The sequence below is a fragment of the Streptomyces sp. NPDC111507 genome, assembly GCF_055638955.1.
In genome coordinates, this window is record NZ_JBVKBU010000003.1 from 571,695 (window position 1) to 629,365 (window position 57,671).

Sequence of the window (57,671 nt, forward strand, 5' to 3'; positions counted from 1 at the left end):
CGGCAGGTCGCAGCCGTCGACGGTGACGTGACGGGTTGGCGGCTCCACCATGCCCACACTGTTCAGCAGTAGGTCCCGCGGGCCATCGTCCAAGATCACGCCGCCAGCGCGTACCGCGCGGATGACCATAGCGTCAGCTCCAGCCAGGGCCTGTGCGACCTTCTTCCCGTTGTCACCGTTCACGCCGGTCACACCAGGTGACTTTCCCCCCTGGTCAGGAACCTGGTACATGACGACCTCCCAATTTAGGACTGCCGGTATCTTGCTCGTTCTCCACCATAACGAACCGCCGGTCACTTATCAACGGACCGGCGGTATGTTCGTCAGCGGGAACGACTTCCCGTCGGGCCCGCTTCGACTAACGCGGAGCCGGGGCGGTGGCAGGTACTCGATGAAGTACGCGAGATGAACGCGGTCTCGTCCTCAGCGTGGCACCCCAGGACTCAACGCCCGTCGAGGACGGCGATTAGCGAGCGGAGCCGCAGCACCAGACCACAACGCCGCCCCAAGCCGTCGACCATCGCACCTACCCCACCCACGCAACCACTGGCATGTGGAGCACTGCACGTTGCCTGGCATACCTCAACCCCCGGCAACATCCCGCCGGCCCAGCGCGCTGACTGGCAACGACACCGATCACCGCCGAGGTCGCAAGACGCCAGTCGCGGGCGGCTCGATCGGCGACGTCACCCTTCTCCCGATGGGGCGTCGCCAGCCCGTTACTCCTGCTCGAAACACGCAGCCGTGATGCACTTGCCTGGCTACATCCCGTACACATGAGCCTGGAGGAAACCGAAGGGCTTCGCCTCGCGCTCCAGACCGCCAGCCGACAGGACGGCCTCGCAGCACCCGGCAACTCCCCGCGGGAAGCAGCGGGAAGGCCACTGCCATCATGTGCCGCTCTCCGCAGCTTTGCGGGCAGGGTACTCATAGAAGCCGACGCCGGCCTTACGGCCGAGGTGACCCGCCTGGACCATCCGTGACAGAAGGGCCGGTGGCGCGAGATGAGGCTCGCGGAATTCGGCGTAGAGGGACTCGGCTACGGCGAGGGTGGTGTCCAGACCGATGTGGTCAGCCAGCCTAAGCGGGCCCATGGGGTGGGCGCAGCCACGAACCATGCCTTCGTCGATATCCTGTGCGGCCGCGAAGCCCGACTCGAACATGCGGATCGCCGCAACGATGTAGGGGATCAGCAGGGAGTTGACGACGAATCCGGCCCGATCCTGGGAGGCGATCACATGCCGGCCCAGGGTGTCCGCCGCGAAGACGCGGATCCGCTCCCAGGCTGCGTCGGCAGTCACCAACGACGGAACCAACTCGACCAAGTTGAGGACTGGCACAGGATTGAAGAAGTGCAGGCCGACCACCTGGCCGGGACGGCTCGTCGCGGCAGCGAGCTTCATGATGGGGATCGACGAGGTGTTTGACGCAAGCAGCGCGTCAGGACGGGACATAGCCTCGTCGAGGGCGGCGAAGACACGCAGCTTCAGCCCCTCGTCCTCAGGTACCGCCTCGATGGCCAGGTCTCGATCAGCGAAGTCCTCGAGGCTGGTCGTGAATGTCACCCGCTTCAGAGTCACATCGCGATCTGCCTCGGTGAGCTTGCCCCGCTCCACCGCACGCGCCAGGGAGCTCTCGATTCTGCCGCGCCCGGCCTCGACTGCCCGAACATCTACCTCGTAGACGAGGGTGTCGAGGCCCCTGCGGCCGCAGAGCTCGGCGATTCCGGAGCCCATGAGACCGCAGCCCACTACGCCCACGCTGCGCACGTCAGTCGTTTTCATATTCGTTGTCATCGTGGAGCTCCTCATACGCCCGGCAGGTTCCTTGCCATGACGATCCGCTGGACTTGGTTCGTGCCCTCATAAATCTGGGTGATCTTCGCGTCGCGCATCATGCGCTCGACCGGGTAGTCGCGGGTGTAGCCGTAGCCGCCGAGGAGCTGGACGGCGTCCGTGGTGACCTCCATGGCGACGTCGGAGGCGAAGCACTTCGCCGCCGCGCCCTGGAAGGTGAGGTCGGCGTCGCCGCGCTCGGAGGCGGCCGCGGCCTGGTATGTGAGGGCGCGGGCGGCGGCGATCTTCATGGCCATGTCGGCGAGCATGAACTGGATGCCCTGGAAGTCGGCGATCGGCTTGCCGAATTGCTTGCGCTCCTGGACATAGCCCTTGGCGTAGTCGAGGGCGCCCTGGGCGACCCCGAGCGCCTGGGCGGCGATGGTGATCCGGGTGTGGTCCAGGGTCTTCATGGCGGTGGCGAAGCCGGTGCCCTCCTCGCCGATCATGCGGTCGGCGGGGATGCGGACGTTGTCGAAGTAGACCTCGCGGGTCGGCGAGCCCTTGATGCCGAGCTTCTTCTCCGGGGCACCGAAGGAGACGCCCTCGTCGGCCTTCTCGACGACGAAGGCTGAGATCCCCTTGGTGCGCTTCTCCGGGGCGGTCACGGCCATGACCGTGTAGTAGTCGGAGATGCCCGCATTGGTGATCCAGCGCTTCACGCCGTTGAGGACGTAGTGGTCGCCGTCGCGGACCGCCTTCGTCTTCATGCCGCCCGCGTCGGAGCCCGCGTCCGGCTCGGAGAGGCAGTACGAGAACATGCCGTCGCCCTTGGCCAGCGGCGTCAGGTACTGCTGCTTGAGGGCCTCGGAACCGGAGAGGATCACCGGGAGCGAACCCAGCTTGTTCACGGCCGGGATGAGGGAGGAGGAGACGCAGGCGCGGGCGACCTCCTCGATCACGATGACCGTGGCGAGCGCGTCGGCGCCGGCCCCGCCGTACTCCTCGGGCACGTGCACCGCGTGCAGGTCGCCCGCGACCAGGGCGTCGAGCGCCTCCTGCGGGAAGCGGGCCTCCTCGTCCACCACGGCGGCGTGTGGCGCGATCTTCGCCTCGGCCAGTGAACGGATCGCGTCACGGAGCATGTCGTGCTCCTCGGACGGGCGGTACAGGTCGAAGTCAGTCACGCGTAACTCCACTCCAGCGCTGGCACTCAGTACCCTCATTATGCGCACTGAGTGCCATCGACGGGGAGGGGTGTACGTTTTCGTCATGAGCGACCAGGCCGGACAACCACAGCGACCAGCGCCGGATGAATCCGCGGGCACGAAGCCCCCCAAGGCGTCCATCCGGGGCGAGCTGGTATCCGCGGCATTCGAGCTGTTCACGGAGTTCGGCTACGACGCCACGACCATCGACGACATCGCGCGCCGGGCCGGCGTCGGCCGACGGTCCTTCTTCCGGTATTTCCCGACCAAGGAGGAGGTTGTCTTCCCCGATCACGAGCGAGCCCTCGCCGAGATGGTCGACTACCTCGCCCAAGGCGCCACGGACCCCGACCCGGTGGGCCGGGCCTGCGGTGCAGCACGGCTCGTAGTCCGCATGTACGCGGAGAACGCCGAGTTTTCGGTGCGACGTTATGTACTTACTCGCAGCGTGCCAGCCCTTAAGAATCACGAGATCTCGATGGTGTGGCAGTACGAACGGGCCCTCGCGTCCTATCTCGAGCGCCGCTTTGCCACTCTCCCCCAGGGGGGCGCCCGCGCCTACGCCCTGGCCGCCAGCGTGGTGGCGGCCCACAACTACGGCCTGCGGGCCTGGCTCCGCTCCGGAGGCAGCGGGGACGCTGTCGCCGCTGTCGACCAAGCGCTGGGCCTCGTCCATCACACATGGAGCGACGCGGGGGAAACAGTAGTTGTGATCACCCGCACGAACACCCCGATGTGGCAGGTCGTGCAGCAACTCGAAGGCTCATGGCCGGGCTCGACTCTCATGACTTAGGGAACTAAGTTCCCTATATTCGCGAACTCAGTTCCCTGCCGGTTTCTGGGTAAGCGGTGTCAGATCTGCCGATCTGCGGCACTGCATGCCGGGTGGATCTGCCCTTGGAGTTGGTCGGGGGTAAGTGTTGAGGGCATTCAACAGGGTTTGTCTTGGGCCATGCCAGCTTGGAGTCTGGTGATGTTGGTGGTGCGGGGTGGGAGTCTGGGTGGGATCGCCGGGCCGGGGTTCCGCAGCCGCCGCGAGGACGCCGACGCTTCGGTTCGCGTCAGGTGGTACGCCATGGATCCGCTGATGGAGATGGTCGGGAAGGCCACCCGGGCGAAGTTCGACGGTATGGGAAGCGGGTCGGGATGACTGGCTATTTGACCGATCCCACGGTGATGCCCTTGGTGAGGGTGCGCTGGAAGATCGCGAAGAAAAGGAGGGTGGGCAGGAGGCCGGCGAGTGCTGCTGCGGCGGCTAGGACCGGGGCGGTGGTGAACTGGCCGAAGAGCAGTCCGAGGGAGACGGAGACGGCCTGGTTGTCGCTGGAGGGCAGCAGGATGAGGGGGATGAAGAAGTCGTTCCAGGTCCAGATGAAGAAGAAGGTGGCCAGCACTCCGAGAGTGGGGCGGATGACCGGGGTGATACTGACTTCGGCTCGTTAGGGCGATCTTTCGCGAAGTTCCTGGTGAGGGCGGGTTGTTGGCCGTATCCAGTGGTGTGTGAGGTATGCGGATGGGGGCGGACTGACCACTGCGGGGCGTCAGCGCCGGGAGTCGGTACGGATGCAGGCGGCCGAGCTGTTCGAGCAGAAGATCAAGCCGTAGGAGGTCGCGCGGCGGCTGCGAGTGAGCCGGAAATCCGCCTATCAGTGGCACCAGGTATGGCGCGATAGCGGGGTGTAGGCCCTGTCGTCCCGTGGCCCGACCGGATCACGGTGCCGTCTCTCTCCACGCTGCCTGGAGAAGCTCGCCGCGTATCTCGAGCAGGGGCCGGCCGCGCACGGCTGGGTGGAGGACCAGGTGTGGACCGCTGCGCGGGTGGCCACGCTGATCGGCAGGAGGTTCCATGTCTCCTACAGCATCTCCGGGGCCACCAGATTGATGCACCGGCTCGGCTTCAGCCCGCAGGTACCCGCGCGGCGGGTGGCCGAACGCGACGAGCAGGCCGTGAAGGTGTGGAAGGAGGCGACCTGGGCCGAGGTAAAGGAGCCAGGGCGGCCTGCGGAGGCTACATCTGCTTCGAGGACGAGGCAGGCTTCACCCGACGGCCGCCCAAAGGACGCACGTAGGGCCGACGCTGCCACACGCCGGTCGTGACGGTCAGCGGGCGGCGCTCGGGACGCCTGTCAGTCGCCGGACTCATCACCCTGCGGCCCGGCTCCCGCACACGGCTGTGCCACCGCCTGCGCACCCACCCCGCCGGCAAGGGCAAGCGACGCAGCCTGGGCGAACGCGACTTCATCGCCCTGATCGACGGCGCCCACCAGCTGGTCAAGGCACCGATCGTGCTGGTGTGGGACCGGCTGAACACTCATGTCTCCCGCAGGATGCGACAGTTGATCACCGAGCGCGAGTGGCTGACCGTGTTCCTGCGGCCTGCCCCCGGACCTGAACCCTGTCGAGGGCGTGTGGGCCCACGTCAAACGCAGCCTGGCCAATCTCGCCGTCGTCGCACTCGGCCGACTCGAAGTCCTCGTTCGCAACCGCCTCAAGCGCCTCCAGTACCGGCCCGACACCCTCAGCGGATTCATAGCCGGGACCGGCCTGGCCCCCGACACGCCAACGTCACTCTAACCAGCCGAAGCCAGTAACGCTGACGAGGATGCGCAGCCGGCCTGCTCCATCGATGCGGGCGGCTTCGAGGATCTCGGGAGGGAAGTCGGACAGGACGGCAGAGAGCATGTAGATGCCGAAGGTGGCGGAGAGAGTGGCGAGCACGATGATCACGCTGATCTTCGTGTCGTAGAGGCCGACCTGCCGGAGCATGGAACCAGCAGCAGGCGCCCTGTTCGCCCACACACCCGAAACACCGGGAGCACCGGTACACCCCTTCGGTCCAGGCAGGCCACAAGCAGCGCCCCCGGCGTAGTGAACCGACCGCTTTGAATACCTGGCAGATGGCGATCAGGTCGCTGTATTCCATCGACCTCCGCCAGCTGTGGACGATGCGGACCGGGTCGTCGAACGGCTCGCCGTCCTCGGCGAAGGCTTCCTCGTACTCCTCGTCGAACCTGTCGTCGTCATCCAGCCCGGCCTGCTCGAACTGGGCCTCATTCACGTTGTCCCGGGCCTCGGCATCCCACATGGCCTGAACGCCACCTCTGGCCGGCGCGAGAAGTCGGTGGCCGCCTGCGCCGCCACCGCTTCGTCACCATCCGTCAGTTCACGGATCGCCTCGATCTTCTCCTTGGTGGTGACCCGGACCTCGATCTGCTCGGTCTTCCAGCCCACCAACTTCTTGGCCACCTCTACACTCCACCGGCGCCGGCCGGTGCTCTCACTCAGTAGCGGGTTCCGGATCAGTTCGAACCGGTCCGGCACGGACGCCAGGATCCGGTGCACCTCCTAGGAGCCGCCCGCCCGTCAGTGCTCAGCGGGCCACTGCTTGGCCACCCACCGCTGTGTGCGGAACGGATAGAAGGACAGCCCGATCTCCTCGGTGAACAGCCACAGCGACTCCGCCACACTCTGATCACTCTCATCGAGTGGCAGATGACCCCCGTGACCGCGAAGCCGCTCCAGCTCCAACGCAGCGTCCCGAGGGCAAACTGACAGCCGGTGTCCTCTTCCACCAGGCCTAACGGCTTGGCCACCAGCTCGTCGTAAAGACGGTGATCTACCGATTGAAACTCTTCCTCGGCCGAAAGTATTGGCCGTTCATCCGCATACGCCTCTTTCTTCTCCGTATCTGCGGCCATTTGGCCGAAGCCCTGGCCTCCACCCCTCAGCGATGGTTGATCCAAGTCAGGGGCGGCGCACCGCCGATCACGGTGGTGCGCCGTCCTCGGCCGCCACCCCACCGTCCCCAGGACCAGCTAGGAGCAGTCCCATGCGCCACCCCCAACGCGTCACCATCGCTGCCGGTGTCGGGCTCGCCGCCGCGTTCGTCGTACCTGCCGGCTCCGCCGAGGCGATCAGCGGCGGCACAGCCGTCTCATCCGCGCCCTGGGCCGTGCAGGTGTACAACGACGGACACTACGCCTGCACGGGCACCATGCTCACCGATCGGTGGGTACTCACGGCCTACCACTGCTACGGTGACGATCCGGGAACGATGTCCGTTCGGGTCGACTCCGTGCGGATCGGGCACGGCACCAAAGTCGCCGTGACGAAGATCAAGCACATGAACACCGAGGGCCTCGACGACGTGGCACTGTTCCGGCTCGCCAAGCCTGTCAAGGCTCCGCATGTCCAGCTCGCGAAGACCGACCCGCGCAAGGGGGCCGTCGTCAACGCCTACGGATACGGTTCGAAGGGCAAACACCCGAAAGACCTGCACACGGCGACGCTCCGCGTGACCTCGGTCAGCCACGATGACATCATCGGGCGCGCCATCTGGACCAAGAAGCTCAGCGGCGACATCGAGCCCGGCGACTCCGGGGGCCCCGCCTTTTACAAGGGCAAGCAGGTCGGTGTCGTGTTCGGGCCCAGCGAGTACAGCAGCATTGCCTCCCACCGTGCCTGGATCAGGCAGGTCACCGGGGTCTGAGCCCTGCTGTTGTCGGCTCTTTGCCATGGCGCCGGGCCCGCCCAGAACCTCGTACGTCCCACTTCGCCGGAGCTGTGCAGAGGCAACGCGGGCCGACACCACGCGGACGCAGGCGGCCTCTTCACCGGCTCGACTGGTCGTACGGCATTGAGAATCACGGACTGTAGCGAGAAACTGGCGGACCTCCCTGCCAGGGCAGTACTGAACGGGGCGGAACCGGTTGCCCGGTCCGCCCCACCCCCCGGTCGCAGGGAGGCGCTTCTCCTGATGCGACCTGGTCAACACCTGGTGGGATAGGTCTGGCAGTACGTCGGAGACCCCGGGCGGCCGATACCAGTCGCATGAGCGGGGGTCTGCGATACGAGCAACGTTCCGAGGGCGGCACACACTAGGGCGCCCATCACCGCAGCCTTCCGGAGCCTATTCGACACAACACTCACGGGGTCTCCTTTAGAGTTCAAGTTACTGTTGCCAATGAAACTGTAGGCATGCCCACTGCCACCCTGATACCACCCTGGGGTGGAATCTTCGGTGACCCCCAGTGGCAGTGAACTACCCTCACACCGACCGGCTCCTCCTGGATCAACCAGTCCCAGTTGTCGTTCGGTTCTCTGACGGACATCGCCGACTGCTGGGTCGTCAAGGCCCTTTGGGCGTCTCATTGGAGACCCCGTTCGCACCACGGTTCTAGTTCTCCGGCAGGTCTGCAGTCCAGGGTTGGCAGCCTGCACGGACCCGCGCTCCTAGCTTGAGACACGGGTCAGTCAGACCCAGCTCGCGCAGTGATCTCGTCTCTTGGTGGGAGTGCTTTCAAGGACGCCAGGCTTGGCCGGGTCACGGAGAGACGAGCCGACGGACCGGTGGATTCGAGCGACGCCGAGGCACGCCTGGTCTCAGCAGGTCAATACCCGCCCGCGCCACTCCACCACAACGGCACCCATACTGCGGGCGACCGCCGAATACCAACACCTCCAGCCGGCCTCCGCGGCGCCGCACCATACCGCCTGGGTGACGAGCACGTCGTGGACGATGGTCGAACGATCAGTTTTCGGTGCGGTCCGCCACTCCGCCCCGCCCGGCGCCGCAGGGGCGGAGCCGGGCGATCGGTGACGAACTCGCCGATCACCCTGATGAGCGAGCAGTGGCATCCCGGGGTGCCTGCCGGACACTGGACCGCTGTCATCTGGTTCAGGGCTCCGCGACTACGCAATTCGCCGTAGTGCCCCGGGAAAGGTACGAGATCTCGCGTAGTGCGACTGCCGTCAGCCGAGTGACGACGGCAGCAGCCTGATGAAGGGAGTCTGCGGAGGGTAGCCCCAGAGCAGATGCGGAGATCCTTCCCATGCCTTCCCTTCTCTATCGATTGGGCCGGTTCGCATTCCGGCACCGCTGGTCCGTTCTTTTGATATGGGTGGCGGTGCTCGGTGGTGTCGTCGTCGCGGGGCTGCGCGCCCCGGCTGCCCCACCGGACAACACATCCATTCCGGGAACCGAGTTCTCGAAGGCGAACACCCAGATCCAAAACGACTTCCACGCCAATCCCAACGGCGCCTCGGCCCAGATCGTGTTCGTCGCCCCACATGGCGAGAAGATCACCGCGGTGAAGTACAAGAAGGCCATCGACGAGACCGTCGCTGCAGCGGCGAAGTCCTCGCAGGTCACCAGCTCCGACACACCCTCTCAGGCCGGGCAGGTGAGCAAGGATGGCTCGACCGGGATCGGCGACGTCAACTACAGCGTGAACGGGGACAGCCTGACCGACGCGACGACGAAGACGCTGCAGGACGCAGCACAGATCGGTCGAAATGCGGGTCTGACGGTGGAGATCGGCGGAGACGCTCTCTCACCTGCGGCTTCGGACACGGCCCTGATCTTCAGCCTTATCGCCGCCGCAATCATCCTGTTCATCACCTTCGGCGCCTTGGCCGCAGCCGGGATGCCTCTGCTGACCGCCATCGTCGGGGTGGGGCTGAGCCTGTTCGGGATCATCACTCTGAGCAAGCCGTTGGGCCTTTCCTCCACGTCTCAAGAACTCGCTCTGATGCTGGGCCTGGCAGTCGGCATCGACTACGCGCTGTTCATCGTCTCCCGATACCGGGAGGAACGCTCCCGGGGCCGTGAACCGGAACAGGCCGCCGGAGTCGCCGTGGGCACCGCCGGCTCGGCCGTGGTCTTCGCAGGCCTGACCGTCATCATCGCCCTGGCAGGTCTCTCGGTGGTCGGCATCCCCAGTTCGACGAAGATGGGCCTGGCCGCCGCGGCGACGATCGCCATCTCCGTACTGGTCGCGCTCACTTTCGTGCCGGCGCTCCTGGGCATCTGGCCGCGCGCCGTGCTGCGCCGCTCCGCGCGCAGGGCAATCCGCAATGGCACTCCCCTCGAACCTGCGGAGAAGAAGCTGAACATAGGCGGCCAGTGGGCAGGTTTCGTGCTGCGCCATCCGGTCCCGCTGCTGCTCCTCGGCGTGATAGGGCTCGGAGCAATCGCTCTGCCGGCCACGCACATGAGGCTCGGCGAAGCCGGCAACGCGATCTTGCCCACATCCTCCACCGAGCGGCGCGCTTACGACGACATCAGCCGCGCGTTCGGTCCCGGGTACAACGGACAGCTCGCCGTTGTCGTCACCCCCCAGAGCGCGACGGACGCGAAGAGCTCCGCGGCCAAAGTCGCCGACAAGTTCCGGGCCATACCGGGTGTGGTCGAGGTCTCCGCGCCGCAGTTCAACCAAGCAGGAAAAGCGGCCGTCATCACCTTGATTCCGGCTACCGCACCGGACGCGTCGGAAACGTCCACCCTGGTCGACAAGATCCGCGCCGAGCGTCCCACTATCCAGGCGCAGACCGGCGCCACCTATCTCGTCACCGGTCTGACGGCGGCAAACATCGATATCGCCGCGAAGGTCAGCGGTGCCCTCATCCCCTATCTGCTGACCATTGTCGGACTCGCGTTCCTGCTCCTGCTCGTCGTCTTCCGCTCCGTCCTGGTTCCGCTCAAGGCAACGATCGGGTTCGTGCTCTCCGTACTCGCCAGCCTTGGCGCGATGGTCGCGGTCTTCCAGTGGGGCTGGCTCGCCCAACTGTTCGGTGTCCCGGCAACCGGTCCGCTCCAGTCGTTCCTCCCGATCATGATCGTCGGGATCTCGTTCGGCCTGGCCATGGACTACGAGGTCTTCCTCGTCTCCCGGATCCACGAAGCGCACACCCACGGCGAACAGACCAGTGACGCGGTGGTCTCCGGCTTCCGACGCAGCGCCCGCGTAGTGGTCGCCGCCGCACTGATCATGATCTCCGTCTTCTTCGGGTTCCTGACCAACGCGAATATCGTGATCAAGGAGATCGGCTTCGGCCTCGCCATCGCCGTGCTGCTGGACGCCTTTGTGGTGCGGATGACGATCGTGCCGGCCGTCCTCGGTCTGCTCGGCAAGGCGGCGTGGTGGCGGCCGAGCTGGTTGGAGCGCGCGCTGCCATACCTCGACATCGAGGGACAGACACTCGAAAGGCGGCTCGCGGCGGGCGCCACGCAGCCTGCGCCCACGGACAGGACGGCTCCGGACCTAGCAGAGCGCAACCTGTCCCTGGCCACTGGGGCGGCCGTCGCAGGCCGGACGGATGAGGACGAATCCGCTGGTCATGGGGCTCCACCGCACGACTAAAGCCGGGCCGGGCGGTCACCGATCCACAGCGGTGACCGCCCGGCCAAGCCGGTGCAAACTATCGTCACACCATGGTTGACCCACAGGTGGGGAGTTCGGACATGCTTTCGCGATGGCGACGTCTGCGGCGTGCTCACCCCTGGGTGGTCGATGCCATCCTTGCGCTGGCGCCGGTACTGATCTCCTTCCCGGGGGTGGTGATCAGCGTCGACCATGCGCCGGTGCCGTCACCGCATTGGCCTGGTTATCTGGTCACAGCCATGGCATGCGCCACGCTGGCAGGTGTCCGGCACGTTCCTCGGCTTACCGCGCTGGTGACGCTCGCCTGCACCGTGGTTCTGACTGCGCTTGGCTACACGTTGAGCCCGCTGCTACTTGCCCCCGCAATCATCGCGCTCCTCTTCGTCGCCCTGCGTACCGAACCGCGCACGACGTTCGTCTTCAACGCAGCAGCCATGGCTTCACTGCTGAGCGCCGCCCTGATTGCCAGACAGCCCGGATCGCCGTTGGCGTTCGAATTCCTCAGCACCATCGCGTGGCTGCTGCTCGCCGCCGCCCTCGGCCGCGGCGCCCGCCTACGACTGGCCCTCATGGAGGCGGCTCACGCCCGTGCCGAGTATGCCGAGCGAACCCGTGAGGAAGTTGCCGAGCGACGGGTCTCCGGCGAGCGGATGCGCATCGCCCGAGAGCTGCACGACGTCGTCGCCCACCACCTCTCGCTGGCGAATGCGCAGGCCGGCACGGTCATTTACCTCATGGAGACCGATCCCGACAAGGCACGCACGATGGCCGGAGAGCTGAACCGCACCATCATCTCCGCCCTCGAAGACCTCGGAACCACCGTTGGTCTGCTACGCCAGGCCGGGGACCCGGACTCCCCCCTCGAACCGGCTCCTGGACTCCGGCGGCTACCTGATCTGGCCGCCGCGTTCCGCGCCGCCGGCCTCGAAGTCTCCGTAATCACCGACGGGCACGTGCAGCCGCTGCCGCCGGGAACGGACCTGGCCGTCTTCCGCATCATCCAAGAAGCACTGACGAACGTGACCAAGCACTCCGCCGCAACCGAAGCGGCGGTCAGATTGGCCTACGCCCGTGACCGTCTCGTCGTCGTCGTCACCAACGGCGGCGGTGCTGCGCATGTTCACGCCCGTTCCGCCCCCAACTCCGGCTACGGTCTGATCGGGATGCGCGAACGAGCCATGTCCCTCGGCGGACAGCTACGAACCGGTGCGCTTCCCACCGGCGGCTTCGAAGTCGTCGCCGAGCTCCCGCTCCCCCCGCATCGCCTCGACGAGGAAACCAACCGATGACCATCCGCGTCCTGCTCGCCGACGATCAAGCCCTGCTCCGCCAGACTTTCAGCATCCTGATCAGTGCCGCCCCCGACATGGACGTGGTCGGCGAAGCCGCCGACGGCGCACAGGCGATCGAGGTCACCCGTGAACAGCACCCGGATGTGATCGTCATGGACATCCGCATGCCCGGCGTCGACGGTCTGACCGCCACCGAGAGGATCTGCGGCGACCCCGATCTCGCGGACACCCGCATCCTGATCCTCACCACCTTCGAAACCGAGCAGTACGTCGCCCGAGCCCTACGAGCCGGGGCCAGCGGCTTCCTCGGCAAGACAGCCACCACCGACCAACTCCTCGATGCGATCCGCACCATCGCCGCCGGCGAATCCCTGCTCTCAGCGCAAGCCACCCGTCTGTTGATCAGCCGTTATCTGGCCAGCACAGACCCCGCAAGCGCCCCACCTCAGGACGCGCTCGCCGAACTGACGTCCCGCGAACGCGAGATGATGGCACTCGCCGCCCAGGGCCTGAGTAACGAGGAGATCGCCACCCAGCTCGTACTCAGTACGCACACCGTGCGTACCCACATCCAGCGCGCCATGGCGAAGCTTCAGGCCCGCGACCGAGCCCAACTCGTCGTCATCGCCTACCAGACCGGTCTGGCCCGGTCGGAGGGCGGCTCGCGAGGGAGCAGATGAAGTGCTCCCGAGCTCATGTCAACCAGGCTGTGAGCGGCGACGGTTACGTGTTCGAGTCCACCGGCAACATGTGTCGGACGCATCGTCCAAGACACACATCTTGTCGCTCAGTGCGAAGAACACTCCCCGAATGCGGCGACCCGTTCATCGGCCAAGCTCACCGACGGGCAGGGCGTTGATCACTGTCAAGGGATCGCCTTCAGGTTGGCGGCGGACTGTCACACAGCAGGCTGCCGGGGACGGCCATCGGCTGCGCGGCTACTCTGCCTCGGCGTCGAACTCGAACCATACCGTCGTCCCCCTGTCGCTCGGCGAATTACCCCAGGCGGAGGCGAGGGAAGAGACGATCAAGAGCCCACGCCTTTCCTTTCGCTTTGCCGGTATCCGGACCGAGGTCCGGATGTATCGGGGGGCGAGTGTCGCCGTCGCTTACCTCCGCGGGCCTACTCGTTTCACTTACGCGTGCCAGTTCATGATCTGGCCCGTAAACTGGCCGTGGCCGTGAGCTTCGGCGTGAGGTGCGATTGAGTGTGGCGGGTGACCGGGGTGTCTGATGGCAAGCGGGTGACCAGCGCGGATGTGGCACGAGAGGCGGGAGTCTCCCGCGCGACCGTGAGTTACGTCCTCAACGACGTTTCGCATCAGAAGATCCCCGAGGCTACCCGGCAACGGGTATGGGCTGCGGCCGCCCGGCTCGGCTACGCGCCCTCGGCTGCGGCGCGCGCCCTGCGCACAGGCCGCTCGGAGATCGTACTCGGCCTGCTGCCGGACTGGCCGATCGAGCATGTCCTCGGACGGCTCATCCAGCAGTTGACCAACGCCTTCGCCGAACAGGGGCTGACCTTCGTGGTGCACTCGTCGGCGCACCCCGCACGCCCCCTCCAAGAGATCTGGAAGGCCATGACCCCGGCGGCGGTTCTGACCCTCCAGGAGTTCTCCGACGTGGAAGCCGAGGCGATGCGGACGGCAGGCATCGAGGTGGTCATGGCGATGCACGGGTCGTCAGATGGCGCGGGCCGGCCCCCTCTGGTGTCCGAGCAGCCGATCGGGGCACTGCAGGCACGGCACCTTGCCGGCCCCCATCGCCGACTGGGCTACGCCTACCCCGACCTGCCGGGACTCGGCGTCCTGGCGCAGCCGCGGCTGGACGGCGTTCGTGAAGCCTGCGCCAAGCTGGGCCTGCCGGAACCGGACGTCCGGACGGTCCCTCTCGATGCGGCCGGCGCCGCCGAAGCGGTGACGAAGTGGTTGGCCGCCGAACCGCCTGTGACGGGCGTCTGCGCTTTCAACGACGATGTCGCCCTTGCCGTACTCGCGGGTCTCAGCCTTCTCGGACTGCGTGCTCCGCGGGACATGGCCGTGATCGGTGTCGACGACACTCCCAACGCGTCTTTGGCACAGCCACCGCTCACCACGGTCGCCCGCGACACCGACGTCTTCGCACGGGGCCTGGTCCGCCGCGTGATCGACGCTCTCAGTGGAGGAGAAGCCCCTGCCGAACCCATCCGGGACGAGCTTCTCATCCGCGTCAGGGAGTCCGCCTGACCGGTGGGCCACTGCCCCTGGGAAGCCGACGTTCAAAGCCCCGATCGAACGGCTGACTCCATGTCCGTCCGCTGCTGACGGCGCTTGCGTTGCAGGACCGGGTCCGGGACGGGCGCGGCAGCCACCAGTTGCCTGGTGTACTCGTGCTGCGGCTGGTCGCACACCGTGGTGCTGCTTCCCTCTTCCACAATGCGTCCGCTCTGCAACACCAAGGTGCGCGCCGCGAACTCCTTGACGACGGCGAGGTCGTGGGTGATGAACAGGTAAGCGCAACCGAGCGTGTGCTGGAGTTCGGCGAGCAGGTTCAACGCAGCAGCCTGGGTGGTGACGTCGAGAGCACTGGTCGGCTCGTCGCAGATGACGATCCTCGGCTGCCGGGCGATGGCACGGGCGATGGCTATGCGCTGACGCTGACCGCCGCTGAACTGGGCAGGATACCGGTCGACCGCGTCCTCGGGCAGGCCGACGCGGCGCAGCAGATCGGCGATGCGGTCCTGGACCTCCCGGCGGGAAAGCGATGAACCGGCGCTGAGCAGAGGCTCGGCTAGCGTCCGGCCGACCGGCACCGCCGGGTTCAGCGACCCGTAGGGATTCTGGAAAATCGCCTGGATGTCGCTGGACAGTGCTCGGCGGGCACGGCCGGTGAGTTGTGTGATGTCGCGCCCGTCGAGCAGCACGCGCCCGGCACTGACCGTGGTCAGCCCGAGCACCGCCTTGCCGATGGTGGTCTTGCCCGAGCCGGACTCGCCTACGAGCGCGACCGTCTCAGCGTGGCCGACCTCGAACGACACATTGTCGATGACCGTCGTCGGGGGCTTGCGCAAGCTCCGGGACGGATAGCGGACCGCAAGTCCGTCAAGCTGGAGTACGGGTGTTCCGGTCACGCGAGCCTGCCCTCGGTCCGTGCGATGCTGGGGGTGCTGTCGATGAGCTTCCTCGTGTAGGCGTGCCGGGGCCGGTAGAACATGTCCTCGACCGGGCCTTCTTCCACGATCCGGCCCTGCTCCATCACGATCGCGCGGTCGCAGGTGTCGGCGACGACTCCGAGGTCGTGCGTGATCAGGATGATCGCCATTCCACGCTCGTCGCGCAGCGTCCTGAGGAGGTCGAGGATGCCTGCCTGAACAGTCACGTCCAGTGCCGTGGTGGGTTCATCGGCGATCAGCACCTTCGGTGAGCCTGCCAGGGCCATCGCGATCACGATCCGCTGGAGCATGCCGCCGGACAGCTCATGCGGATGCCGGCGCGCGACGTCGTCCGGGTCACGCAGGTGGACGCTGGTCAGCAGCTCGCGGACCCGTTGCCTGACGGCTTCCTTCCCGCCTGATACGGCACCGGTACGCCGGACGACCTCGGACAGCTGCGAGCCGATGGTGAAATACGGGTCGAGAGCCATCATGGGTTCCTGTGACACGAGGGCGATCTCGCGGCCGCGGATGCGGCGCAACTCTCGTTCCGGCAAGCCACTGATCCGGGTGCCGTCGAGCCAGGCCGAGCCGCTCGTCACCATCCCGGTGGGGGGAAGGAGCCCAAGGAGCGACAGGCCTGTCACCGTCTTTCCGCTGCCGGACTCCCCCACCAGACCGAAGATCTCGCCGACGCCCACGGAAAAGCTGACGGAGTCGACGACGTCACGTGATCCTTGCGCGGACGCGAAGGCGATCGAGTAGTTCCGCACGGCGAGCACGGCCTCCACCATCGGCGGTTCCGGCCCGTCGGCGGCATCCTGCGAGGCGGCCACGGGAACCGGACGCCGCATCCGTCCACCGGCGGCCCTGCGCCGGTCCTCTTCGAGATCGCGCAGCCCGTCGCCGAGCAGCCCGAAGGAGATGGTCATGAGGCCGATCACGCTGCCCGAGACGAGCAGGAGGTATGGGCTCTGCTGCATGATCTGCGCGGCGTCCCCGACCATGCCGCCCCAGCTCGGGGCGGGCGCGGGGGTGGCAAGTCCGAGAAACCCGAGGCCGGTCTGGATAGCGAGGGAGATTCCCGCGAAGAGGCAGACCTGGACCAGTAGTTGCCCTGTCAACCCCGGCAGGATGTGCCGTGCCATGATGCGCGCCGGACCGATCCCGGACACCTTGGCGGCGTCCACGAAGAGTTCTTCGCGCAGTGCGATGCAGGAACTGCGGATGATCCGGGCGAGGTTCGCCGAGGCGAAGAAGCCGATGGTGAGCATGGCAGCGACGTTGCTCTGGTGGAAGATCGCAAGGACGGCGAGCGTGACGATGATCGCGGGGACCGACAGCATGACGTCCAGTACGGCGACGATGACCCGGTCGGTCCAGCCACGCAGGTAGCCGGCGAGGATGCCGAGGAACATGCCGCAGACCGCGAAGACGAGCACAGCCAGCCCCACCCCGATGAGCGTGGGCCGACCGCCGTAGAGCAGCCGGCTCAGCACGTCGCGGCCGAGAGCGTCGGTGCCCAGCGGATGGTTCGCCGACGGACCGGCCTGCACACTCAGCAGGTCCTGCATCAGCGGCGGGTGCGGGGCCAGGAACGGGGCGAATGTCACGGCGACGGTGACCGCGGCGACAACGACGAGAGCCGCAGCGGTGACGGGGCGGCGCCAGATCCCGAGGAAGGGGCTGGTCCTCGGCCGTGGCCGTTCCCTCAGAATCGGCTCAACACTGGTCATTCCGTACGCACCTTCGGGTTCAGGAGACCGTAGAGGACATCCACGAGTAGGTTCACCACGATCACCATGACGGTGAACGTGAGGGCGACCCCCTGGACGACAGGCAGGTCGTGCTGATTGGTCGCGTCCACCACCGTGGTCCCCAGGCCAGGCAGGGTGAAGACGTTCTCGATGAGGATCGTGCCAGGAATGAAGGCGATCATCGTCAGGCCGATCGTGGTCACCACCGGCAGCCCGCACCCGCGCAGGGCGTGCTTCCAGACGATGGACGAAGGCCGGATGCCGGACGCTCTCAGGGTTCTGATGTAGTCGAGGCCCAGGGTGGTCAGCATCGCGTCGCGAGTGACCTTTGCGATCATGGCGATGCCACCGATCGACAGAGCGAGGACGGGCAGGACGAGGCCGGTTGCCCACTGCCCTGGTGAATCGGCGAACGGGGTGTACCCGGTGGCGGGGAAGATCGCGAACTTGACGGCCAGCAGCGCGACGAGGAGCAGAGCGATCCAGAAGTTCGGCAGTGCACCGCCCAGCAGGGATACGACGTCGACCAGCTGACGGCTGCCCCTGCCACGCGTCGCGCTGTACACACCGAGCAGGACACCGATCAGACCCGCGAGCCCGGTTGCCCCGATCACCAGAGAAAGGGTCACTGGAAGACGTTGCCCGATCACCCCCAGCACGGGTTCGTCGGTGAACAGTGAGGTGCCGAGGTCACCGTGCAGGACGCCGCGCAGGTACAGCCAGTACTGCTCGGCGACCGGCTGGTTCAGGTGGAGTGCGGCTCTCAGCGCCTGGTACTGCTCAGGCGTCGCATTGAGGCCGAGCAGGGTTCGTGCCGGGTTGCCCGGCACGAACGACTCCAGGAGGAAAACGATTGCTGAGACGACCAGCAACAGCGGGACGGACAGCGCCAGCCTGCGGAAAAGGATGGGGAGCATGGGTCCTCGTCACCTTGAGGTCCACGTGGTGACAGAGGTCGACAGGGCACTGCCCTGGATGAACTGCACACCGCGGAGCTTGTCGTTGTACATGATGATCGTGTCGGTGCCGGACACCGGCAGGGCGAGCGCCTTGCGCACGATGACATCGGTGAGGTCCTTCGCCGCCGCGCCGCTGGACTGCGCGTCGGACGTGGCGAGCTTGGTGAACGCGGCATCGACGTCGGGGGCCGCCACACCGAAGACGTTCATGATGCCCGCCTTGGAGAAGCCCGCCTGCTGGGCATAGAAGTTCGCATCGCCACCCTGGCCGGGGGAGAGCACGGTTGCCGCGAACTTCTTCGTCAGCAGGTCGTTGATCCACCCGCCGAGGTTGCTGGCGGCCGTCAGCCGCAGCGTGACGCCCACCTTGGCGAGCTGTCCCTGCACGGCCTGCACGAGCTTGGTGGTCGTGGGATCGAACGACCCGTAATTCACCGGGATCGTCAGTCCGTTCGCGTATCCCGCCTTCGCCAGCAACGCCTTGGCCTTGGCCGGGTCGTAGGGGTACATCTGGCCGGCCGCGGGGCTGTAGCCGTCGTAGCCGGGCAACGCCGGCTGGGAAGCCGGTGCCCCATAGTCGCCGTAGACCGCCTTCGTGATCGTGCCACGATCGATCGCGTAGTTCAGAGCCTGTCGGACACGTGCATCTGCCAGCCCCTTGACGACGGTGCCGTCGCGGTCCAGGAGGAACAGTCCCGCCCAGGTCGTGGGCTTCTTGATGGTGGTGAGTGAGTTGTCGCCGGCGATGGACGGGGCCACGTCCGGAGTGCCGAACATGAAGTCGATCTGCCCGGACTTCAGGGCCTGCACCTGCGAGTTGACATTCGGCATGACCCGAACGGTGATCTTCTGGAAGTGGATGGCGGACTTGTCGTAGAAGTTCTTGTTCGGAACGTAGACGTAGTGATCACCGGAGATCGACTGCGCAGCGCTGTAGACATACGGCCCTGCACCGAACGTGGCGGCGGCCAGCTTCTTCGGGCTCTTCAGCCCCGCCGGGCTGATGACGTCGCCCCCCAGGAACCCGGGCGTGAACAGCGCCCCGATGTCCGGATTGGGCGTCGGGCTCTTGACCACTACGGTCGAGCTGTCCTTCGCGGAGAAGACCAGGGGCCGGAAGTAGGGGGCGGTGGGCCCACTGCCCTTCTGGAAGTACCTGAGCGATCCGACGACGTCTGCGGCGGTGATAGGCGTACCGTCGGCGAACTTCACGCCGCTGCGCAGACGCAGCTGGAAGGTGGTGTGAGCACCACCCACGTAGCCCCACTCGTCGGCCAGTCCGGCCGCGAGCGCGCCCTCGGCGGCCCGGGTGAGCAGCGATGCGTAGGCGGGGTCGACGTAGCTCAGGAACGGCCCGGTGGCGATCTGGGCAGGGTCCAGGCTGTTGGGCAGTGACGACATGCCGATGGTCACCGAGGTCTGACCGGCGCTGCCACCGCTGTTGTTGTTCGCCCCGCCGCAGGCGGCGAGCGAGAGCGCGGCAATGACGCCGAGCGAGGTGGGGAGGAGGATGTGTCTCTTCATCGAGATCTCCGTCGGAAGGTGAGAGCGGGAAAGTCGGGAGGCTGACGTGACGCACGTGGGGACCGTCGGGGTGGACGGCCTGGGGGATGGCTCGGGATGCGCGAAGTTCCCCGAAGGGGTCGCGAGGCCGAGTTGGCGGCTCGTCGGGGTGTGGGCGGTGCGTGTCCGCTCAGCTGACCGTTCCGTCCGCGTGTGGCGACGGTACGTTGCTTACACGTTTAAGGCGTGGGCGTAAATTAACCGTACTACCTCTGTTAGGCAAGAGGTGTCGGCAAGGTGACACCGGTCACTCTGCGGGTGAGCGGGGGATGCGCACAGGTCAGAAAGCCTGCGGGGCTCGCCGAGAGAGACTGCGCCGCGTGCCGACTGCGCACAGCAGGTCTCCGCCGATCACACGTCAGCCGGACCGGCCATGACCACAGGTTCCGCGGCGATCAGTGCGAGGGAATGCGTGGAGCCGCGGGCGCCTTCCGCGGCGCTGCACCCTTGACACGGATGCCGGATCGGCACTTGTTCGCTCGGACTCTGTTGCGCGAGGGCGGACCTCCCCCGACCGGCCCAGTCGTCGACTGTCCGCCGTCATGACACCGGGCCGGTCAGGCGGACGCCCTCACGTGAACTCGCAGCTGGTCCCCGATGGGATCGGCGGGCACCTGCTTCCGATCGAGGAGGTCGACGATGCGGCGGGCCAGGCCTCGCGCGATGGCATCGGTGTCACGGACAATCGTGGTGAGCGGCGGTTGCGCAAGGGCCGCGCCGGGAGCGTCGTCGACGCCGATCACCGCGAGGTCCTGCGGGGCCCGCCGCCCCAGGGACCTCAGGGCCGCCAGGACGGCCATGGCGATCTCGTCGTTGAACGCACAGACGCCCGTCACCGGCGGGTCGGCAGCCAGCCACGCCTTCACCGCTTCCACCGCGCCGTCCGGGCCGAAGGGGATGGTGCGAACATCCGGCTCCCGGAGACCGAGTTCGGCGCAGACTTTCCGCACACCGTCCAGACGCGGCTGGGCCAGGCCCCCGAGCCGCGCCAGGTCCGGATGGGCATAGCCGAGTCGGCGGTGCGCAGTGACCAGGTAGCGAGCCTGCGCCGCTCCTATGGGCTCCTCCGACACGAGAGGCGTCCGATGGGGAGCCCCGACCGAGCCGTGTACTGCCATGACGACCTCGATTCCGGCCGTCCGCATGGCGCCGGCCTCGGCCTCGGGGAACTCGTCCAGCGCCAGGACTGCCGCCGGTGTCAGAGCCCTCCAGATCTCCCGCAGTGGCCGAGCGAGGCACGCCGAAGAGTGCACAACAAAGGTGAGGTCGTACTCGGCGAAGGCGTTGGTCAGTTGTTGCACAAGCCGCCCGAGGACATACCCGATCGGCCAGTCCGGCAGCAGGCCCAGGATGATGTCCGAGCGCCCGGTCCGCAGCGAGCGCGCCGCGGCCGACGGAGCGTAGCCGAGCCGGGCGACCGCATCCCACACCCGCTGCCTCGTGGCTTCGGGGATCTTCTGATGAGAGCTCTCGTTGAGCACGTAACTCACCGTCGCGCGGGAGACCCCGGCCTCCCACGCGACATCCGCGCCGGTCACGCGGCTCCGGCCGGATGTCCTGGTCATGCGATCCCACCTTCTGACAGACCACTTGCCAAAGCCCGCGGCTGCGGCTAGCTTGCCCATCCAGAATACCTACACGTTTAAGTGGCGCGAGTAAGTAACGTACGGCTACGGGTCCCGCACCCGAGACAACCCGAAAGGCAGCCGCGTGATCCGCCATCACGAGTTTTCCCACAACAGCCTGGCTCTGCGGTCCACGGTGCACATCCCCGAGGGACCGGCCGGAACGCGCTGGCCGACCGCCGTGTTCGTCCACGGCTTCACCTCCAACCGGCTGGAGCTGCCCGATTTCGTCGCCATGTCCAGACTGCTGGAGCAGAACGGCATCGCCTCGGTCCGGTTCGACCTCTCTGGACACGGCGAGAGCGACGGCGACTACTTCGACGTGACGATCACCGGCGAGATAACCGAAACCCGGGCAGTGCTCCGCGCGGTCCGGACCCTCGACTTCGTCGACGTCGAACAGATCGGGCTGGTGGGCATGAGCATGGGGGGTGTGGTCGCCGGCATCGCCGCCGCCGAGGAACCGGGCATCGGCGCGCTGTGCCTCTGGTCTCCGGCGGCCGCGGCTCCCTTCGAAGTCGCCCGTGGCTACGTCAAGGGCCGCAGCCACGCGGAAGAGATCGAGGAAAAGGGCTACTTCGACGCCGACGGACACCGGATGAGCCCTGCTCACATCGAGGACATCGCCAGGCTCGACGTCTATGGGCGGTCCGGGATGTACACCGGCCCGGTCCACATCCTGCACGGTGACAACGACAGCATCGCTCCCCTTGAATATGCACGCCGTTATCTCGACCACTACGACGGCAACGCGCACCTTGAGATCGTCGAGGGCGCGGACCACTCCTGGGGCACGGTCCCCCACCGCACCACGCTCCACCAGTCCACCCTCCGCTTCCTCCGAAGGCACTTCCAGCGATGAAGACGCCGGGCACCGGGGCGGGCATCACAGCGATAACCGTCGGACCGCGCACCGCGGCCGACTCCGGTCTCGTGGCCACCCCGTATGTACGTCCCTGCCCATCGTGGCCGCCGACGAGCGAGAAGCCAGACACTCTGCCGCACGCAGAAGAGACCGAGGTCTCCGCCGACAGGTCCATCATCGACGCGATACCGAGCAACGAAATCCGCACCGGCCTCAGAGGGACCGGACGGAGCCAACGCGCCCGAGCCAGCGACAACGTCATACGTCCCCGCGGCAAGGCCCAGGCCGAGCAGGTGGGGCACGCTGTCGCTCACTGACTACGTCCACGGTGCCGAAGCCACCTGGCCCGATCAGTCCGTCGCCGGTCCATGGCCGCCCGCATCTGGTTACGGCACCCTGGAGATCGCCCCCAAACCGGAGACGAGTTCACCTCGGCCCGCGCCTCGATCACCGCTCTGTGTGGCAGCGCATCCATTACGGCTCTCAGCCCCTTGAGAAGGAACCCACATCTGAAAGGTAGGACACCTACCATGGCGATCAGCCACGAGCGCAGCGCCAACGAGCTGAGTCTCGACGAGAAGACCGCTCTGTTGTCCGGTCAGGACTTCTGGTCCACCAAGTCCGTCGAACAGACAGGGGTCCCCTCGCTCGTGCTGAGCGACGGACCGCACGGCGTGCGCCGTCAGGGCCAGGACACCGACCCCAGGGCTGTACGGCAGTCAGCCGGCGACCTGCTTCCCGCCCGCGGACGCGCTGGCCTCCAGCTGGGACCCTGCACTGGTCGGCCGGGTGGGCGAGGCGCTCGGCCGGGAAGCCCGGTCGCTGGGCGTGGACGTGCTCCTCGGCCCTGGCGTCAACATCAAGCGCTCACCGCTGTGTGGCCGCAACTTCGAGTACTTCTCCGAAGACCCGCTCCTCACCGGCGTACTGGGCGCAGCACATGTGACGGGTGTGCAGAGCCAGGGCGTGGGCGCTTCCGTGAAGCAATTCGCGGCCAACAACCAGGAGACCGACCGGATGCGGGTCAGCGTCGACACGGACGAGCGCACGCTGCGTGAGATCTACTTCCCTGCATTCGAGCGGATCGTGGGCCAGGCACGCCCGGCGACCGTCATGTGCTCCTACAACAAGATCAACGGCACGTTCGCCTCCGAGAGCCGCTGGCTTCTCACCCAGGTGCTGCGTGAGGAGTGGGGCTTCGAGGGGCTGGTCGTCTCCGACTGGGGGGCCGTGGGCGATCGCGTCGCCGCGCTGCTGGCCGGGACCGACCTGGAGATGCCCGGCAACAGCCGCGGCACCGATGCGGAGGTTGCCGCCGCCGTGCGAGCCGGTGAGCTGGACGAAGCCGTGATCGACACCGCCGTGGGACGTCTGCGCGATCTGGCCCGGCGGGTCCGTAGCGTGGCGGAGCCGCCATACACGGTGGACCGCGGGGCGCATCACCGGCTGGCCCGTGAGGCCGCAGCCGACTGTCTGGTGCTGTTGAAGAACGAGAACCGGACGCTGCCGCTGGCTCCGGTCGGCAGGGTCGCCGTCATCGGAGAGTTCGCGGCTTCCCTGCGCTACCAGGGCGGCGGCAGCTCCCATGTCAACGCCACCCAGATCGACAGCCCCAAGGACGAACTGCAGGCCCTCCTGCCCGACGCCCAGGTCGACTTCGCCCAAGGCTACGACACCACTGACGGCTCCGACGCGGCACAACTGCGCGAGGAAGCAGCTGCGCTGGCCACGCAGGCCGACACGGCCGTGCTTTTCGTCGGGCTGCGCGAAGCCGACGAGTCCGAAGGCTACGACAGGGAGCACCTGCTTCTGCCATCGGAGCAGATAGACCTGATCCGCACTGTGGGACGCGCCGCCCGCCGCACCGTCGTGGTACTGCTTAACGGCGGGGTGGTGACGTTCGAGGGCTGGGAAGACGTGGACGCGGTGGTCGAGGCTTGACTGACCGGCCAGGCCGGCGGTGGCGCCATCGCCGACGTCCTCACCGGCCGAGTCAACCCGTCCGGCAGACTCGCCGAGACGATCCCGCTACGGCTGGAGGACACCCCGTCCTTCCTCACCTTCCCCGGCGAGCAGGGGCACGTCCGCTACGGCGAAGGAGTCATGGTCGGCTACCGATACTACGAATCCGCCGACGTGGCCGTCCGCTACCCGTTCGGCCACGGCCTGAGCTACACCACATTCGACCAGACCGACTTCCGCGTCACCACCGACGGCCCGGACACCGCCACAGCCGGCGTCACGGTCACCAACACCGGCGACAGATTCGGCAAGTACGTCGTGCAGATCTACGTGACCGCACCCCGGCGCCCGGTCAGCAGTCCAACCCGAGAGCTGCGCGGCTTCGCCAAAGTGGCGCTCGCACCGGGCCAGAGTACCTCCGTCGAGATCACCCTCGACCGGCGTGCCTTCGCCTACTGGGACATCACCCTCCACGACTGGACAGTGGCGCCCGGACCGTACCAGGTGCAGCTGGCCGACAATGCGCACGATGTCGTCGTCTCCACCACGCTCAACCTGCCCGGGGACGAGGTCGTGAAGGTCCTCACCCTCGACTCCCCCATAAGCGACTGGTTCGGCCATCAGGCTGTCGGACCGGCCCTGACCGCCGCGATGACGTCGGGGCTGAGCAAGGAGCAGGCAACCGCCACCGTAGAAGCAAACGCTGACGCACTGCGCCTGCTGTCCTCGATGGCCATGCACAAGTTCCTCGGGCTCCTCCCCCGACAGTTGCCAGAAGAACTCCTGAGGGAGCTGATGGAGATGAGCGAAGCGTCCTCCGAGCCGGCCGAAGTCTGATCCACCGCGCGATGCGGCTCTCACCCATCGCCCCTCCGACCGCGGCCCACTGTTCCCTGGCACACAGTGGGCCGCCCTCATTGCCTGAGCGCCCGTCCCAGTCGGCACCGGCCGCGCCGAACCGGTCCGCTCAGCGTTTCTACCAGGCCAGGACCTCCCCAGCTGGACGGGTTTCGGCTGAGGGCAACATGCCGATCACACGGCCGATGAAGCCCTCGGCGACCTAGGTGAGCATGACTGCCGAACCTTGCCACGGCCGGGCGGCTCATCGCCTTGTGGATGCGGGGACCAACGCCCTGGCGGTTCCGGGTGCGTATGACCGGAGGACACAGCACGTGGTCGGCACGATGTGTCGGAGATCCTGATGCGCTTACCAGGCGGCGCAGAGGAGCCGCAACGAACAGCACCTCGACCCGATTTTCAGCCCCACCGTGGAACGAGTACACCTCATCGCTGCTTCTCCCGCGGCGTCGGCAGGTTCCCAGGCGCCAAGTATCGGACCACCGGTCTTTCATAAAGAGACCTGCGGTCTGTAAGCTCGGGGCAGGAACACGGAAGGGATGAGCATGCACGCATGGCGGTTCGCGTCGGTCGGCCAGGGGCTCGTATTGGAGGAGGCGCCAGCGCCACGGCCCGCGGAGGGCGAGGTGCTCATCGACGTTCGCGCGGTGGGGCTGTGCCATACGGATGTGGGCGTCATCGAGGGTCACCTACAGCCTTCCGTGACGCCGATAACGTTGGGACACGAGATTTGCGGGACCGTAGCGGAGCTCGGTGCGGGCGTTACCGGCTGGGATCTCGGTGACCGGGTGGCGGTGATGGCGTCCTCAGTGGGTCCTGGGACCGGCCGTGATGGCGGCTACGCCTCACAGGTCACAGCGTGTACAAATCATCTCGTCGCCGTTCCGGATGGGGTCGAAGATGCGGCTGCTGCTGTGGCGACTGATGCCGGCCTGACTGCTTATCACGCACTGCATTTCCAGGGCGAGGTCCGCGCGGCGATGAGGGTAGGCATCATCGGCCTCGGTGGGCTCGGCATGATCGGTGCTCGGCTCGCAGTGCTCGCCAACGCCGAGGTGTTCGCCAGCGAGATCCGCGAATCGCTGTACCCTCTCGCCCAGGATCAGGGCGTCATCGCTTGTTCTCGCAGCATCGTTGACTTCACTGAGAAGCAACTCGACCTCATCATCGATTTCGCAGGCGTGGACACCACGAGGGACGCTTTTCGGGCGATCCGCCCTGGCGGTCGCGTCGTGCAGGTGGGAATCGGCAGGCCCGAGGCGACCATCAACATGTTCGACGTGCTCACCAAGCAGCTGGAATACCGCGGCTCGAGTACCGGAACGCGGGACGACCTCGCCGACTTCCTCGATCTGCTCGCAGCGGACAGGATCGCCCCTCAGATACAGCGTATCCAGTTTGACGAGATCGGCGATGGAATCCAGCGCCTCGCCAAGGGCGAGATCGCCGGTCGACTCGTCGCAATCCTGTAGTGGGTCACAAAGGTACAGGCCGTCGACCGTGGCGACGCACCACCCTGGGCTGTGAGGGAAGAATGCCAGACTTCAACTGCGAGGCTGTAATCATTAAGAGTGGTCGCCCCCATCTCGCCCCGCATGTGGCGCAAGCTGGGTTTCCAACCCCCAGGCTGAGGCCACAAAGGCAGGCCAGCCCGGCCTACCCCAGCAGGTACGGGATTTTCACAGCCGTGAGTGGATCGTGACCGCCGCGATCGGCGTGACAGATCCGTTCGGTCACGCCGAACAGCTCGCTCCGCCGACCCCAGACCTGCGTTCCTGGTGTGCCACCGTTCTCGAAGTGGTCCGCCGTAGTTGGAAGCCCGCCCTGCTCGTCACGGGAGTCTCGGTCTCGACCCCCCTGGCGGTGGTGGAGCTCGCCACGGGCCTCGCCGAGGCCGCTGGTCACCGCACCGTTTCATCGCTTTCCGACATCATCACGACTGACAGCGCCGCCGCACTCACGCTGAACGTCGCTCTTCCAGCACTGCTTCTCGTCCTGACCGTCGTGGTCTCCGCCGTCGGCTGGGCGGGCGGCGTGTGGGCACTCGCCACACAGGCCGCGATCGGGCGACCCGTCGGCATCAGAGACGCCTATCGCTACGGACTCAGTAGTCTGAGGTCCCTGGGGCCGTGGACTTTTGGCGCAGCGCTGCTACTGCTCGCCGGGCTCTCCGGCTTCATCGTGCCTGGCATCTACCTCTTGTTTGCGCTCTCCATGTTCAGTTTCAGCGTCCTGTTCGAGCGCAGCCGACACCCTCTTCTACGTTCCGTCTGCCTGACTCATGCCCGGCCTGTTCGTGCGCTTGCCCGCTGGGGCATCCTCGCGGCCGTCACGGTTGCATTCGAAGGCGCATTGAGCCTGACCTTCGGTGCAATCAGCCTTGTCCTGCTCGGCGAGCCGGGATTCGGCGCGAGCAGTCATGGGCTCGGTGGCGCGCTTATCGACGCCGTCCATACCGCTGTTGGAGCCCCGACCTGGGCCCTGCTTGTCATCGGCCTCACGGTGACCTACGGAGACCTGCGTACCCATGCCCGAACCTGACCCGCCTTGCGGTCTCGGAGCGTCTGGGTTCGCTCGCACCCGCGGAGGCCCGCACGGCGGCCTGCCAGGGCGGCCCCACCATCAAGGTCAACCCGACGAGGCACCCCCCGGTCCAGGGCCTGGTCAAGCATCACCCGCCACCGTCAACGACAGCCAAGGAGCAAAACAACGTGAAGGTAGTGATTTTCGGTGGCAGCGGTGTCGTCGGCGACGGCTTCCTCCAGGAAAGCCTGAAGGCTGACGACGTCACCGAAGTCGTCACCGTCAGCCGGGCGCCACTCGACGTGACACATCCGAAGCTGCGTCAGCTCGTACACGCAGACTTCCTCGACTTCACCTCGATCAGCGATGAGCTGGCCGGCGCCGACGCCTGCTTCTGGGGTCTGGGCGTCTCCTCGGTCGGAATGAGCCCGCAGGACTACGAACGCATCACCTACGACTACACCATGGCTGCGGCTCGCACCCTCGGCGCCATCAACCCCGGCCTCACCTTCGTCTACGTCTCAGGCGGCGGTACCGACAGCACCGAACAGGGCCGCAGTCGCTGGGCGCGCGTCAAAGGCCGCACCGAAAACGCGATCATCGCCGCCTTCCCCAACGGCTACGCCCTACGCCCCGGCTTCGTACGTCCCCTCCACGGCAAACAGTCCAAGACACCGATGTACCGCCTCTTCACTCCGCTCCTCCCCGCGATCGCCCTGGTCGTGCGCCTGCTCCGGCTCACGCCTGTCCTCATGACCAGCACCGAGCAGATGGGGCAGGTAGCGCTAAGCCTCACTCGACACGGCTACACGCGCCATGTTCTGGAAAACCGCGACATCGTCACCGTTGCGTCTGCGCACGGGCGCACCTGATCCAAGAAAGTCTGGTGCAGCCCCACGATCACAGACGCGGAAGCTCCGGCAGCAGGCCTCGGACCATCTGGGGCCAGGGCCGAGTAGCTGCGAAACGCGGGGGCCTGCGCTGACGAGCGAGACATCGGCGGGCACGTTCCCGCCCGGCCAGCGCGAGCAACCCCTCCAGTTCGGCGAGCCAGCTCTTCAACTCGGTCTCCAGCAGCCGAAGCAGCACTCCTTCTAGCAACTCGAAGTGCCGCGCCCCGGGATCACGGATTTCATCGACTCGTCACGACGCGTCGTGGACGAGCACGCCGTCGACGTACGTGCGCACGACCGTGGCCTGGCCGATGGCCGTCGACGCAAGCGCCTCAAGGTCTGTGTCGAGAACGGCGAGGTCGGCATGGGCACCAGGTCGAAAAACTCCGTTGTCGGGGAGGCGCAGAGCTTGGGCGGAGCCAGCGGTGTAGGCGTGCAGAGCGGTGTGGAGCGGGAGCCCTTGGTCGCCGCCGAGCGGGCTCTCGTGAGGAGCGTCGACGGAGGTGCGGTTGACGGCAACGTGCAGGGCCTCAAGAGGGTTGGGGCTGCTCACGGGCCAGTCGCTGCCCATCGCCAGGCGTGCTCCCGCGCGGTGCAAGGCGCCGAACGGATATTGGGATGCGGCGCGTTCGCGGCCAAGGTGCGGCGTGGTGAGCGCGTCGGTCGCGGGGGCATGGCAAGCCCAGAGAGCCTGGAGGTTGGCGATAGCACCGACGGTGGCGAAGCGAGCGATGTCGGCGTGGTCGACGACCTGGAGGTGCGCGAGTTGATAGCGGGCGTCCTCGCGGCCGTTGGTCTTGCGGGCATGTTCAAGGGCATCGAGTACGTCGCGGACGGCCCGGTCGCCCAACGCGTGGTAGTGCAGGTCGAATTGGGCGGCATCAAGAGCGCTGGTGACCTCGCGCAGCAGGCTTGGAGTGAGGAAACTGATGCCCGTGTTGGTTCCCGGGCACCCGCAGGAGTCGAGGTACGGCTCCAGGAGGGCGGCCGTCTGGGTCTCCACGACGCCGTCCTGGAGAATCTTGACCGTGTCCAGGGTGTAGCGGTCGCCGGCCGCCCGGGCCTGGTCGCGCAATGCGCGCAGTCGCTCGACCTCCGTCGAGAGTCGATCGGCAGGGCATTCGCGGTCCCACCACAGCGCACCGGACACGCGGGCGGTGAGCCAGCCTTCGCCTTGGGCGCGCAGGTAAGCCTGATGGGAGCCGGGCAGGTCCGGCTGGATGTGGACGCGGGCGTCCTGCCAGCCGACGATGCCGTGCGCGTGGAGGTATCGCTGGGCCTCGCGAAGGCCCTGGTCGAACTCATCCTGGGTGGGCGACGGCATGAGGCGTTCGACGAGCTGAGTGGCGCCGGACTCGTGGAGGAGTCCGGTCGGTGAACCAGCCGCGGTGCGCTCGATCCGTCCGCCCTGTGGGTCGGACGTCGTGGCCGTGATGCCAGCGAGCTCCAGGGCCCGGGTGTTGACCCAGGCCGAGTGGTGGTCGCGGTCGATGAGGAATACGGGCCGGTCGGCTACGACTGCGTCGAGGTCCTGGGCAGTGGGACCACCGTCGGGGAAGTGCTCCATGGCCCATCCGGCGCCCGTGATCCACGGGCGGTCCGGGTGCCGACGCGCGTATGTGGTGATCTCCTGGAAGGTTTCGCCGCGCGAGGTGACCTCGGTCAGGTCGCACTGGAGCCGTTCCAGGCCGGCGCGTACAGGGTGGATGTGAGCGTCGATGAAACCGGGCAGGACAGTCTGCCCGTCCAGTTCCACGACGTCCTCGGCGGCGCGTATGGAGTCGATGACCATCGGGTCGTGATCGTCGCCGACAGCGGCGATCCGGCCGCCTTGGAGTACGAGCGTGGTGGCGCGGGGGCGGGTGGGGTCCTGGGTGAGCACGTGGCCGCCGCGCAGGATAGTGATTGGTCCGCGGCCGACATGGGTGGATGCGGTTGTCACGACGGTGTGGGGCTCTCTTCCTTCATGTCCATGCGGGGCGCGGCAGGCCGGGGACTATCCGGCAGCGCGCAGGCGGCGTTCGGGCTTCCAGCCCGGTCGGGGGACGCTCGCCAGGAGGGTGCGGGTGTAGAGGTGCTGAGGCTTGGAGAGGACGTCGGCAGTGCGTCCCCGCTCACAGATCTGGCCCCGGTACATGACGATGACGTCGTCGGTGATCTGCCGCACCACGCCCAGGTCGTGGGAGATGAACAGGTAAGTGACACCTGTCTGTTCGCGAATGTCGGCGAGCAGGTTGAGGATCTGGGCCTGGATAGACACGTCCAAGGCGGCAACGGACTCGTCGAGAATGAGCACCTTGGGCTCGGCTGCCAGGGCGCGGGCCAGGGCGATGCGCTGACGCTGGCCGCCGGACAGGTCCTTGGGGCTGGCATGCATCTGGCGTTCGTCCAGGCCGACCAGTTCGGCGAGTTCGGCGATGCGGGCGCGGCGCCGCTCCTTGTCGGCCTGGGGCCGGTGCAGGCGCAGCACCTCCTCGATGGCTCGCTGCGCGCTGTGTCGGGGGTCGAGGGAGGCGTACGGATCCTGGAAGACGATCTGGACCTCTGCACCGCGCCGTCGACGTTCGTGGGTGCCGCGGGCCGGAGTGCTGCGGTCGTGGCCGTAGACGGTGATCGTGCCGGCCGTCGGAGTCTCCAGACCGATGATCATGTTGGCGATCGTGGTCTTGCCGGATCCGGACTCGCCGACGATCGCCAGAGCGCCTCCGTGCGGCACGCGGAAGTCGACGTTCTCAACGGCGATGACGTTGCCGAACTGTTTGCGCAGACCGGAGACTTCAAGCACGTAGCCGTCCGCTTCCGTGAGTTCAGCCATGAGCGTTGCCCTCCTTGACGAGTCGGCCCCGCAGTTCCTCGGCCCGCCCGCATCGCACCGAACCCGAATCCAGGCGCCGCAGTTGCGGGCGTTCACTGCTGCACGCCTCGGTGGCGTGCGCACAGCGTGAGACAAGCGCGCAGCCGTCCGGCGCTTCGAAGGCACTGATCGGCCGGCCCGGGATGGCGGGCAGGCGGCGCGCGGTGGCCGTCACGTCGGGGCGGGCGGCGGCCAGGGCGGCGGTATAGGGGTGGAGCGGGTCGTCGTGCAGCAGTTTGCTGGCGCGGGTCTCGACGATTTGACCGGCGTACATGACGGCGGTGCGGTCGCATACGGCGCCGGCGAGGTCGAGGTCGTGGGTGATGAACAGCAGCCCCATCCCGCGTTCGCGGCGCAGTTCGTCGAGAATCCCGATGACTTCCGACTGACTGGTGACATCCAGTGCGGTGGTGGGCTCGTCGGCCAGGAGAAGCTTGGGGTCGGTGAGGAGCATCGTGGCGATCATGACGCGCTGGAGCAGGCCGCCGGAGAGTTCGTGCGGGTACTGGCACAGGCGGCGCTCGCCGTCGCTGATGCCGACGTCGGCGAGCGCTCGCACCGCCTTGGTGACGGCGTCGCTCTTGGTGGCACGGCGGGTGGTGCGCAGCCCTTCGGTCATGAAGTCGCCGATGGTGCGCACCGGGTTGATGTGGGCCCGGGGGTCCTGGAAGATCATGGCGACGCTTACTCGGTAGGCACGCAGATCGGGACCTTGGCAGGTGAGCGCGTCGGTGCTTCCGGTGAAGGTGACGCGGCCTTCTGCGCTGGCGCCTGGCGGCAGGAGCCGGGCGATGGCACGGGTCGTCATCGACTTGCCGGACCCGGACTCGCCGACCAGGCCGAGCGCCTCTCCCTCGGCGATGGACAGGTCCACACCGCGCAGCACCATGCGCTGCTCGCCGTCCACCTTGACGTTGACGGTCAGGTTCTCGATGTCCAGCAGAGGTGAGGTCATGCTTCGTCCCCGTATCTCTTGACCATGCGCTCGCCCAATATGTTCATCGCGATGACGACGACGACCACGCAGGTCCCCGCGGCCAGGGATTCGGCGGGATACCCCTGGATGACGCCGCCCTGACCACTTGCGACCATGAGTCCCCAGTCGGAGTCGGGTGCCTGGATGCCCAGGCCCAGGAAGGACACCGCGGCGAAGTCGGCCATGGAGTAGCCGAACAGCAGCGTTGCCTGGGCGACCATCATGGGAGCGATGTTGGGCACGATGTGCCGAGCGGCGATCTGGAAGCGGGACAGGCCCTGAACCTCGCTGGCCCGGATGTAGTCGCGGGACTTCTCCCGCAGTGCTGCACCGCGCACGATCCGCGCGATGTAGGGGGTGTTGGCCACAGCCAGAGCGATCATGGGGGCGGTCATGCCGGCACCGAAGATCGCCCCGGCCATGATGGCCAGCAGGATGGCGGGGAACGAGAAAAGGATGTCCAGCACCGTGGAGATCACCGAGTCGACCCAGCCACCGAACAGTACCGCCGTCAGGGCCAGCAGTGTCCCCAGAGCCATGGCCACCAGGACGATGATCAACGGGGCGAGCATCGAGGTGCGGGCCCCTGCGAGGATCCGGCTGAACAGGTCGCGCCCTTGTCCGTCGTAACCAAGCAGGTGACTCGCATCCGGTCCGACGAACACGTTGCTCAGATGCGGGACGTTCGGGTCGTGCGGAGCGAGGAGGCTTCCGAACACGGCCATGAGGACTGCCAGGAGCACGATCGCCGTACACAACACCGTCACGGTCCGGCCGCCGGTGCGGGTGCGCCGGCGACGGCCGACGGTTCTGCTTGCGAGCACTGAGGTCATGGTCATGAGCGGCGGCTTCCCATCTGGACGCGCGGGTCGAGCGCCACGTACAGCAGGTCCACGACCGCGTTGGCGACGACAAAGACGGCGACGAAGACGAGGGCGATGCCCTGGACGAGGGGATAGTCCTTGGACAGGGCGGCCCGTACGAGGGCCGAGCCGAGCCCGTTCAGGCTGAACGCCTGCTCGACGACGGCGCACAGGGCAACCAGCGAGGCGATGGTGACGCCAACGACGGTGCTGACAGGGATCATCGCGTTGCGCAGCACGTGCCGACGGATCATCGTCGCACGTGGAATGCCTCTGCTGATTGCGGTCTGAACATGTTCGCGCATCGCCTCGTCGCGTACCGAGACACGGGTGACCCGACTGACGATGGCCAGGGCCGACAGAGCGAGCGCGAAGGCGGGCAGAGTCAGGTGCTGCACGCTCCCCCCGAACCCGTGACCGGTGCCGGCAGCCGGGAGCCAGGCCGTCTGTACGGAGAACAGCAGGATGAGCACGGTGGCGGCGATGAACGAGGGCACCGCGGCCAGGAAGGTGGTGACGGTGACGACGATGGAATCCACGGCACCGGGCTTCAGCCCGGCCAGTACGCCGAGGCCGACCCCGACGATGACGATGATCAGAGCGGAGTAGAGCACAAGCCAGAAGGTGACCGGAAATCGGTCCGCGATCATCATGGAGACGTCCTGGTGGAAAGTGATGGACGTCCCCAGGTCCTGATGGGCTACGACGCCCTGCAGCCAGGAGACATACCGTTCGAGGAACGGCTCATCGAGGTGGTACTGCGCGGTGAGGCGTGCGACGGCCTCGGGCGGCAGCGTCTTGCCGCCGGACAGTGCGGTGAGCGGGCTGCCGGGCGCGAGGTCGAGCGCGCCGAAGATCGCGAAACTGGACACCACAAGCGTGACGACAAGCATCAGCAAGCGGCGTGCGAGGAATCGCAGCAGTGCGGTGCCATCCGGTGGTCTGCGTCGGCGGACGCTGCCTGAGGCGGGATTTGGGCTCGTCATTGTGGACGAGGGGGTGAGGGTGCTCACGGGGTGATCCCCTTCGGGCGTCGGGAGCCGGTGCCCCACCGCGGGCGTGCGGATTCCAGGGCGGCACCGATCCGGAAGACGACTTCATCGTCATAGGCCGGACCGGCGATCTGAATGCCGGTGGGCACGCCGTTGCGAGCGATACCGGAAGGGACGGCGAGGACCGGCAGCCGGCTCAGGACGTTGAACGGCAAGGTCATGAGCGCGGCATCCGGCTCGAGCAGATCGCGGCCGTCCACGCTGATGCGGGTGGTGGTGTAGTCGTCGGCCGCGAGGAACCCACGCGTGCCGACCGTGGGGCAGATCAGCGCGTCGTAGCGGCGAAACAGAGCGCCCACCGGCACGTACAGCTCCGCCTCAAGCTCATACTGCTCGGTTCGCCCGCCACCGCGCGCATAGCGGCGTACCCGGTCCAGGCCGAATGGGATGTACGGGTTGATCTCGTCTGGGTGCTTGGCGATGAAGTCGGCGAACTCCTCCAGCGCCTCGATGGAGGCCAGCGAGGCGGCGCGCTGGACGCGCTCGTAGGGAAGGTCGAGTTCGACCTCATCAACGGTGGCGCCCATAGATCGCAGGAGTTCGGCGGTCAAGCGGGTGTTACGGCGCACGCCGGGGTCGACCGGCCAGTTGCCGAGGTCGAGCGACATCGCGATGTACATGCCCTCGACCGGTGCGAACACGTCGGGCAGCTCAAGCTTGGGTCGGATCGCGACGATGTCGTCCGGGTGCGGTCCTGCCATCACGTTCTGAAGCAGCGCCGCGTCGGCAACAGTGCGGGCCATGGGGCCGTTGTGATTGTTGGTGTAGTGGTTGCCCGGCGGTTGCACCGGCACACGGCCGAACGGCGGCTTGAACCCGACGGTCCCGTTGAACGACGAGGGGATACGGATCGACCCGGCGGCGTCCGAGCCGGTCGCCAGCGTCGTCGTTCCCGAGGCCAGGGCGGCGGCCGACCCACCGCTGGAGCCGCCGACCGCGTAGTCGGGATTCCACGGATTACGGGTGACGCCCCACAGTTTTGAGTGGGTGAAGCCGGCGAAGCAGAACTCGGGAGTGGTGGTGCGGGCGTGCACGATGGCACCGGAGTCGAGGAGGCGCTGGGCGAAGATCGTGGTGCGCCGCGCGATCTCGTCACGGAAGGCGAGAGACCCCTGGGTGCAAGGCCATCCGGAGATCTCCTCTTCCTCCTTGACGGCCAGGGCGATACCCTCCAGCGGGCCGGGCTCACGGTCGCCCTTGCCGAGGTAACGGGCCTCGGCGAGACGGGCCTGCTCCAGCGCGGCCTCGTACCTGGTATGGACGAGCGCGTTGACGATCGGCTCGACCTTCTCGGCCTGCTCGATCACCGCAGTCATCAGTTCCACGGGAGACAGGTCGCGCCTGCGGAACAGGCGCAGCGCCTCCACAGCCGACAGGTAGGCGAGCTCAGGGGTGTCGGGGGTGTCAGGCATGGTCACTTTGCTCCGATGTTGCCGGCCCAGGGGTTGCCCATGAACGCGAACGACGCGGGCGCCCCGGTGATGCGGTTCGAGGTGTAGAGGACCTCGTAGGTGTTGGCGATGGGAATCCACGGAAGCTGGTCGGTGACGAGGGCATCGGCCCGAGCCGTCAACCGGGCGCGCTCGTCGGGGTCAGCTGTGGCCCGTGCCTTGTTCAGCAACTGGGTGACGTCCTTGTTCTGCCAGCCCGAGTAGTTCTGCACGCCGCCCGGAGTCGCATAGGAGTTCAGATAGGGACCAGGATCGGCGAAGTCCGGGTTGTTGGCAGTACCCATGATGTCGATGCCGGCCCGCATCTTGGGGTCCATGAACAGGGTGTTGTACGAGTCGGGCGAGAAACTCTTGATCTTGACCTTCAGGCCGAGGTCATCGGCCGCCTCGGCGAGCAGGGTCGCCTGGGTGTTGAGGACGGGCAGCGCGGTGCTGGTGGCGAGGGTGACGGTCGCACCCTGTGCGTGAGCCTGGGCGATGAGCTGGCGTGCCTCGGCACTGTCACCGGTGCTCAGCTGCGGTCGCTTGCCCGAGGTGGCCAGGTAGGTGGCGCGTCCGGCCTGCCAGGTGCCGGGGTTGGTGGAGGTGCGGGGGACGGCGGCCTGGCCGTGATAGACGGCGTTGATGTAGCCCTGGCGGTCGAGGACCATCGACAAGGCGCGGCGTACGCGCACATCGCCCAGCACGCCCTTCATGTTGGCCACGACGAAGGCGTCCGTGGTGGTCGCCGGGCCGGTGGTCACGCTCACGCCGCTCGTGCGGGACAGCCGGTCGTACGTGGACAGGACAGGGTTGTAGGTGCCGTCGATGTCGCCGGTGACCAGGCCGGAGGTGAGGCTGGTGTCGTCAGCGATCGACTTGAAGGTGATCCGGGAGACCTTGGAGCGGTGCGCCGCGTCCCAGTAGGCGTTGTTGCGGTCGACGACGATGTCACCGCCGGCCCGCCACGACTTCAGGGTGAACGGGCCCGTGCACATGACGCCGCCTGCGGGCGTGCCGTAGTTACGGGCATGCTTCGTGACGTACGCCTTCTGCACCACGATGCCAGGCATGGAGGCGAGTTCGCCGCGCAGCCAGTAGTCGGCGGAGTTCAGCTTGATGGTGACCTCAAGCGGGCCGGTGGCCGTAACTGAGGCGACGTGCGTGAAAGCCCCGGGGTACCAGCTGCCCGATTTCGGGTTGCGGGCGCGGTTGAGGCTGAAGACGACATCGGCGGTGGTGAGCGGCTTACCGTCCCAGAACCGGACGCCGGAGCGGAGCTTGAGCACCAGCGTGGTGGGATCGACGTAGTCCGCTGACTTGGCGAGACCCGCGGCGATGCTTAGGTCGGGCTTTTGGCGCAGCAGTCCCTCGCACAGCGTGTTGACGACGCCGTTCTCCGGGAGATCCATCGATGTGATGGGATCCAGCGAATTGGCCGGCCGATAGGTGGCCCAGGTGATCGGGCCCGTCTCGCCGCGTGACGCCGACGTGGTGGCGGAGACGTCCACCTGTTCGGCTCGCTCCTGGCCGCTAGGGGCAGTCGCGCAGCCGGCCACGACGGCCAGGGACAGCGTGGTGCCTGCGAGTGCCGATATCTTTCTTCGCAACTGTGCTACACCTCCGGTACACCGTCGCTTGTGGGGTCGTTGTCGGGGGCCTGGGCCAGGCGTGCCACTGCGTCGAGCAGCAGGCGGACGCCGTGACCGAAGACCTCCTCAGGGTTTTGAAAGAGCTGGGGTGCCGCCTCTACGAGATGCGGGAAACGGTTCGGGTCCATGGCCGCAGCTGTGCGGCGCTCCGCATCGGTTGAGGGAATGCGGTGGTCCTTCTCGCCCTGGTCCACGATCGCCGTGTACAGCCCGGCACCCACGACGTACAGCTCGATGACCTGCTGGAACATTGCCGCGTCGGAAACTGACAGGCCAGCCTTTTGCAGAGCCTCCAGCGAGCGATCGATGAGCGTCGCGGACGCCTCTCCCGCACCCGGGCGCAGCGCGATCAGTTGCGCCAGGTCGGGGTGGACCCGGTAGCGGTCGAAGGCATGCTGCAACTGTGCTTCGAGCGTCGCGGACCAGGAAGCGCCGGCCTGAGGCGTCACCGAGCTCTCCAGGCGGCGGTCCGCCACCGCTTCCAGCACTTCCCGCTTGTTTCGGAAATGCCGGTAGATCGCTGTGTGATTGACGCCGAGTTCTTCGCCGAGCCGACGAGTCGTCAGGCCGGCCGTCCCCTCGCTCGCTGCGATCCTGTCCGCCGCATCCAGGATCATATCCCGGTCAAGTCGGATCGACCAGGGCGCATTCTTCGAAGAGTTACTTTTGGCAGCCATGGCGGCACCGTATTCATTGTGATCATTGGTGTCAACGATGTTCCAATGATGCTGCTTCGCCGTTGCGGACCGTCAATGGATCGATCCGTTGTGCCACCTACAGGTCGAGAAGGAGCTTCTGCCCGATCGCCCGGCTTACGCAGATCATCATCGTCTTGCTCTCGCGGCGCTCCTGCTCTGTCAGGATGCTGTCGCGGTGATCGACCGCGCCGTCCAGCACCTTGGTCTCGCAACTGCCGCAGGTCCCCTCCAGGCAGGAGGTAGGCGGACGGATCCCCGCGCTTTCCACCGCTTGCAGGATCGACGTCCCGTCGGGGACATCGACGGTCAAGCCGGAGCGGTGCAGTTCCACCTCAAACCCGTCGCCGCAGCGGGCCGCTTCGGCCTCCATCAGCGCCGTGAAGCGCTCGATGTGCAGGTCGAGCCCCTGGGTCGCCGCACGTTCGGTGACGGCGTCGAGCAGCGCGGCAGGGCCGCAGCAGTACACGACCGCGCCATGCCTCGCCGCCTGAAACGCCGCGTCGAGGTCGATCAGGCCTACCTCGTCCTGGGGCGCGATGTGCACGCGCTGCCCGTAGTCGGCGAGTTCACCGAGAAATGCCATGGAAGCACGGCGACGCCCACCGTAGTGCAGCTGCCAGTCGGCGCCGCGCCACGTCAGCCGGTCCAGCATCGGAAGGATCGGGGTGATGCCGATGCCGCCGGCGATGAACAGGTATGAAGGGGCCTCCACCAGTGCGAAGTTGTTGCGTGGTCCCGCCGCCTCCAGCTGAGTCCCCGGGCGCAGGTTGTCGTGCACCCAGCGTGAACCACCACGCCCGAGCTCCTCGCGCAGCACGCCAAGGCGCCACTGTGCTCCACCGGGGCGGCTGCACAGCGAGTACTGCCGCGCGCCGAGGCCGGGGAGGGTGAGGTCGATGTGCGCGCCAGGCTCCCACTCAGGCAGCGGGGCACCATCGACGCCTTCCAGGGTGAGCGCCAGGACGTCCTCGGCCTCCCAGCTCAGCGCCCTGACTCGGACGGTGTGCCGGGTGGTCACGCGACCTCGCCCTCGATGAAGTTGCCGGCGGCGATCGTCACCAGAGCGTCCTCTTCCTTGAACGTGACGCCGGGCGGGTTTCCGCCTTCGGCGACGGTGCGCGCGACACGGGTCATCATGCGGCGCAGCATGGTGATGCCCTGGTCGGTGGTGGTGAGGTGGTCCTCGGTGTGCAGGGCGATCTTTCCCTGACTGAGCTGAGCCTCGTAGTCGCCGGGCATGTCGCGGTGCTCCTCGGTGGTGAGGCTGCCCCACACCTTGCCGCCGAAAGTGCTGCGCATCTTCTCGACCACGGACGGGTCCTCGGCGACGAACACCGAAAAAATCTTGAAGTTCTCGTCGTCCTCGGGAAGCACCCAGCCCAGCAGCTTCGCCGGCCCCAACGTCAGCTTGGGGTCGGCGACCAGGCGCAGGTTGGGGAACATGGCCTCGGTGACGCGCCTCAGGCGCCGGCCGTCGGGCAGGTCGCGTGTGGTGGTGGTCCGCACGCCATGGTCGACGTACTCGAACGTCGCATCGGGCATGATCTGCATCTCGGGCACGAACTGGTTGCCGCTGAAGCGGCCGTGCAGGATCGGCACGTGGTACGGGTCAGCGACGTTGTCCCAGTGGGAGAGCCAGTTGAAGTCGGCCTGCGGCGGGCCGCCGATACCCAGGCCCTGGTCGTTGGCGAAGATCTGCTCGCCGGGCTCGAGGTTTTCGAACACGTCGTAGCGCGGCAGTACGGGCTTGCGCTCCGGCGGCCCCATGTAGGCCCACACCATGCCGTACCGCTCCTCGACGGGGTACCAGGGCTGGCGCACCCGGTCGCGGTGCTTGCCCAGCTCCGGCTCACACGGCTGCTCGGTGCAGCGCCCTTCGGTGTCGAACACCCAGCCGTGGTAGCAGCAGCGGATGCCTTCCTCCTCCACTCCTCCGTAGTGGAGGGACGCGCCGCGGTGCACGCAGCGAGGGTAGAGCAGACCCACCCGGCCTCTGCGGGTGCGGAAGACGACGAGGTCCTCACCGAGGACACGGATGGTCTGGGGTGTGGTGGTCACGGACTCGGAGAGCGAGACCGGCTGCCAGTAGCGCCGTAGCACCTCGCCCATCGGGGTGCCGCGACCGACGCGCGCCAGCTCCTCGAGGGGCCGGCCGGGTGTGAACCCGTACGCCGTTCCTTCGTCGACCGTCTCATGCTGCTGAAGGCTCATCGTCAGGAATTCCTGTCCGTGGATGTTTCTGTGCCGTGCAGGCGCGGAGGAAATCATCAACGTCAATTTTCGACGCGTCTATAGCCCGAAGGGCATGGGTTGAATTTGCGTGACGGGACGGGGGTCCGCGAGGGATCAACCCTTGTCGCCGCCGCGCTTGACCATCAGGGAAACAGTTGGGACCAGTGCTGTCAACACTGTTCCAACATCTTTCCAGGACGCCATTCGGCGTGTAGGTTGCGGCCACATGGGCGGCAACATCGCGCCGCACCCGGGCGACGGATGCGCGGCCCACGAGGCCAGCCGCGCTGGCTCCATTGCGTGGCTCGACCACCGTCGTCGCCCACCAGCACTTCTGCCACTCACTGCATTCAGTTACGAGGTCAAGCCACGTCCGGATGAGTCCGAACTGGCAAAACGCATGTACCGCCAGCGCAGTTGCGCAGATCCAACGAGAGGCACGCCAATGTCGACGTTCGTCCTTCTGCATGGCGCTTGGCACGGGGGTTGGGCATGGCAGCGAGTCAGCTCGCTGCTGCGCTCGGCCGGCCACGAGGTCCACTCCCCCACGCTCACCGGCCTGAGTGACCGGGCACATCTGCTGACCCCACAGGTCGGCCTCGGCACGCACATCCAGGACGTCGTCGCGCTGATCGAAGCCCACGACGCGCGGGACATCATCCTGGTGGGGCACAGCTACGCCGGGCAGGTCGTCACCGGGGTCGCCGAGCGCATCCCCGAGCGCCTGGCCACACGCGTGCACCTCGACGCCTTCGTCGGTGACGACGGTGAGGCCGCGATTGACTTGCTCCCGGACACCGTCGCCGGGCACTACCGGGAATCCGTCGCCGGACCCGGCTTCGGCTGGCTTATCCCGGTGCGCTCCCTCCAAGTGCTCGGCGTCACCGAGCAGACGGACATCGACTGGCTGACCTCGCGCCTCACCCCGCACCCCTGGCTCACCTACACCGAGCGGCTGCAACTCACCGGGCACGCCGACCAGGTTCCTGGCACCTTCATCGAATGCACCGAGTGGATGCGGGTGTTCACCCCGCAGGCCGAACGGGCAGCTGCCCGCGGGTGGCCGGTGCACCACCTGTCCACCGGTCACGAGGCCATGATCACCGCACCCTCCGAACTGGCGGGATTGCTGCAGGACATCGCAACGGTCTGAGCTGAGGCTCGGCCCCTTCTCGGCTTCTCAGCGCCCGACAGCGCAGATCGTCACCGCAAGACCCACACCCGCGACCCCACCTATCAGGAAGACCGGACCCCATGGAATTCCTCGTCCGTACACAAAACCTGCTGCCGCCCGACACCCCAGACGACCTGCACGAAGACCTGCGCAAAGGCGAGCGCGAACGGGCACAGGAGCTGCGCGAGGCCGGCGTCCTCAAGCGGTTGTGGCGGGTGCCCGGGCGCAACGCGACCGTCGGTCTGTATGAGGCCGCCGATCCCGCCGAGCTCCACGATGCGCTCACGTCGCTGCCGATGTGGAACTGGATGGACATCAGCGTCGAAGCACTGGCCACCCACCCGCAGGAGAAGCGGCCCTGACATGCCGGGGACCACACTGCTTCCCGCGGCGGCAGTGCGTGAGTTCCACCTTCGCCTGGGACGGGGCGATCAACACGTACATCCTGTTCAGTGCGTTCTTCGGCACGCCCACGCGGGTCGGTGGCGTACGCGACGGATTGCAGCTGGCTGGGTGCGGGCGGCAAGCCGGATCGGAGCCGACGTCATGCTCGATCTACCGGCCGCCCAGATCCAGGAATCGGCATGCCATGGCGCGGCACCGCCCACCTCCCTTAGCGCCGGAGCCCATCGCCTCGGAGGTCATCGTGTTCACCCAGTGGTCCTCACCCGCGCGGACACGAAGGACTAACACCACAAGACCTGGCTGCGGGCGCTGGACCATCTCAGCCTCGGCTTCGACCGCTGACGACCCGGCCTCAGCTGTCGGGAACAGCAGGAAGAAGGAACAAGATGCCCGCACCACGGGTACACGGCACGTTCGTCTTCGACGGGGCGGACAGCCGCCGCGGCTACGCACTCAACCGCCTGTGCGAATCGCTCATGCACGCCGAGAACAGGGCGACGTTCAAGGCCGACGAGGCCTCTTGCTGCGACGCCTACGGACTCACGCTGCAGCAACGAGAAGCAGTCCTGTCCAGGGACTGGACTCGGATGCTGGAGCTCGGCGGATCGATCTTCTACGTCTTCAAGCTCGCCGTGCTCGACGGCATGTCCATGCAGGAACTCGGCGGTGTGTTCACCGGGATGTCAGCACAAGCCTTCACGGAGGCGATGGAAGCAGGAGGACGGAGCTTTGGCTGAGATCATCTGGGGACTCGGCACCTCACACGTACCATCCATCGGCGCCGCCATGGACCACGCGAAGACCCACACCCCCTACTGGAAACCGCTGTTCGACGGGTATGCCCCGGCGCGGGAGTGGATGGCCGAACACACCCCCGATGTCGCGGTGGTGATCTACAACGATCACGGAAACGCCGTCGGCCTGAGCACCACACCCACCTTCGCCATCGGCACCGCGGCCTCCTACCGCGTGGCGGACGAAGGATGGGGAGGCCGCCCCGTCCCTCAAGTGAAAGGCACCCCCGAGGTCGCCGACCACCTGGTCGAGAGCCTCGTCAACGCATCGTTCGACATCACCGTCTACCAGGAACTCGACGTCGACCACGGCCTGACCGTCCCGCTGTCGGTGTACTGCCCCGCTCCGGGCGATGCCTGGCCGTGCCTGGTCATCCCGATCCTGGTCAACGTCATCCGCTACCCGCAGCCGACCGCCGCACGCTGCCTCGCCCTGGGCCGCGCACTCGGCGCCGCCCTGCGCTCCTACCCCGAAGACCTCAAGGTCGCCGTATTCGGCACCGGCGGCATGTCGCACCAACTCGCAGGTGCGCGCGCCGGTTTGATCAACGAACAGTTCGACCGCATGTTCCTCGACGCCATCGAGCACGACCCGGACAAGCTCGCGGCGCTCAGCCGTGAGGAGTACATCGAGCAGGCCGGCTCCGAGGGCATCGAACTCATCATGTGGCTCGTGATGCGCGGAGCCCTCGGTCCTGACATCCGTCGCGTGCACGAGGCATACCACGTACCCGCCTCCAACACGGCGGCCGGGCTGGCGCTGTTCGAGAACCGGAGCTGACGCACCATGGCTCCACAAGGGAGACGATCAGACGCTCGCTCGCCTGGATCATGGACGCCCGGCCGTTCGAAACCGGGTGATGCTGGCGCTCACCTACGACGCGGTGCTGCGCCGTGAGGATCTGTGCTCCTACGGACCAGTGATCTGGATCCCTCGCACCGGACGGTACAGGTACGTGCGAAGGCGGCAACCAGCGGGAAATGCTCGCCGGCCTTGCTGTCCGAACGCGCCTGCCATCGCGCGGCGCCCGTAGCTCAACCACTGGGCCAGAACCTCGCCCGATTGCGCAAACCTACCGATCGGCACGGGGTCAGCTTCTCAGTCGTGCTCGGGGAGAGGCTGGACGATGCCGAGCGGCGTTGCCCCCAATGGCACGTCCTCATTACGGGCGAGCAGGCCGGAGATGGCCACTTCCAGCGCCTGGCGCACCACATCAACGAATTCCACTTGCAGTCCGGCCAGCGCAGGATCGGCAGCGTATGCGGCCTGGAGCGCTTCCGATGGCTGACTGTATGGCCATGCGGCACTGATGGTGAGCGAAGTCAGCCCCACCAGCCTGAAGGCGTCCTGCTTGCTGAGTTCCGGCAAGTACCGCTGCGCTTGGCGCCCCAGTGCCTCGATGACGCGTAGTGTGGCGTACTTGTGCCGGATCGAGACCTCGGTGGAGATGTTGTGCTCCAGGACCGAAGCCTGGGCGCTGAGCAGGTCGCACAACACAGAGCGCGGAGCTACCGATTCGGCAATGATCCTGGCGAACTGATCCCCCCGCTCCAGCACTGAGCCCTTGCCGGGCTCGTACGACTGTTCCAGGTCGGCGATCCATTCCTGCAGCTCGACGTCCAGCATGTGGAGCAGGACCGCTTCGCGCGATTCGAAGTAGCGCAGCACATTGGACTTGGCCAGACCAGCACGTCGGCTCAGTTCGTTCAGGCTCAGCTTCGCGACTGGCATCTCGGTGAGCATCGCAGCCGCGGTATCCAGGATCTGCCGACGCCGCTCACCACGCTGCTCGTCGGTGCGGGCACGTTGAAAGGTCACCGTTCACATTCTACATACCGCCGGTCTTTTCCAAAAAAAGTCGCGGGCTGCCCCAGCCCGAGGGCCGCCCACAGGTCCGCAGGAGCAGCCCGCTGAAGGCGGAACAGCGACGAACCCTAGGTCCGCGACGGCATTCGAGCGGGAAGCCGGACACCGACACCGTGCGGAGCGGCCGCCCATCTCAGTCCAGCACCGCCGGGCCGTTGCCGAGGAGTTCGTCGAGTGAATTGAGCAGGAGGCGTAGTCCGAACTCGAACTCGGCCTCATGGTCGATGGACGCCAGCTCCGTTGCAGCCTCGGCTACTCGCGGGACACCTTGAGCGGAGACCAGTCCATCACGCTGAGTGACCACCTGGCGCGTGTCGGGGGCTCCTAGCGTGGGGCCCATCCCCACCTCTCGGAGCAGCGTTCCGACGATGTAGGCGATGAGGGCGCGAAGCGCGTGGACCGCGTCTTCCACGCCGAGACCGGCAGTCCTCAGAATATTCAGTACGGCGTCGGCCGATTCCACGTAGGCCGCCGAGTTCTGCCATCGAGTCAGGACCAAGGCGGCCGTGTTGGGGTAGGCCGTCGCCAGGTGCCGGAACGATCGAGCCAGAGCGCTCGCGTCGGTCTTCCAGTTTCCGGTCGGGGCCGGAACGGCCAGTTCCCCCAGGGTCAGGTCGACGATGCCGTCAAGGATGTCGTCCTTGCCCTTGACGTGGGTGTAGAGCGACATGGACTCCACGCCGACCGCCTTACCGATCTTGGCCATCGTCAGCGCACCGACACCGTCACGCTCTGCCAGCAGACGAGCGGCCGTCAGCACCTCGTGCCGACTCAGGTCGCGGCGGGGTCGGGGCATCCCTGACAGTCCTTCCGGTCGCAGTGAAAAAACCTTACCAGATAAGGTTGCGCTTCCATCCTTACGAGATAAGGTTCCGCTCGTTGGCACGCTTCGACGATGCGGAGTGCAGAGATGACGCAATTGACCAAGGATGTGCGCGAGGTCCGAGAGAAGATCGTGCGGGACCACTTCGAGGACGAGGTCCGGCAGGTCTGGGATGACGTGCTCTCGACGTTCCCCCACCCGCGCTACGAGTTGATCCCGACAGGCGTGGTCCACGACGGTGATGCCGAAGTGCGCGGCTACTATCACGACACCCGCGTGGCGTTCCCTGATCAGCACCACGAGATGATCAGCCTTCGGCACACCGACGACGCGGTCGTCGTCGAGTTCTACCTGCTCGGCACCCACCGCGGCCCCTTCGGCGCGGTTCCGGCGACCGGCAACAAGTTCAAGGTCCGGACCATGGCGTTCTTCATCTTCGAAGGTGATCGCCTCGTGTGCGAGCGGATCTACTTCGACACCCTCACCATCCTGAAGCAGCTCATCGGTGGCCTGAACTTCAAGAAGCCCAGCACCATCCTTCTCATGCTCAGGATCCTGCGCACCCTGCCCTCCTCACTGGGGACGAAGGGCAAGCCGAACGATGCCGTCCACACGATCTCCGAGGTGTGACGGCCATGAGAATCCACCACCTGAACTGCGGCAGCATGGCAATGCCGACCGCCCCGATGGTCACTCATGTGTTCCTACTCGAGACCGACAACGGCCTCGTCCTCGTCGACGCCGGCTACGGCATGGACGACATCGCCGATCCGGCCCAGCGCGTCGGGTTCATGCGGTGGCTGATCAAGCCTGCATTCGCAGAGGAGGAGACCGCGCTCCGGCAGGTCGAAACCCTCGGGTTCAAGGCGACGGACGTCCGTCACATCGTCGTCACCCACTTCGACTTCGACCACATCGGCGGGATCGCGGACTTTCCGCACGCTCAGATTCACACCACGTCCGCGGAGGTTCTTGGGGCGATCACCTCACCCTCACGCCCGGAGCGGAGGCGCTACCGGCCGGCGCAGTGGGCCCACGGGCCCAAAATCATCCAGCATTCTCCGGACGGCGAACGGTGGCAAGGGTTCGCAGCGGCCAAGGAGCTGGCGGACATCGCCCCTGGCATCGCGCTCGTATCGCTGCCCGGTCATTCCCGCGGTCATGCCTGTGTCGCAGTAGACCGTGGAGACAAATGGCTCCTGCACTGCGGTGATGCCTTCTACCACCGCGGCGTCCTCGACGGATCTCCCATCCCGCGCCTGCTGACAGGCATGGAGCGGGCGGCGGCCATGGACTGGGCGAGGGTCAAAGACAACCACCAGCGCCTGGCCGAGCTCAGCCGACGCGCAGAGGCCGACATCCAGATCGTCTCGGCTCACGACCCGTTGCACTTCGAGGCTCTCGCCGCAGGCAGAACCGAAAGGCCCCGCCAGTGAAAGCGATCACCCACTCACCAAGGGCAGCCGTCCTGGTCACGGGCGCCGGCTCCGGCATCGGTCGGGCGGTCGCCACGCGGCTGGTCTCCGAAGGCTACTGCGTGCTGGGCGGAGCCTTCGACGATCGAGAGGCGGCTGCTCTCCAACGGGCATTCCCTTCGGGCATGACGCCACTCGTGTTCGACGTCCGCGACGAGAACGACGTGCGGGCAGCGGCCGAGAAAGCGGCCGTCGCTCTTGGCGAGACACGGCTCGCCGGTGTCCTCAATATTGCCGGGGTCATCACAAATGGCCCGCTCGTGGACCTGACCGCAGACGCATTCCTCAAGGTCCTGTCAGTGAATCTCGTCGGCATCCACAGTGTCACTCGCGCCTTCCTGCCTCTTGTCGCTCAAGGCGGAAAGGTCATCAATATGAGCTCGGCCAGCGGCCGTCGGACTCTGCCATTCACCGGCGCGTACTCGGCGAGCAAGTTCGGTGTCGAAGCGCTCTCCACCGCCATGCGAATGGAGTTCGCCCCGCTCGACATCCACGTGGCGGTCGTCGCACCGGGCCTGATCAACACACCGATGGCCGGCCACATCCAGGACCAGCTGCGGCAGGCACCGTCGCTGGCCGAGTACGAGGCACCGCTGGAAAGGTTCCTGGACAGGACGGCGAAGAGTGCCGCGCACGGAATCAAGATCGAACGGGTCGTCGACACAGTGGTCAAGGCACTCACCACGGACCGGCCCGCACCGCGCTACGACATCCATCACAGCTATGTGCAAGACGTCGTCCTGATGCGACTCCTTCCCGTCCGGCTGCGTGAGGCCCTGGTGCGCCGAGTTCTCGGACTGGTCACTGCATGACCGGCTACGACAACCTTGAGACTGCCGCCGTCGGCCTCGGCGCGGCCATCACGGTCTTCGACGGCCTGGCCGACGTCCCGGGTGGGCCTGGGGCAAAGCTCGACTGGATCCGGACCCGCGCGACCGACTTCGTCAATGAATTCCGCACCACGGGAACCCCCACGACGATCCGCACGTGCAACCTGGTGACGCTGCCCTACCCGACCAAGTTCGGGCTCTTCCGAGCCACCCGCACACCAGCACCGTTTCTCACCATCACCAACCGCATGCTCGTCATCCGGTGGCATGAGGGCGACGGCCGCAAGCGGACTCTGCTCTTCGAACCCTCTGACGTCGCACTCGGTGCCAGTACCCCCTACTTCGCAGAGCTCGCGCGTCGTACCCCCGCCTTCGCCCAGCGCATGTTGCTGCGGGAGTACGACTCGGTGGAAGGACATCTACGTCGCCTCGGCATCAGTGTCGAGGAAGTCGACTACCTTCTGTTCGACCACCTCCACACCCAGGACATCCGCCGCTGGGTGGGGACGACAACTTCGCAACCGGACCTCGGGGCCAGTGAAGCGGTCAAGCCGTTGTTCCCCAACGCCAAGCTCGTCGTACAGCGAGACGAACTCATCGCGATGAGGCAACTACACCCCCTCCAGAAACCTTGGTACCAGGCCGACAAGTTTCGCGACCTACGGCCCGGCGCAATCCTGCCGATCGACGGGGCCACGCTTTTGGGCCCGGGGCTCGCCGTTCTACCGACACCCGGTCATGTCTTCGGCAATCAGACGCTCGTCATGAACACCGACACTGGCATATGGGCCTCCAGTGAGAACGCAATCGCAGCAGAGTGTCTCACTCCCCAACACTCCAGGATTCCCGGGCTGCGGTCGTTCGTCCGGCAGTGGGGCCACGAGGTCGTGCTCAACGCGAACACCATCGAGACAACCGCCGACCAATACAACTCGCTCGTCCTGGAAAAGTCCATCGTCGACCCCGCCCAGCAGGACTCGCGCTTCCTCCAGTTCTTCCCGTCCAGCGAACTAACCGCTCATCGAGCCAGTCCAGGAACCCGTCCAACCTTCAGCCACAACACAATCAATCACGGATAGGGCAGCGGCAGAGAGCTCACCACGAAAGGTCACTGCACCCATTCAAGGCACTCATCGGAAGGAACCCACGAAAATGAACTCCCTGCACGGCAAAACAGCGATTGTGACCGGCGGCGGCGCCGGCATCGGCCGCGCCATCTCCATCCAACTCGCGGCAGAAGGCTGCTCCGTAGCCATCTGCGACGTGAACCCAGAGGCTGCAAACACCACCCGCGAACTCGCAGGGGCTACGGCAACGGGTGCTCCGAAGCTGACCGCACACGTCGGCGACGTCTCCGACGAAGCGCAAGTGCTGCGCATGCGAGACGAGGTGGTGGCCGAACACGGCGAACGCATCAACCTCGCCTTCAACATCGCCGGCATCGTCGGGGAGGGCAGTTTCCTCAAAACGCCTCGCGACGGGTGGGAACGCTCATTCGCCGTCAATTTCTGGGGTGTGTACTACTGCACCAGGGCCTTTCTTCCCCTCCTGGTCGCGAGCGACAGCGGCTACCTGGTCAACATGAGCAGCATCCGTGGCCTGTATGCCTCACTCGGCCCGGGGATGCCGCATTCTTCCTACTCAACGGCCAAGTTCGCCGTGCGTGGACTGACCGAATCACTCATCGACGACCTTCGCGCCAACGCGCCCCATGTGAAGGTCGCAGTGGTCATGCCGGGCCGGATCGCCACCGACATCGTGAGCAACTCCGTCAACTACATGATCGGTGATGGATCCGACGACACCGTGGAAGACCGCGAGATGCGACAGCAGTATCAATCCATCAACGACGCACTCCGTAACGCGGCACCCACCTCCCCCTCCAAGGCGGCCGACATCATTCTCGCCGGTGTCAAAGCCGGAGAGTGGCGCATCCTCGTCGGTGACGACGCGCATGAGGTGGACAAGATCGTGCGCGCTGACGCCATCGGTGTCTATGAAACCGGAGTCGGGTTCGTGGGCTGAACCACACGGACGAGCTTGTCCACCTCATGTGCGAGAGGGGCGGCCCGAGACCTTGGTGACCGTGGATCTGGTGCTCACCGAGGCGGGGCGCCGCCTCAGCCGAGGTACACGCCGGTAACACGGGGCCCGGCATTGGTCTCATACCTGCGGAGTTGGCCCCGGCCCGGAGTCGTGGGTGCGGGCTGCCAACAGCGCAGCGCCGAGGTCCGCCAGCGCCCGTGGGTCGGAGAGGGCGCGGTCGGTCAGTTCCTCGATGCGGCGCAGTCGGTAGCGAACGGTGTTGGGATGCACGAAGAGGGTGCGGGCCGCTTCTGCGGCGGAGCCGGCAGCGGCGAACCAGTGTTCCAGGGTCGTCAGCAGACGGGCACGCTCCGCTGCCGGAAGGTCGAGCAGTGGTTTGAGCACCACCTCTGTCAGGTGCGCTGCCTCGGCTGGGGCTGCGGCCACGACCATCGCCAGCAGGTTGTCGTCGAACCGTGCGACGCCGGGCCCCGTGCCCGGCAGACCCGCCAGGGCCAGTCGGGCGAAGCGCAGTGCCTGCGGAACATCTCGTAGTGAGGGAAAAGTCGGGCTGACGCCCACTCGGGCGCGGGGGCGGCGCAGCGTGCGCACGCAGATGGGTTCCTCCGCCAGCGAGGGCAGAGCGATCACTCCGATCTGCTGGTCGGGCAACAGTCTCCAGGCGGAGGGGAGTCGGGCCCGACGCAGCGCCGCCTCGATACCGGCCAGGGGTTCGTGCCCAGGAGCTCCTGCCACCGCCACGGCGACCGCGTACGGCCCCTGTTCGGGCAGGCCGAGTTCGCGGGCTGCTTCCCACAGCGTGGTGCGGTCCGCGATGACGCCGTTGAACAGCGCTTCGACCAAGGCCGAGCGCCGGGCCTCGCGCTGCAGCGTCAACTCGGCCGAGGCCTCTCGGTGGGCTGCAGCCACGGCCTCCGCGTATCGGCCGAACAGCGCCCAGATCTCCGCCGACTGGGACACCAGCTGGGCGTCGATGACCTCGGGATGGGTGCGTGCCTCCTCGATGAATTCCGACCAGAGGAGTTCGAAGCCGATCCGATAGGCGTGCAGGGTGTCGGCGAGCGGCATACCCTGCTCGGCGCGCAGCCGACCGGTTTCCCAGGCCGGGCCCGGCTCCGGGGCGTCCGCGCTGTGGAAGTGGTTCAGGATGAGGTCGGCGTTGGCGGTGCACGAGCGGCGCAGGGAGTCGAAGGGGATCAGGGACTCGTCCTGGTAGGCGTCCACCTCGGTGCGGATGCGCTGTGCCATCCGCTCGCCCAGTTCCGGTAGGCGCTCGAGGAGCGCCGAGGCCACGCCCGAGAGATCCATCGTTGCAGTCTATTGCGCCCATCTTGTTTCCAGGAACAACTCACGAACACAGACGCAGTGCCGCCGCCCATAGGCCGGCGACATGGACTGCATCACCATGTCGTCCACGTGAACGGCGAATTTCAACCAAGTCACCTACGGAGGCGGATCATGGCCAATCTGGCGCAATTCCTGGTGGAGGCGGCAGCTCGGCAGCCCGAGCGTCCCGCGCTGCGTCTGGGTGAGCAAGTCACCACCTACGCGGAGCTGAACGACCGCAGTGCCCGCGTCGCCGCTCTGCTAAGGGCCGAGGGCGTGCAGCCTGGCGATCGGGTGGCCCTGATGCTGCCCAACGTTCCCGAGTTCGTCGTCCTCTACTACGGCGTGCTGCGTCTCGGCGGGATCGTCGTACCTATGAACCCGCTGCTCAAGAAGCGGGAGACCGAGTACCACCTTGCCGACTCTGGGGCGCGGATGCTGTTCGAATGGCATCAGGCGCCCGGTGAGGGAACACTGGGCGCGGCTGCCGCTGGGGTACGGCACCTGGCTGTCGAACCCGTCGCCTTCGCCGAATTGCTGGCCAAACACGGACCGCTGGGCGAGGTGGCGCGAACGGAGGACGACGAGGTTGCCGTTCTGCTGTACACCTCCGGTACCACCGGCCGCCCGAAGGGTGCCGCACTCACCCACGGCGGGTTGCGGCACAATACCGAGGTAAACACGGTGCACGTACAGCAGATGACGCCTCAAGACGTTGTCGTCGGCTGCCTTCCGCTGTTCCACATCTTCGGCCAGATCTGCACCATGAGCGTGGCCCTCCACGCCGGCGCCTCCATCACCCTCATCCCCCGCTTCGACCCGCAATCTGTGCTGGACGCCATCGCCCGCGACCAGGCAACGGTCTTCGAGGGCGTGCCCACCATGTACGCCGCTCTGCTCCAGCACCCCTCTGACACGGACGTGTCCACACTGCGGATATGCATATCCGGAGGAGCCTCGCTGCCGGTGGAGATCCTGCACGGTTTCGAGCGGCGCTTCGGCTGCGCCGTTCTGGAGGGCTTCGGCATGTCCGAGACCAGTCCGGTGGTCTCCTTCAACCACCCTGGCCGGCCGCGCAAGGCCGGCTCCGTCGGTACCCCGATCCGCGACGTCGAGGTGCGACTGCTGGACCACGAAAGCCAGGACGTCCCCCCTGGGGAGATCGGCGAGCTGGCGGTACGCGGACCTAACGTAATGAAGGGGTACTGGAATCGCCCGGAAGAGACGGCAGCCACCATTGCGGACGGTTGGCTGCGTTCCGGCGATCTCGCGCGGCAGGACGAGGACGGCTTTCTCTACATCGTCGACCGGAAGAAGGACATGATCATCCGCGGTGGCTACAACGTCTACCCGCGCGAGATCGAGGAGGTCCTCCACGAGCACCACGCTGTTGCCCTGGCCGCCGTGGTGGGCGTGGCGGACGCCCACCTGGGCGAGGAGGTCGCGGCAGCGGTCGTCCTGCGCCCGGGGGCGCACGCCACCCCCGACGAGCTACGGAAGTTCGTCAAGGACCGCGTGGCGGCATACAAGTACCCCCGCAGCATATGGCTCATGGACAAGCTGCCTACGGGCCCCAGCGGCAAGATCCTCAAGCGAGAGATAACCGCTCCGACGGCGTGAGCAAGCGCGGGCCGGTGATGCGGTTGCGGGAAGATTCTTTCGGCGGTGTGTCGATCCACGGGCCTCACGTTCGACGCTTGGGCAGAGGCGTGGACCGAAAGGCCACGGCTCTGTGATCAAGGAGTGCTGCTAGGGCGTCTGCGGAGTTCGTTGCGGTTCCAGAACTCCGCCGACCGGCTCGCGAAGGAGACAACATGCAGATCCACGCCCGTATGAGTATGAGTGCCGACGGCTACGTGGCCACTCCGAGCGGCTGGCCCGCGCTGACAGCCGATCCCGCCTTCGTCTCTGGCGAAAGCCACGGTATCCGGGAGTTCCTCGAAGGGTGTGAGGCTGCGCTGATGGGCCGGACCACCTTTGAGCCCGCGCTGACCAACAGCCGCTGGCCGTGGCCGGGCCTGGACGTCTTCGTGCTCGGCTCTCACCGTCCGGCTGGCACTCCCGATCAGGTCGTCGTCGACAGCGATCCGGTACGTCTGCTGGAGAGGCTCCGGGCTGCCAACCGGGGCGGCGACATCCACCTCATCGGAGGCCCGCAGACGATCGGGGCCTTCCACGCCCTTGGCGCGGTCGACACCCTCCACTTGGTTGTCCTGCCGCTACTGTTCGGCGGGGGGATGCAACTCACACCGTCACTTGATCCCGGCATCGGGCTGACTTTCCAGCGCGAGCGCTCCCTCCCCGGTGGTGCCGTGGAAATCGTCTACTCCTGCCGAGGCCGCCGCATTTCGCTTCCGAACAAACCCGCCAGCCAATCGTGAAATCTGCCAAGCAGATGGCCAGCAGCGGTTGCGCCGCGCTGACAGACCTTGCCTGAACGCCATCTCGTCGAGCCGCGCCCTCGTGCCACTCCTCGGCACCTGCGAGTCGTCACAGTGGGCGCAATAGGTATCCGCACGCCAGTGCCTCCCTCGACCCACGCTACGTAGACACCTGCGGCGCCGTTGGAGGGCCCCGGCGTTGGTGATGGCGTCGAGGGCACAGGTGAGGCCGTAAGCGGTCGTCCGCCCTTATCCGTGACGCGCGAGAAGCCCGGAGATCGTGAGCTCGACCCCTCGGCGAATTATGTCGGTAAAGGAAAGTTGGGACGCGGCGACATCGGGGTCAGCCGCGTAGGCGGCCAGAAGCGCTTCGGAGGGACGACTGTGCGGCCACGCCGCGCTGGCGAGGAAAAGCCCCAGCGCGGTGCTCTCGTATGCCTCGTGTTCGCTCAGTTCCGGCAGAACACGCCTGACCGCTGCGACTAGGACCCTGACGGAGGCCGCCGTTGCACGCTTGTGCCGCAGTGCGACCTCGGCGGAGATGTTGTGTTCGAGCACGCTGTTCTGGGCGCTGATGAGGTCGCACATGACGGGCCTGGGCAAGAGGGAGTCCGCGATGACGGAAGCGACGTGATCTCCGCGCTCCCGTGCGCTACCCGTCATCGCGGGCAGCGCACGGTCGAGTTCGACTGTCCAGTCTCGTAGCTCTCTGCCAAGCAGTTCGAGCAGGATCGCCTCGCGAGACTCGAAATAGCGCACGACGTTGGACTTGGCCAGGCCGACCCGGCGGCTCAGCTCATTGAAACTGAGCTGAGCCACCGGCATCTCGGTCAGCATCTCGGCCGCGGTACGAAGGATCGCCCGCCTGCGCTGTTCACGCTGCTCCTCGCTGCGCGCTCTCTGGAAGTCCATGCCCTACACCTTACAGACCACCCGTCTTTTGTCATCAGACCGGTGGTGTGTTAGCGTCTTCAGACAACAGACCGACGGGCTTTAAAGGCGCAGGGGATTACCACCAGTGCACCGTCGTGACTATGCGTGATGGTTGGCCGTCGGCGTAGCAGAACGTACTGCGGCGCCCGCCCGGCCCGTCGGCCCGGTGGAAGCAACCGCGAGCACACCTGCGGGGCACGCAGCTCGTCGGTGTCGTCAGCACGCCTGCTCGGCACTCATGAACAGCTCGCATCAGCGCGAAAGGAAACACTCATGTCGTCTCTCGTCGGAAAGGTCGCCATCATCACCGGCGGCAGCAAGGGCACCGGCCTGGGCATAACCCGTGCCTATGTCCAGGAAGGGGTCGCTGTCACCATCACCGGCCGCAACGCCGACACCCTTGCCGAAGCGAAGGCCGAGCTTGAGGGACTCGTACCGGACTCGCGTGTGCTCACCCTCGTCGCCGACAACAAGGACCATGAGATCCCGGCACGCGTGGTCGCGCAGACCATCGAGGAGTTCGGGCGCCTCGACATCCTCATCAACAACGCGCAAGAGTTCCGCACCGCGATCCCCCTGGAGGATCTGACCTGGGACGACATGACCGCCACGTACGAGTCCGGGCTCTTTGCCACCTGGCGTTTCATGGTTGCAGCCCTCCCGCACCTGAAGGAGACCGAGGGCACGATCATCAACATGGGCTCCGGAGGCGGCACCCAGTCCCTCGCCGGCTCCGGTGCATACGGCACCAACAAGGAAGCCATCCGGTCGATCAGCCGCATCGCCGCCCGCGAGTGGGGCAAGCACCAGATCACCGTGAACGTCATCAACCCCTTCGTGAACTCCGCCGAGGGCGACCGCTTCCAAAAGGCCCACCCCGAGCAGTTCCAGCAGGTCCTCGCCAGCGTCGCCCTCGGACGTCTCGGCGACGCCGAACTGAACGTCGGGTCGCTGTGCGTCTACCTCTCCAAGCCCGAAGGCAAGTACATGACCGGCTCGACGTTCGACGTCGAAGGCGGCGCCTTCCTACGCCCCTGACCTGCACGGTTCCCACCCACCACCGGCATCGACCCGCCACCCGGTCGAAGTCCTCGCAACAGAAGGAAGAATCATGGAAAAGCGCATCCTCGGCGGTACCGGCCTGCCGGTCAGCGTCTTCGGCTTCGGGGCGATGAACCTCGGCGTCTGGGGCGGCACCGATCAGGCCGACGCCAACCGGCTCGTCGGGCAGGCCCTCGACGCCGGCATCACCCTGTTCGACACCGCCGACATCTACAGCTTCGGCGAATCCGAGCAGTTGCTCGGCAAGGCTCTCGGCTCCCATCGGGACAACGTCGTGCTCGCCACCAAGGGCCGCAACTCCGTCAGCGAGGACCCGCTCACTGGCGGCGCGTCGCGACGATGGCTGTACAAGGCGGTCGAGAACAGCCTCCGCCGACTGGGAACCGACTACATCGACCTCTACCAGGTACACCGCCCCGACTGGGCCACCGATCACGACGAGACCCTCGCCGCGCTCACCGACCTCCAGCGAGAAGGCAAGATTCGCAGCTTCGGCAGCTCCACCTACCCGGCCCACGCGGTCGTCGAGGCCCAGTGGATCGCCCGTGACCGCGCCCTGTCCCGGTTCACCACCGAGCAGGTCGCGTACTCGATCTTCGACCGCTCCGTCGAGGCCGACATCTTCCCCATCGCACAGAAGTACCGGATGGGCATCCTCATCTGGAGCCCTCTGGCCAACGGGTGGCTCGCTGGCGCCGTCAAGCGCGACCAGGCCAACACCCACCGGTCCCAGCTCGGCGGTGGCTTCGACCTGTCGACTCCGGTAAGCCAGCGCAAGCTCGACATCGTCGATTCCCTCCGCGAGATCGCCGACGAACTCGGCATCAGCCTGGCCGAACTGTCCCTCGCCTTCGTGAAGTCCCACCCCGCGGTTTCCACCGTACTGATCGGCCCCCGCACCGAGCACCACCTGCAGCAGAATCTGAAGGCCGCCGATATCACCCTCGACGACAGCGTCCTCGACCGCATCGACCAGCTCGTCGCCCCGGGCACCGACATCTCCCCCGCCGACCGCTACCCGGTCGCCCCGCCGGAGATCACGGAAGCCCGGCTGCGCCGCCGCTGACGATCAGCATTCGCCCAGGCCGACTCACCTCCTCGGCCGCCGCTGCAGCCCAGGGACCTAATTACGTACCGGAGGTCTCTTGAATGAAGACCGCCGGTCTGTTATGTTGATTGCAGACCGGCGGCCTTTAACGCGTCCGGTGGCGTTCCGGCCATCCAGCCGGGAGTGAAGCGCCACTTCCACGATCAGCCGTTGCCGCGCGTCGACCGTCACAGACAGGCCCGTCCGTCGCCAACGGACACGCGCCGCCGCGATCGACTGCCAGCGCTTCGACAAAGGCATCCGGCAGGACCACCACACGCCCGCAGACCCCACTGACCAACATCTCCTGCCGCACAGCTCGGCCCCCCACCACCAAAACCGATTCAACGCAAACACAGATCAACAGTCTTTAGAGGAGTAGTCGTGTACGAGGCACCCAATCAGTACGGAAAGCTCGCCGTAGTGACCGGCGCGAACAGCGGCACCGGCAAGGAGGCAGCCAAAGCCCTGGCGGCCGCCGGAGCCAAGGTCATCCTCGCGGTGCGCACCGTCTCCAAGGGGGAGGAAGCCCGGCGAGAGATACTCGCCGCGCACCCGGCTGCCGATGTGGAGGTACGCCGTGTCGATCTGGCCGATCTGGCGTCCGTAAGGGACTTCGCCGACCGCCTGATCGAGGACGGACGTCCGCTGGACCTGTTGCTGAACAACGCCGGCGTGATGATGCCGCCCGTACGCCATGAAACCAAGGACGGCTTCGAGTTGCAGATCGGCAGCAACTTCCTCGGCCCGTTCGCCCTCACCGTACGACTGCTCCCCCTGCTGCTCACGGCCCCGGCACCGCGCGTGGCCACAATGAGCAGCGGCCAGGCCGCCCGCGGCACCATCCGGTTCGATGACCTGAACTGGACAAACGGTTACAAGCCGATTCCGGCTTACGCCCAGTCCAAGCTGGCAGACCTGCTGATGAGCCAGCACCTGGCCGACCTGGCCACACAGAACGGGTGGCCACTGCTGTCGACCGGCGCGCATCCGGGCAGCGCCCGCACGAACATCGCCGCCAACGGACCCACGATGGGCGGCCGCCCGCCGGTGCTCCTTCAGATCCTCGGGCGCATCGTGCCGTCCCAGAGCCCTGCAGGCGGTGCGCAGCCGCTGCTGTACGCGGCAACCAGCCCCGA

The 57,671-nt window shown here is 66.6% G+C and carries 48 protein-coding genes and 3 pseudogenes (1 of these 51 only partly in view); 27 read left to right on the forward strand and 24 right to left on the reverse strand.

From position 1 onward, the window contains the following. Window positions 1-890: 890 nt before the first annotated feature. Together ACZ7M2_RS15185 and ACZ7M2_RS15190 are read right to left on the reverse strand one after the other, a co-directional pair. A complete protein-coding gene (locus ACZ7M2_RS15185; RefSeq protein ID WP_471595625.1) occupies window positions 891-1,796 on the reverse strand; it encodes a 3-hydroxybutyryl-CoA dehydrogenase in 906 nt (301 codons plus the stop codon). An 11-nt stretch (window positions 1,797-1,807) separates the two neighbouring features. Further along, window positions 1,808-2,962 (reverse strand): acyl-CoA dehydrogenase, encoded by a 1,155-nt coding sequence (locus tag ACZ7M2_RS15190; protein WP_471595626.1) that lies wholly within the window; start codon window positions 2,960-2,962, stop codon window positions 1,808-1,810. A gap of 85 nt (window positions 2,963-3,047) precedes the next feature. On the opposite strand from ACZ7M2_RS15190, the gene ACZ7M2_RS15195 reads away from it, so the two are divergent. Next, window positions 3,048-3,776, forward strand: a complete 729-nt coding sequence (locus ACZ7M2_RS15195; protein ID WP_471595627.1) for a TetR family transcriptional regulator — start codon at window positions 3,048-3,050, stop codon at window positions 3,774-3,776. Between the two features lie 361 nt (window positions 3,777-4,137). Here ACZ7M2_RS15195 and ACZ7M2_RS15200 read toward each other — a convergent pair. After that, window positions 4,138-4,407: pseudogene (locus ACZ7M2_RS15200) on the reverse strand (carbohydrate ABC transporter permease); the annotation flags it as partial. A gap of 76 nt (window positions 4,408-4,483) precedes the next feature. Between ACZ7M2_RS15200 and ACZ7M2_RS15205 the strand changes: the two are divergent. Then, window positions 4,484-5,557: pseudogene (locus tag ACZ7M2_RS15205) on the forward strand (IS630 family transposase). On the opposite strand, the gene ACZ7M2_RS15210 reads toward ACZ7M2_RS15205, so the two are convergent. Together ACZ7M2_RS15210 and ACZ7M2_RS15215 are read right to left on the reverse strand one after the other, a co-directional pair. Then, complete coding sequence (locus ACZ7M2_RS15210; RefSeq protein WP_471595628.1) at window positions 5,549-5,749, reverse strand: ABC transporter permease subunit; 201 nt, start codon at window positions 5,747-5,749, stop codon at window positions 5,549-5,551. The pseudogene ACZ7M2_RS15205 and the gene ACZ7M2_RS15210 overlap by 9 nt on opposite strands. Window positions 5,750-6,037: 288 nt before the next feature. Further along, window positions 6,038-6,325, reverse strand: coding sequence for a DUF6192 family protein (locus ACZ7M2_RS15215; protein WP_471595629.1), 288 nt, complete (start codon window positions 6,323-6,325; stop codon window positions 6,038-6,040). Between the two features lie 487 nt (window positions 6,326-6,812). On the opposite strand from ACZ7M2_RS15215, the gene ACZ7M2_RS15220 reads away from it, so the two are divergent. The 5 genes from ACZ7M2_RS15220 (at window position 6,813) to ACZ7M2_RS15240 (ending at window position 14,662) form a co-directional block, all read left to right on the forward strand. Continuing rightward, entirely contained in the window at window positions 6,813-7,472 is a 660-nt protein-coding gene (locus ACZ7M2_RS15220) for a S1 family peptidase (protein ID WP_471595630.1), read from the forward strand. Between the two features lie 1,342 nt (window positions 7,473-8,814). Continuing rightward, window positions 8,815-11,124: an MMPL family transporter gene (locus ACZ7M2_RS15225; protein WP_471595631.1), complete on the forward strand. Its 2,310-nt coding sequence runs from the start codon at window positions 8,815-8,817 to the stop codon at window positions 11,122-11,124. A gap of 71 nt (window positions 11,125-11,195) precedes the next feature. Continuing rightward, a complete protein-coding gene (locus ACZ7M2_RS15230; protein ID WP_471595632.1) occupies window positions 11,196-12,434 on the forward strand; it encodes a sensor histidine kinase in 1,239 nt (412 codons plus the stop codon). Next, on the forward strand, window positions 12,431-13,117 hold the full coding sequence (locus tag ACZ7M2_RS15235) for a response regulator (RefSeq protein WP_471595633.1): 687 nt from the start codon (window positions 12,431-12,433) through the stop codon (window positions 13,115-13,117). Before ACZ7M2_RS15230 ends, ACZ7M2_RS15235 begins: the two co-directional genes overlap by 4 nt. A gap of 546 nt (window positions 13,118-13,663) precedes the next feature. Next, window positions 13,664-14,662 (forward strand): LacI family DNA-binding transcriptional regulator, encoded by a 999-nt coding sequence (locus ACZ7M2_RS15240; protein ID WP_471595634.1) that lies wholly within the window; start codon window positions 13,664-13,666, stop codon window positions 14,660-14,662. 32 nt (window positions 14,663-14,694) lie between these two features. Here ACZ7M2_RS15240 and ACZ7M2_RS15245 read toward each other — a convergent pair whose 3' ends face one another. The 5 genes from ACZ7M2_RS15245 to ACZ7M2_RS15265 form a co-directional block, all read right to left on the reverse strand. Then, window positions 14,695-15,546 carry an ABC transporter ATP-binding protein gene (locus ACZ7M2_RS15245; protein WP_471595635.1) on the reverse strand — a complete coding sequence of 284 codons (852 nt, stop codon included), beginning with the start codon at window positions 15,544-15,546 and terminating at the stop codon, window positions 14,695-14,697. Next, complete coding sequence (locus ACZ7M2_RS15250) at window positions 15,543-17,303, reverse strand: dipeptide/oligopeptide/nickel ABC transporter permease/ATP-binding protein (protein ID WP_471595636.1); 1,761 nt, start codon at window positions 17,301-17,303, stop codon at window positions 15,543-15,545. Before ACZ7M2_RS15250 ends, ACZ7M2_RS15245 begins: the two co-directional genes overlap by 4 nt. Continuing rightward, window positions 17,300-18,241 (reverse strand): ABC transporter permease, encoded by a 942-nt coding sequence (locus ACZ7M2_RS15255; protein ID WP_471595637.1) that lies wholly within the window; start codon window positions 18,239-18,241, stop codon window positions 17,300-17,302. The genes ACZ7M2_RS15250 and ACZ7M2_RS15255 overlap by 4 nt, the downstream gene beginning before the upstream one ends. Before the next feature lie 9 nt (window positions 18,242-18,250). Then, window positions 18,251-19,807 (reverse strand): ABC transporter substrate-binding protein, encoded by a 1,557-nt coding sequence (locus tag ACZ7M2_RS15260; protein ID WP_471595638.1) that lies wholly within the window; start codon window positions 19,805-19,807, stop codon window positions 18,251-18,253. A gap of 596 nt (window positions 19,808-20,403) precedes the next feature. Further along, the gene (locus tag ACZ7M2_RS15265; RefSeq protein WP_471595639.1) at window positions 20,404-21,411 is read right to left on the reverse strand and encodes a LacI family DNA-binding transcriptional regulator; all 1,008 of its coding nucleotides are present in this window, start codon (window positions 21,409-21,411) and stop codon (window positions 20,404-20,406) included. A 145-nt stretch (window positions 21,412-21,556) separates the two neighbouring features. On the opposite strand from ACZ7M2_RS15265, the gene ACZ7M2_RS15270 reads away from it, so the two are divergent. The 6 genes and pseudogenes from ACZ7M2_RS15270 (at window position 21,557) to ACZ7M2_RS15295 (ending at window position 28,551) form a co-directional block, all read left to right on the forward strand. Further along, the gene (locus ACZ7M2_RS15270) at window positions 21,557-22,333 is read left to right on the forward strand and encodes an alpha/beta hydrolase (protein ID WP_471595640.1); all 777 of its coding nucleotides are present in this window, start codon (window positions 21,557-21,559) and stop codon (window positions 22,331-22,333) included. Between the two features lie 780 nt (window positions 22,334-23,113). Then, window positions 23,114-24,451, forward strand: a pseudogene (locus ACZ7M2_RS15275) (glycoside hydrolase family 3 C-terminal domain-containing protein); the annotation flags it as partial. Beyond that, window positions 24,440-25,135: a fibronectin type III-like domain-contianing protein gene (locus ACZ7M2_RS15280; protein WP_471596021.1), complete on the forward strand. Its 696-nt coding sequence runs from the start codon at window positions 24,440-24,442 to the stop codon at window positions 25,133-25,135. The pseudogene ACZ7M2_RS15275 and the gene ACZ7M2_RS15280, both read left to right, overlap by 12 nt. A gap of 560 nt (window positions 25,136-25,695) precedes the next feature. After that, a complete protein-coding gene (locus ACZ7M2_RS15285; protein WP_471595641.1) occupies window positions 25,696-26,628 on the forward strand; it encodes an alcohol dehydrogenase catalytic domain-containing protein in 933 nt (310 codons plus the stop codon). A gap of 226 nt (window positions 26,629-26,854) precedes the next feature. Further along, a complete protein-coding gene (locus ACZ7M2_RS15290) occupies window positions 26,855-27,697 on the forward strand; it encodes a hypothetical protein (protein WP_471595642.1) in 843 nt (280 codons plus the stop codon). 170 nt (window positions 27,698-27,867) lie between these two features. Next, on the forward strand, window positions 27,868-28,551 hold the full coding sequence (locus ACZ7M2_RS15295; RefSeq protein WP_471595643.1) for a Rossmann-fold NAD(P)-binding domain-containing protein: 684 nt from the start codon (window positions 27,868-27,870) through the stop codon (window positions 28,549-28,551). Between the two features lie 271 nt (window positions 28,552-28,822). Here the strand turns inward: ACZ7M2_RS15295 and ACZ7M2_RS15300 are convergent, their stop codons facing one another. From ACZ7M2_RS15300 to ACZ7M2_RS15345, 10 genes are all read right to left on the reverse strand, one after another. Continuing rightward, window positions 28,823-30,454 (reverse strand): amidohydrolase, encoded by a 1,632-nt coding sequence (locus ACZ7M2_RS15300; protein WP_471595644.1) that lies wholly within the window; start codon window positions 30,452-30,454, stop codon window positions 28,823-28,825. A gap of 114 nt (window positions 30,455-30,568) precedes the next feature. After that, the gene (locus tag ACZ7M2_RS15305; protein ID WP_471595645.1) at window positions 30,569-31,387 is read right to left on the reverse strand and encodes an ABC transporter ATP-binding protein; all 819 of its coding nucleotides are present in this window, start codon (window positions 31,385-31,387) and stop codon (window positions 30,569-30,571) included. Further along, entirely contained in the window at window positions 31,380-32,381 is a 1,002-nt protein-coding gene (locus ACZ7M2_RS15310; RefSeq protein WP_471595646.1) for an ABC transporter ATP-binding protein, read from the reverse strand. The genes ACZ7M2_RS15305 and ACZ7M2_RS15310 overlap by 8 nt, the downstream gene beginning before the upstream one ends. Next, window positions 32,378-33,235: an ABC transporter permease gene (locus ACZ7M2_RS15315; protein WP_471596022.1), complete on the reverse strand. Its 858-nt coding sequence runs from the start codon at window positions 33,233-33,235 to the stop codon at window positions 32,378-32,380. Before ACZ7M2_RS15315 ends, ACZ7M2_RS15310 begins: the two co-directional genes overlap by 4 nt. Before the next feature lie 2 nt (window positions 33,236-33,237). Continuing rightward, window positions 33,238-34,188, reverse strand: a complete 951-nt coding sequence (locus tag ACZ7M2_RS15320) for an ABC transporter permease (protein WP_471596023.1) — start codon at window positions 34,186-34,188, stop codon at window positions 33,238-33,240. Between the two features lie 86 nt (window positions 34,189-34,274). Further along, complete coding sequence (locus tag ACZ7M2_RS15325) at window positions 34,275-35,729, reverse strand: amidase (protein ID WP_471595647.1); 1,455 nt, start codon at window positions 35,727-35,729, stop codon at window positions 34,275-34,277. 2 nt (window positions 35,730-35,731) lie between these two features. Further along, window positions 35,732-37,357: an ABC transporter substrate-binding protein gene (locus ACZ7M2_RS15330; protein WP_471595648.1), complete on the reverse strand. Its 1,626-nt coding sequence runs from the start codon at window positions 37,355-37,357 to the stop codon at window positions 35,732-35,734. A 5-nt stretch (window positions 37,358-37,362) separates the two neighbouring features. Beyond that, entirely contained in the window at window positions 37,363-38,076 is a 714-nt protein-coding gene (locus tag ACZ7M2_RS15335; protein ID WP_471595649.1) for a TetR/AcrR family transcriptional regulator C-terminal domain-containing protein, read from the reverse strand. 97 nt (window positions 38,077-38,173) lie between these two features. Then, window positions 38,174-39,115, reverse strand: coding sequence for a PDR/VanB family oxidoreductase (locus tag ACZ7M2_RS15340; protein ID WP_471595650.1), 942 nt, complete (start codon window positions 39,113-39,115; stop codon window positions 38,174-38,176). Continuing rightward, entirely contained in the window at window positions 39,112-40,308 is a 1,197-nt protein-coding gene (locus tag ACZ7M2_RS15345) for a Rieske 2Fe-2S domain-containing protein (protein ID WP_471595651.1), read from the reverse strand. Before ACZ7M2_RS15345 ends, ACZ7M2_RS15340 begins: the two co-directional genes overlap by 4 nt. A 247-nt stretch (window positions 40,309-40,555) precedes the next feature. Here ACZ7M2_RS15345 and ACZ7M2_RS15350 point away from each other — a divergent pair, with 247 nt between their 5' ends. The 4 genes from ACZ7M2_RS15350 (at window position 40,556) to ACZ7M2_RS15365 (ending at window position 43,483) form a co-directional block, all read left to right on the forward strand. Continuing rightward, complete coding sequence (locus tag ACZ7M2_RS15350) at window positions 40,556-41,482, forward strand: alpha/beta fold hydrolase (RefSeq protein ID WP_471595652.1); 927 nt, start codon at window positions 40,556-40,558, stop codon at window positions 41,480-41,482. 101 nt (window positions 41,483-41,583) lie between these two features. Further along, a complete protein-coding gene (locus ACZ7M2_RS15355) occupies window positions 41,584-41,865 on the forward strand; it encodes a muconolactone Delta-isomerase family protein (RefSeq protein ID WP_471595653.1) in 282 nt (93 codons plus the stop codon). A gap of 429 nt (window positions 41,866-42,294) precedes the next feature. Continuing rightward, window positions 42,295-42,645, forward strand: coding sequence for a protocatechuate 3,4-dioxygenase (locus ACZ7M2_RS15360; protein ID WP_471595654.1), 351 nt, complete (start codon window positions 42,295-42,297; stop codon window positions 42,643-42,645). Further along, window positions 42,638-43,483, forward strand: coding sequence for a class III extradiol dioxygenase subunit beta (locus ACZ7M2_RS15365; protein WP_471595655.1), 846 nt, complete (start codon window positions 42,638-42,640; stop codon window positions 43,481-43,483). The genes ACZ7M2_RS15360 and ACZ7M2_RS15365 overlap by 8 nt, the downstream gene beginning before the upstream one ends. Window positions 43,484-43,801: 318 nt before the next feature. Here the strand turns inward: ACZ7M2_RS15365 and ACZ7M2_RS15370 are convergent, their stop codons facing one another. Together ACZ7M2_RS15370 and ACZ7M2_RS15375 are read right to left on the reverse strand one after the other, a co-directional pair. After that, a complete protein-coding gene (locus ACZ7M2_RS15370) occupies window positions 43,802-44,521 on the reverse strand; it encodes a TetR/AcrR family transcriptional regulator (protein ID WP_471595656.1) in 720 nt (239 codons plus the stop codon). A gap of 181 nt (window positions 44,522-44,702) precedes the next feature. Then, entirely contained in the window at window positions 44,703-45,365 is a 663-nt protein-coding gene (locus ACZ7M2_RS15375) for a TetR/AcrR family transcriptional regulator C-terminal domain-containing protein (RefSeq protein ID WP_471595657.1), read from the reverse strand. A gap of 114 nt (window positions 45,366-45,479) precedes the next feature. Here ACZ7M2_RS15375 and ACZ7M2_RS15380 point away from each other — a divergent pair, with 114 nt between their 5' ends. From ACZ7M2_RS15380 to ACZ7M2_RS15400, 5 genes are all read left to right on the forward strand, one after another. Further along, window positions 45,480-46,022 (forward strand): ester cyclase, encoded by a 543-nt coding sequence (locus tag ACZ7M2_RS15380; protein ID WP_471595658.1) that lies wholly within the window; start codon window positions 45,480-45,482, stop codon window positions 46,020-46,022. A gap of 5 nt (window positions 46,023-46,027) precedes the next feature. Beyond that, window positions 46,028-46,828 (forward strand): MBL fold metallo-hydrolase, encoded by an 801-nt coding sequence (locus ACZ7M2_RS15385; RefSeq protein WP_471595659.1) that lies wholly within the window; start codon window positions 46,028-46,030, stop codon window positions 46,826-46,828. Next, the gene (locus ACZ7M2_RS15390) at window positions 46,825-47,679 is read left to right on the forward strand and encodes an SDR family NAD(P)-dependent oxidoreductase (protein ID WP_471595660.1); all 855 of its coding nucleotides are present in this window, start codon (window positions 46,825-46,827) and stop codon (window positions 47,677-47,679) included. Before ACZ7M2_RS15385 ends, ACZ7M2_RS15390 begins: the two co-directional genes overlap by 4 nt. Continuing rightward, window positions 47,676-48,776 (forward strand): MBL fold metallo-hydrolase, encoded by a 1,101-nt coding sequence (locus tag ACZ7M2_RS15395; protein WP_471595661.1) that lies wholly within the window; start codon window positions 47,676-47,678, stop codon window positions 48,774-48,776. Before ACZ7M2_RS15390 ends, ACZ7M2_RS15395 begins: the two co-directional genes overlap by 4 nt. Window positions 48,777-48,849: 73 nt before the next feature. Further along, window positions 48,850-49,722 (forward strand): SDR family NAD(P)-dependent oxidoreductase, encoded by an 873-nt coding sequence (locus ACZ7M2_RS15400; RefSeq protein ID WP_471595662.1) that lies wholly within the window; start codon window positions 48,850-48,852, stop codon window positions 49,720-49,722. Between the two features lie 138 nt (window positions 49,723-49,860). Here ACZ7M2_RS15400 and ACZ7M2_RS15405 read toward each other — a convergent pair whose 3' ends face one another. Beyond that, entirely contained in the window at window positions 49,861-51,051 is a 1,191-nt protein-coding gene (locus ACZ7M2_RS15405) for a PucR family transcriptional regulator (protein WP_471595663.1), read from the reverse strand. Window positions 51,052-51,201: 150 nt separating this feature from the next. Here ACZ7M2_RS15405 and ACZ7M2_RS15410 point away from each other — a divergent pair, with 150 nt between their 5' ends. Together ACZ7M2_RS15410 and ACZ7M2_RS15415 are read left to right on the forward strand one after the other, a co-directional pair. Next, window positions 51,202-52,689, forward strand: a complete 1,488-nt coding sequence (locus ACZ7M2_RS15410; RefSeq protein ID WP_471595664.1) for a long-chain-fatty-acid--CoA ligase — start codon at window positions 51,202-51,204, stop codon at window positions 52,687-52,689. Between the two features lie 194 nt (window positions 52,690-52,883). Further along, complete coding sequence (locus ACZ7M2_RS15415) at window positions 52,884-53,450, forward strand: dihydrofolate reductase family protein (protein WP_471595665.1); 567 nt, start codon at window positions 52,884-52,886, stop codon at window positions 53,448-53,450. A 249-nt stretch (window positions 53,451-53,699) separates the two neighbouring features. On the opposite strand, the gene ACZ7M2_RS15420 is transcribed toward ACZ7M2_RS15415, so the two are convergent. Further along, on the reverse strand, window positions 53,700-54,362 hold the full coding sequence (locus tag ACZ7M2_RS15420) for a TetR/AcrR family transcriptional regulator (RefSeq protein WP_471595666.1): 663 nt from the start codon (window positions 54,360-54,362) through the stop codon (window positions 53,700-53,702). A 294-nt stretch (window positions 54,363-54,656) separates the two neighbouring features. On the opposite strand from ACZ7M2_RS15420, the gene ACZ7M2_RS15425 reads away from it, so the two are divergent. The 3 genes from ACZ7M2_RS15425 to ACZ7M2_RS15435 all read left to right on the forward strand — a co-directional run. Next, window positions 54,657-55,421 carry an SDR family NAD(P)-dependent oxidoreductase gene (locus tag ACZ7M2_RS15425; RefSeq protein ID WP_471595667.1) on the forward strand — a complete coding sequence of 255 codons (765 nt, stop codon included), beginning with the start codon at window positions 54,657-54,659 and terminating at the stop codon, window positions 55,419-55,421. A gap of 73 nt (window positions 55,422-55,494) precedes the next feature. Next, window positions 55,495-56,511, forward strand: a complete 1,017-nt coding sequence (locus tag ACZ7M2_RS15430) for an aldo/keto reductase (RefSeq protein WP_471595668.1) — start codon at window positions 55,495-55,497, stop codon at window positions 56,509-56,511. 405 nt (window positions 56,512-56,916) lie between these two features. Next, window positions 56,917-57,671 carry the 5' portion of an SDR family oxidoreductase gene (locus ACZ7M2_RS15435; protein WP_471595669.1) on the forward strand. It continues 157 nt past the right edge of the window, so 755 of the gene's 912 nt are visible here — the first part of the coding sequence; the start codon lies at window positions 56,917-56,919; its stop codon lies beyond the right edge, outside the window.

Excerpts from the sequence above, each read along its gene's own strand:
- ACZ7M2_RS15395 (WP_471595661.1), top strand. The coding sequence starts at position 47,676 with ATGACCGGCTACGACAACCTTGAGACTGCCGCCGTCGGCCTCGGCGCG.
- ACZ7M2_RS15350 (WP_471595652.1), top strand. The coding sequence starts at position 40,556 with ATGGGCGGCAACATCGCGCCGCACCCGGGCGACGGATGCGCGGCCCAC.
- ACZ7M2_RS15360 (WP_471595654.1), top strand. The coding sequence starts at position 42,295 with ATGCCCGCACCACGGGTACACGGCACGTTCGTCTTCGACGGGGCGGAC.
- ACZ7M2_RS15265 (WP_471595639.1), bottom strand. The coding sequence starts at position 21,411 with ATGACCAGGACATCCGGCCGGAGCCGCGTGACCGGCGCGGATGTCGCG.
- ACZ7M2_RS15310 (WP_471595646.1), bottom strand. The coding sequence starts at position 32,381 with ATGACCTCACCTCTGCTGGACATCGAGAACCTGACCGTCAACGTCAAG.
- ACZ7M2_RS15430 (WP_471595668.1), top strand. The coding sequence starts at position 55,495 with ATGGAAAAGCGCATCCTCGGCGGTACCGGCCTGCCGGTCAGCGTCTTC.
- ACZ7M2_RS15355 (WP_471595653.1), top strand. The coding sequence starts at position 41,584 with ATGGAATTCCTCGTCCGTACACAAAACCTGCTGCCGCCCGACACCCCA.
- ACZ7M2_RS15385 (WP_471595659.1), top strand. The coding sequence starts at position 46,028 with ATGAGAATCCACCACCTGAACTGCGGCAGCATGGCAATGCCGACCGCC.
- ACZ7M2_RS15405 (WP_471595663.1), bottom strand. The coding sequence starts at position 51,051 with ATGGATCTCTCGGGCGTGGCCTCGGCGCTCCTCGAGCGCCTACCGGAA.
- ACZ7M2_RS15235 (WP_471595633.1), top strand. The coding sequence starts at position 12,431 with ATGACCATCCGCGTCCTGCTCGCCGACGATCAAGCCCTGCTCCGCCAG.
- ACZ7M2_RS15280 (WP_471596021.1), top strand. The coding sequence starts at position 24,440 with ATGGTCGGCTACCGATACTACGAATCCGCCGACGTGGCCGTCCGCTAC.
- ACZ7M2_RS15410 (WP_471595664.1), top strand. The coding sequence starts at position 51,202 with ATGGCCAATCTGGCGCAATTCCTGGTGGAGGCGGCAGCTCGGCAGCCC.
- ACZ7M2_RS15400 (WP_471595662.1), top strand. The coding sequence starts at position 48,850 with ATGAACTCCCTGCACGGCAAAACAGCGATTGTGACCGGCGGCGGCGCC.
- ACZ7M2_RS15425 (WP_471595667.1), top strand. The coding sequence starts at position 54,657 with ATGTCGTCTCTCGTCGGAAAGGTCGCCATCATCACCGGCGGCAGCAAG.
- ACZ7M2_RS15325 (WP_471595647.1), bottom strand. The coding sequence starts at position 35,729 with ATGCCTGACACCCCCGACACCCCTGAGCTCGCCTACCTGTCGGCTGTG.
- ACZ7M2_RS15415 (WP_471595665.1), top strand. The coding sequence starts at position 52,884 with ATGCAGATCCACGCCCGTATGAGTATGAGTGCCGACGGCTACGTGGCC.
- ACZ7M2_RS15285 (WP_471595641.1), top strand. The coding sequence starts at position 25,696 with ATGAGCATGCACGCATGGCGGTTCGCGTCGGTCGGCCAGGGGCTCGTA.
- ACZ7M2_RS15210 (WP_471595628.1), bottom strand. The coding sequence starts at position 5,749 with ATGCTCCGGCAGGTCGGCCTCTACGACACGAAGATCAGCGTGATCATC.
- ACZ7M2_RS15305 (WP_471595645.1), bottom strand. The coding sequence starts at position 31,387 with ATGGCTGAACTCACGGAAGCGGACGGCTACGTGCTTGAAGTCTCCGGT.
- ACZ7M2_RS15195 (WP_471595627.1), top strand. The coding sequence starts at position 3,048 with ATGAGCGACCAGGCCGGACAACCACAGCGACCAGCGCCGGATGAATCC.
- ACZ7M2_RS15230 (WP_471595632.1), top strand. The coding sequence starts at position 11,196 with ATGGTTGACCCACAGGTGGGGAGTTCGGACATGCTTTCGCGATGGCGA.
- ACZ7M2_RS15315 (WP_471596022.1), bottom strand. The coding sequence starts at position 33,235 with ATGACCTCAGTGCTCGCAAGCAGAACCGTCGGCCGTCGCCGGCGCACC.
- ACZ7M2_RS15225 (WP_471595631.1), top strand. The coding sequence starts at position 8,815 with ATGCCTTCCCTTCTCTATCGATTGGGCCGGTTCGCATTCCGGCACCGC.
- ACZ7M2_RS15375 (WP_471595657.1), bottom strand. The coding sequence starts at position 45,365 with ATGCCCCGACCCCGCCGCGACCTGAGTCGGCACGAGGTGCTGACGGCC.
- ACZ7M2_RS15185 (WP_471595625.1), bottom strand. The coding sequence starts at position 1,796 with ATGACAACGAATATGAAAACGACTGACGTGCGCAGCGTGGGCGTAGTG.
- ACZ7M2_RS15220 (WP_471595630.1), top strand. The coding sequence starts at position 6,813 with ATGCGCCACCCCCAACGCGTCACCATCGCTGCCGGTGTCGGGCTCGCC.
- ACZ7M2_RS15345 (WP_471595651.1), bottom strand. The coding sequence starts at position 40,308 with ATGAGCCTTCAGCAGCATGAGACGGTCGACGAAGGAACGGCGTACGGG.
- ACZ7M2_RS15255 (WP_471595637.1), bottom strand. The coding sequence starts at position 18,241 with ATGCTCCCCATCCTTTTCCGCAGGCTGGCGCTGTCCGTCCCGCTGTTG.
- ACZ7M2_RS15260 (WP_471595638.1), bottom strand. The coding sequence starts at position 19,807 with ATGAAGAGACACATCCTCCTCCCCACCTCGCTCGGCGTCATTGCCGCG.
- ACZ7M2_RS15250 (WP_471595636.1), bottom strand. The coding sequence starts at position 17,303 with ATGACCAGTGTTGAGCCGATTCTGAGGGAACGGCCACGGCCGAGGACC.
- ACZ7M2_RS15380 (WP_471595658.1), top strand. The coding sequence starts at position 45,480 with ATGACGCAATTGACCAAGGATGTGCGCGAGGTCCGAGAGAAGATCGTG.
- ACZ7M2_RS15420 (WP_471595666.1), bottom strand. The coding sequence starts at position 54,362 with ATGGACTTCCAGAGAGCGCGCAGCGAGGAGCAGCGTGAACAGCGCAGG.
- ACZ7M2_RS15335 (WP_471595649.1), bottom strand. The coding sequence starts at position 38,076 with ATGGCTGCCAAAAGTAACTCTTCGAAGAATGCGCCCTGGTCGATCCGA.